This window comes from Ruminococcus sp. RTP21484sp1_RTP21277st1_D2_RTP21277_210401, assembly GCF_040924225.1.
GTDB lineage: Bacteria > Bacillota > Clostridia > Lachnospirales > Lachnospiraceae > Blautia_A > Blautia_A faecis.
The window spans coordinates 1-57,671 of the sequence record NZ_JBCOMJ010000006.1; the positions used below are offsets into that span (position 1 = coordinate 1).

A 57,671-nucleotide genomic window follows, 5' to 3' on the forward strand; every position below is an offset into this window, starting at 1 on the left:
ACAATGCATTCGCATACCTTTACGAATTTCAAATTTTTCTACTTTTAATCCTGCTTTTTTGCAACATTTTATGACCACATCTTTTGTTGGCACCTGGACATCTCCATGTCCGCATATATTTGCCAACGGCATTTCCAATGTATTCATTAGCCATACCAATACTTTGTTGTCACTGTTCACATCTCTAAGAACCAACCTTCCATTTGGGCGAAGACATCTCTTCACACTGTCAAAAAATGCCTGTGGATCCGGATAATCTTTCTTGCACATTTCGTAAATACCAGCATGGCTACTTTCATATCTTCCTGCTGCTTTTGTAAATTCTTTAATTGACATTTTTTTTATTCTTCATTTTTCATGCTTTTTTCTCCAATCACTGTACCTTTTCGCCTTGCATCCGCATTTCTTCATTCTTTTCATATAAGCATAAAACTGCTTATGCAATTCCCTCATTTCATCTGGTGCCTTCATAGCATGTTGATACATAAATTTATCTCCAAAACTGCTTTCAAATGTAACTGCCAGCATAATCGTTAAGAATCATTTCTCGCCTCTTACCCTAATGCCACATCTAGGATCATCATCAAACTAAATCCAAGTGCAAAGAAAAGCGTACCAATATTCGAGTGCTGTCCCTGCGACATTTCCGGAATTAGTTCTTCAACCACAACATATAACATGGCTCCTGCTGCAAAGCTCAGTAAATATGGTAATGCCGGGATTACCAGCTGTGCAGCAAGAATCGTCAGTACTGCTCCAATCGGTTCAACCACTCCTGAAAGTACACCTCCGAGAAATGCCTTTCCCTTGCTTTCGCCCTCTGCCCTAAGCGGCATGGATATAATCGCTCCTTCCGGAAAATTCTGAATGGCAATTCCAAGTGATAAAACGAGTGCACTTGTTGCTGTAATCTGTGCATTTTCAGCAAGAAATCCTGCATACATAACACCAACTGCCATACCTTCAGGGATATTATGTAACGTAACTGCCAACACCATCATCGTAGTACGGCCAAGTTTGCTTTTCGGTCCCTCTGCCTGATCACTTCCAACATGAAGATGTGGAATCAAATGATCGAGCGCTAGTAAAAACAAAATACCAATCCAGAACCCAACAACTGCCGGAACAAATGATAATCTTCCCATATTCTCAGATTGTTTAATTGCCGGAATCAGAAGACTCCAGATTGAAGCAGCAACCATTATACCTGCTGCAAACCCTGCAAGTGCACGTTGCACTGACTTGCTAAGTGTTTTTCTCATAAAAAACACACATGCTGCACCTAGTGTTGTTCCAACAAACGGAATCAGTATACCTTCAAAAATATTCATTAGCATTACATTTTCCTTCCTTGTATAATCGAAAAATTTTTCATATATATAGCAAAAATAATTCTCTTCAGCGGTATAGTAACAGTTCTATAGCTTGTTGATTATATTTTCGCTATAATCTTTCAAACCGTCTTTTTGTTAGTTTAAACTAACCACCGCATATATAAGAAACCGCGCAAAAAGTAAACTATAATTTTACACGGTTCTTCTTGTGTTTAAGTATATCACTTACGAAATCATATAACAATAGAATTCTTTCAACAATGTTTTAATTTTTTCTGAACAGTAACCTGGACAGTTTCAGCACAAAATTCCTTGGGTCATTTCATCAATCCTTCTCCCCTTCATTCGCTTCCTCCAGCATAACACTCTCCTGTACCTGTATGTCAGCATACTGGACGCGAAGAACTGCCTGAGGCCAGTTTATGCTGACCATTGCGTTTTTCTCTTTTTCCATGCCTGCTTTGCGGATTAGGTCAAGAAGCTCATTTAATACTTCTTTTGTCAGGTATCCACCCCGCCAGTGAAAAACAAGCACCTTTCCTTTCTTAGCAGCCTGCAAAGACCGCTTGTATACATCCTCCTGTTTGGTAAATGATAATTTCTTCTCTTTGTAGTAAAAATGATCATGATCATTGCAATGAGGCGCAGGCGCGATCAAGGGCTCATGATCGCGAAAGATCTGCTGATCATCCAGGTTGAAATAGTCATAGCGGATTTCCTTGTTTTCGCGATCTTTTCCCAGGCTGTTGTCAAAAGTGGCATCTAAATGATAATATGTGCCATTTATCTTCACAATATTCCAGGTGTGCCGGTATTTGATTCCTTTTTCCGGATTGTTACCGCAAATTGCGATCACACACCATACTCCCAGCGCATCCAGAAGAACCTTCACCGCTTTCGCAATGCCCTCGCATACCCCGACGCTCTGTCCAAGAGGACCTATGATCTCATGGGAATATGCTTTTTTCAGTTTGTCATAACGGACATTTTCGCAGATAAAATCGTGCACATATTTCTCTTTTTCCCACTCAGACATCTTCTGTGCCGGGCGGACAAGCTTCTCTACCCTGGCTGTCAGAGCCTTCTGATGCTCCCGGATCTTATTTTTCTCAAAAAGATATTCCGGTATGAAAATCAGGTTCGGCGAATCTTTGTAGTAACGATATTTAAAATTAGTTACCCAGAATATTTCCGGATGGTCCAGCCTCATCTGGAAAAAAATATTGTAAAGCTCCTCTCCGGAAAGTGCCGGAACCTGAATTTCATCCGATAGATTTTTCACCCCGACAAAAATGCTGTGATAAGTAGCCTGCTGGGGTTTGTTCATATGATTATAATAGTATTGTTCCATTTTTATCCTTTTAGCTTATCTGTCAGTTTCAGATATCCCTGCACAAGTAGATCTGTTACGATCAGCACAACGACTGACAAAATCAGACAATCTCTTACACTAAATTCGTAAAAAGCTGCAAAACCAGCAATCGTCCAATATACTCCAATATGCACTGCATACATTTTGGATATCTGCCTGGAATAATAGCACAGCTTATTGTAAACAAATTTCCATTTTTCTATAATCGGCATGAGAAAAAATGCCACTGCAAATACAAGGATAATGCTGCAGAAGGTTCCCACTACTTTCACAAGTCCGGGAGTTCGATACTGTTCGATCATATAATTAAAGAATCCGTCAACACCCGGATGCATTACGATGTAGATTACAAACCAGGCTGCCGCTACGATTCCGCATACCAGACCGCTCTTTTTGTAAAAAGCTCCTTTTTCATCCTCTGGTACTTTTCTGATTACTTTTGCAAAAACATATCCTAAAAATACATAACTCAGATATGGAAAAAAGCAGAAGCTTGTCTCACCTTTTCCCCCAAAGGTCATATCCAGAAGCCAGTTAAGTGCCTGATTATCAGAAACCAGCAGTTTGGTAAAAGGTGTTACGATTCCCACTATCAATGCACTTATTATGTAACCGCCAAGTTTTACATTAAATTTCCTGTACAAAGCAAGTACAAGGTAGCACATACCGGATATGAAAAAGATATTCACAAATGTAAGCATGGAATACCGACTTGCTTCAAATACTTCCCTGCTGCCTGCTACTTCTCCTGTAATAGAATTTCTAATGGCGTAGCTGACCGTCATGACTGCCGCATAGCACAAATTGCTTATGCCTTGGTAAATCAACAGTTTTATACCGTTTCTGACCATGTCCTTTGGCTGGGAATGACGTGTAAAAACACTTCCAAAACCCATGGTAAACAGATATAAGCAGGCTCCGGTAGGCATAAACAGGGCAAACATAATTTTATGTACACTTGACTCTGCCGCTGCTGCACCTGCAATTGTCTGAAAGGAATGTATAAATACAATCATGATCATCAGAAAGCCTTTTACCAGGTCAAGCTCTCTCTGGCGTCCAGTATTTACTTCTTTTTCTTTTAAAGAAAACATATTTCTTCCCCTTTTCCTTAATTTGTTCAAATATTATCTAAAAGTGCAATGTTTTTTGGATACTCCATATTAGAATATAAGTTCAGCTGCAGCTGCAATATCCTGTTATACTCATCACATCCAGGCTCAAGGACTCTTCTCTGCTCATACAAGTCGTGGTCTTCCTTGCTCATTTTCACATCAAAGCTTTCCTTTGTATGAAACTGGATTTCAATTCGGTAGTTGCGCGGATTTTTAAATTTGGTATTCACGCCATTGTATGGAAAACTGTCATTAGTCCAATAATTTTTTAATGCATAAATTTTCCAGTTTTTCTCAGACAAAGCCGTTATAACAGAACGGATCTGTTCTACATAATCTTCCGGATCCAGTATGATCGTATAACGGACTACATCCGCCAGCGAATCAAAGAAGGATTTCTCTACTCTCTGATAAAGCTTATTGTACAAGGATTTCGGTGATTTCACTCTGTACTCTAATCCTTCCAGTACGGCTTTGTTGGTTTTCGCGAACTCTACAAGGAATTTGGTTGTCTCGAATTCTGTGGATAAATAATCGGCATAAAACACTCTTTCCTCAGGAGAAAGCTTCTGAAACAGTTTCCTGTCCTCATCTGTCCATAATTCTTCGATTTCTTTGTTCAGATAGATTTTTTCAGCTGTTTCCGCAGACGGAAGGCGGTGAAGCTCTATGGAAGCAATAGAAAAAAGATCAAAACTGTGGTCTGACCGATTAGACAGACTACTGACAATTTTCCCGAAATTATCAATAATTAAATTTACCTTCCGCTCAATCAGTGTATAAGCCGAATCCGAACCGCCTGCTTCTATCACCAGCTTGCCATCTTTTACCTTAATACTTCTTACCACGTTTCTTTCAACAAATCCAACGATTTCTTCGGAATTATATTTGTCGAACTTGTCATAGCTCAAATCAATATTTGCATTTTTTAGTTCTGCCAGCTGGTTTCCAACAGCTAACACAGCTGCCAGTTCCTTCAGCCTGATAACATTTTGATTGTTCAACACCAAAGCTTCTTCTAACTGAACAGGTGCTGTACCATTTTCACCGATAAAGTGAAGCATACGGATTATGGCATATTTATGCAGATCTGATGGAAATTCAAATATATCGCCGTATTCTTCCAACAGGCATGCACTGAACAAAACATGATATTTACTCATAACCTGAAAGAACGTAAGCTCTTCTGTCTGCTTCTGAATTCCAAGCTTGTCCACATATCTATTCATAATTTCCTGATTTAAGCCAAATCCAATATGTGCAAATAGCGCTGCGGACAAAAGGCAGTAGCACTCATCTTCATTCAAATTTTCCAGTTTCTGCTTATCCATTATCATATCACAAAATTCTGCAATATCGATAAAATGCATTATAGAATAATCAGAAATATTAGGATATAACTTTTTATATTTTTCCAGCATTCTCTGGACAACTGTACAGTTATCCCGGTAGTTCCCATATAGTTTTTTTGATTTTGCTAATAAAATTTCCGAACATTTATTAACTATCATTTGGTTTATTCTCCAGTCTCTTTTCCCTGTTCTCCTCCGTTTGCCACTTTAATCAGGATAATGGCACAGAGTTATTCGTTTCTTATCCAGCTTAATTACCTCAAGATTACTTACCGTTTCAAAATAATCATTCATATTCCGAATATTCTTTTGTCATTTAAAATCATATCGAACCACAGCACAGTTTTTTACTCCAAATGCAGCATATTCCTCATTTGTCATGTCCGTAAAATAGGACTGTACCACTCTGGCGATTCCATTATGGGCAACCAGGATGTAAGTCTTCTTATCGGACTCTGCTTTTATTTCATCAAGAAGATTATAAATCCTCTGTGCCAGCCGAAGTGTTGATTCTCCGCCTTCATGACTGCATGCAAAAAACTCCTTTGCTTTCTTGAAATCCTTCCCATCCCGGGGAGTGGACTCCCATTTTCCAAAATTCTGCTCAATCAGCCTTGGTTCCACCCTGTATGGAATCCCTGTCATTTCCGAAATCAACTGAGCCGTATCTGCCGCCCTGCTAAGCGGTGAGCAGAGGATTTCATCTGCCTTAATCCCCTCCGCAAGAATCTTCTGTCCCGTCTCCTTTGCCTGCTCACGTCCATATTCTGTAAGCGGACTGTCTGTAGCCCCGCAAATTTTGTTCTCAACATTCCACACAGTCTGCCCGTGTCGGATAAAATAGAAATGTCCCATGGTTGGTTCCTCCCGTTATTTTCTTCTCATAATCCTAAGTAACTCCTGACGAATATCCTCGTTAGGTACAAAAGCTTTTTTATAAATCTGATTATAACCAAGATACCCAAAATGAATTAAACACGTAATTACAGCATCCCGACAGGAAAAACTAGTCATATCGTTCTGAAACGTAGTTACATCTACACTCACGGAATCTCCTGACAGCATTTCGATAATTGCAGATCTTAATCCATCGAAATCCATGTTGATCAATGGCACAACCGTTTCATATGAAGCAGTTTCGGACCAATAGCTTTTAAATTCTCCACGCAGCATTACACTGACAACCGCTTTTGGATTATATACTTGATAATCATTTAGCCAGTAACCGTCATACCACTTTTTTACTTTCTCATAATCCTGGTTATATTTCTCGGCAAGCGTCTTTACCTCTGCTTCCGTAAATCCGATATAAGACGCAAAATCCCCTGAACTCAACATGGTAAATTCATCAAAATTATTAAGCGCGGACTGGGTTTTCAATTTTTTAATCGGTAGAATTCCTGTCAAAAAAAGCCAGTGCTATGAATCTGGTAGGCTCAGTTCCCTTGAACATTCCTCTGAGAAAATCAATATATCGGTCCTGCACTTGCTGTTTCTGCGCCTCATCTCTTATCAGGACATCTCACTCATCAATAATTACAACAAACTTATTTCCTGTTGCATTATTAATTTTGGATAAAGCCTCAAGTAATGAATTTATATCATTCGGAAGATCATCCGGATAAAATTCCCGCAATTCCTAAATTGTCTGCTCGGTAATATACGAGACAATATTTTCCGGGTCTCCTGCCGCCATCATACACCATTGCACATCAAAATGAATCACGTCGTACTTGTTCAAATGCTCCATGAAATCTGGTTTTTTGCTGATTTTCAGATTGGAAAACATTTCACTGGAGTCACATGCTTTACTGTAATATGCCGTGAGCATATTTGCCGTAATAGACTTTCCAAATCTCCGCGGACGGCTGTTGCAAATGTACGCATTTGTTGAGTTCAAAACACTATTTGTGTATTCCAACAAACCAGTCTTATCAACATATATTTTCGAATTCAAAGCCGCTTGAAAAGCACGGTTGTCTGGATTTACAAATCTTCCCATAGATATCGCTCCTAAATAAAAAAAAGGCTCATAGCATCATTATCTTTTTATAGGATATATGATACTATGAAACCTTTTGGGGTGCAAGTGAAAGCCAGAAGGAGTTTATCTTAAAGTATAACTTATATATAAACAAGTTCATATTTAATTTTCAATTTTATAGAATAAGTTTGTATATAACCTTTAGCAGTTGCTTCTTTTTTCTTCACTACTTTGTTCTTTGTTTATACATCCAGCATTCAAATTTCCAACATACGTTGGATAATGACATTCTTTTAACTTCTTTAAATATTCTTCTTCTGTTATTATTCCATATTTAAAGATATCCATCATATCCACGCATTCAAATTCAATATATTTTTCGTCTCCAGCACTTTCTTCAACTTGCTTCTTTATCCTCTCAAAAAGCTGATTTTTTTTTCCTGTTCTACGCAAATAATTCAATTCTGATTTATACTCTACTTCAGCACTTGCAACAATAGAATGCCAACACTTTATCTTTTCATATTCGTCTACATAAATATGATATCCATTTTTTATATAAAAATGTCCTCCTGTTGTATTTGAATATATAGCCGTAATAAATATATGCGGCCGTTTTATACTATTCATTTCTCTTAAACTATTATAAATCTTTTCTTGAAAATCTCCAGGAAACATAAATTCAATTCTAATTTTTTCATCAGAAAGAACTTTAATCCTTTTTGTAGTAGATAAGTCAAATATTTCTGTTTTATCCTCATTTATAGCAACATAAGCATTGCAGTTAATATTAACTGCCACTGCGGAAGAAATATTTTCAACATCAACAAAAAAATGGCATCTTGAACGAATTGAGTATTCGTTCGTAGGCGGTGTATAAAAAAGTCTCGGTCTCTCTAAACAATATTTTGGATTAGAAAAATACAATACAGGTTGCAATGACATTCTATGTTCATTTCGCATTTCTGCAATTTGATCCTCATTATTTTTTATCATCTTTCCATTTTGCCTAAGTGTTATTATTACTGTAACCACAGAAATAAGTGCCAAAACAAACGATAAAACCGACAATATAATATTAATAGTATCCGATATATTCATTTTAGACTTCTCCTAATAGTAATTTTTGATTATTAAGATTTCCCAATTCATTTTCGATAATTTTTCTATATCAATTATCAAAAGTCTCTGTATTCTAAAGCAAATTTAAACGCAATGCTCACTTCTGCATTTACTTACATCCCTTCCTTAATCGCTCCCATCACCGTCACATCCGCCGGTAGCCATTCTACAGTCCCCAGTTTCTCCTTCGTCAACCACTTTGCGGCTTCATGCTCTTTCAGTACAAGATCTCCGCTCACGATCTCGCACCAGAAGCAATCCATGGAAAGGTGAAAATCTGGATAGTCATATTCGATGGTATCAATTAAATCTCCCACCACAATCTCTGTATCAAGCTCCTCCATAATTTCACGTTTTAATGCTTCCTGTTGTGTCTCGCCAGGTTCTATTTTTCCACTGGGGAATTCCCAGCCGCCTTTTAAGGGACTGCAGCCACGTTGGGTTGCAAAAATAATAGGTTCGCCTTTTTCATTAACAGCTTTTATTACTGCTGCGACTACTCTAACTCTTCTCATAAGTTCCTTGTTGAAACGTAAATATGCATCTTCTTTAGTAATTTCAGACATTTAATCCCATTTCATAATGTATATCAATTTAAGGTTCCAATATCCTCAACTTTAATATAGTTTAAGATAGCAGGCGCAGCATCCCATCCCCTTAAATAACTTATTTCAGAATTATACACACATTTTTCTATTTTTCCCTTTAGTTCTTCAATATCATTTACGCCAAATAATACCTCCATTTTTTTACAATATCTACGTGACTTCATTCTTTCCCATTCTAGCCCTTTATTTTCAACATAAATATAACATGTAGGAAACCAACAAGTGCCATACCAAATTCGCTCATTTTTAGGAAGATCATAGGCATTACAAACCTGATATAAAAATAAATCTGCTTCTGCAATTGCTTCTGCCGTATATATCGGAAATTTTTCTCTTTGACTGCAAATAATATTGCCAACTAAAGTATACTTATCTTTCATTTGAGACATTGGCTTATAATGTTCTTCAATGACAAAACTATGATGTCTAAATGTTGTATAATTAGTTTGTTTAATTTCTCCACCAAAAAGACTGTTCTCTAAAAAATATGTATATGTTAGCAATATATTTATTGCCTCATAGTCTTTAATATGACGTAAATAAGCAATAACACAGATGAACAATTCCCACAAAAGAATTTTATATACATCCAAATCATTCTTATTTGCAGAATATGCCTGTGGATTAAATGTTTTTACACAAGTTAATTTGTTATATAAGTACTCAAAAGATTCTGCAAGCGTCTCCGCATAATTGCTTTCGGTTTCGGCAATCGTTTCTACAAATTCCAAATATATATCACGTACTGTTTTTGTATTTAGGAAATTATTATATGCTTCTTCTGGTTTTACATTACAAATATAATAAGATTTTAAAACCTCAATATATGCTTCTTGAAATCTTGCTATGCAGCTCTTTCGTTTAATTGATGTATTACCTCCTCTGATTTGACGAATCAAATCTTTTACTGGAAAAAAATTAGTCTTTTCCTCATCCAACCATTCTGGTTTCTTTCCAAGAGGTGGTTTTACAAACTGAGGTTTTTCATATATATTTCGAAGAAGTTTCTCATATTCTTCCTCATATTTTTCCGGATTCGAAAGATCAATATATATTCTGGTTTTTATATAAGTTGGTACATATTCCTTTCCCTCTTCATCTCGCTCTGCAATAATTGGGATGAACTTTTCTTGTCTTGCATTTCCGTACACTTCACTGGAAATAATTACTGTTTCATCTCCTACACCTCCAGTACGGTCATTTGCTTTCTGTGCGTATGCTTTATCACAAATTATGAGTACTTTTGTAATACTCGAATCATTAACACACCTTTCCATAAATTCATATTTATCATTTCCCTCTTTCAAATCCCATTTGTCAAGGACGACATCTACCCCATGGAAAACCAATCTGTTCGCAAGCTCAAGTACAAGTGCATCACTACTCCATGAATATGATATAAATATTTTGGGAATTTTATCAATCTGCAATGTCAGCACCTCCAAATTTAACCTTCATCATTATCACAAATAATCACATCAAATATTGCCTCTTCCACTGTTTTAACACACTCATCCGTATATTTCTTTATATCTTCTCCCCAAAATCGGATAACAGTCCATCCTTCATAGTTTAACTTTTTATTTATCTCGTCGTCTCGCTCCATGTTACGTGATATTTTCTTAATCCAGAATTCACTGTTATTACTATTCTTTAATTTCAATTCTAACTTTTCCCAATCTTTTCCATGAAAAAATTCTCCATCGCAGAATATCGCAATCTTATATTTTGTCAACGCAATATCTGGACTTCCAGGTAATTTTTTGTAATTTTTCCGATACCGATAACCTTTATTCCATAAGGCTTTTCTTAATATAACTTCTATCCTGGTATCTTTTCCGCGAATATTTTTCATATTCTTATGCCGCTGTTCTTTTGTTAAAACATCAGTCACAAAATCACCTCAACAATCAGCTTTCAATTAACTTCGCCAATTTTTCTATTTCATTCATTTCCTGCCGGACATTTATACTCATTAAAGATTTAACATCAATGAGAATTCCCTGTATTTTCTGATATTCTTCTGAATTATCCTTCCAATTACTTATTGCTTCTCCTATTTTAAGCATCTGGGAATTATCTGGACATTTCCTTTTCAACGAATCAAAAGGCATAAGAAATGCATTATACACCCTCATGTTATCTCCATGTTTTTTCTTAAATTTTTTCTCAGTAGCTACATACTCCCCATATGTAATCTGTTTATTAATTGATGTTGATTCAGGAAGATCCCTGGTATTTCCAGTTACTCCGTATTTATAATACTTTGCATCAAGAATGTACACATTTGTTCCACTTATCATAATCGTATCTGGTTCAAGAGAAGCATTTTCATGTTTCGTCTTATCAATCCACCATGAAGTCTTCGGAAAATAATCAGCTTTATTTTCTATACCGAATACTTTATCAATCATTTTTTCCCAGACATATTCAAAGCGATAAGTTCCGTATCTATAAGTCTTGTCAGAATTTCTATCTCCCTCAAAATCAATAATTGCCAACATATGTCTAAACAATATGCGATTTTTATCATTATATGTATTTGCAAGCTTTTCTTTAAGAACCGAACGGAAGATTCTGTCCCGCTTTATAATTCGTGGTTTTTCTGGCATTATTCTGGTAAAAAGCCATCCCATTTGTTCAAAACTCTCATACACACAATACTCATGTATTAATGTAATCAGTTCATTTTCTTTAACACGATCGTTCTTTGTTACAAAATCCAGATAAAATACATCTGTACCCTGTACATAAGACTTCTGAGTTTTTATTGTTCTGTTCCAATTTATTTTTCCTTTTTTAGCAACTTTATATGAAACTTCCTGTTCTTTATAATAACCTCTTGCAAAAAAATCTTTTATAAGATATAAATATGACTGCAACGGAAATTCCATTTCATCAAAAGCATTTCCTTGTCTAAGAACATCTGATTCCTTTCGCTTTGTATTAGCCGAAAGTGTTGTAAATAGTAACATAATGTCCTTGCGAAGTTCATTGTCGTCTTCAGATATATGATAACCTATCGGAAAGTTGATACTAATATCGCCATCACTACATCTCAATCCAACAAATGTATCCTTTTCACAATTAGAATTCACTCTGCACTTGCTTCTTATATCAACTTTCCTCAAAAAATCACCACCTACTTTTCATCATTTTCTATATTTCGCTGCTTCATTTTTAAAAGCATCTTCTCATAGACTTCTGTTCTCAATACAGATTCCAATTTATCAGCTTCACTTGTTTCATACTTACTAACCACATCCTCCAGAGATTTACAGCTCTCATTAAATATTACTGTCGGATCCATTCTAAAAGCATTATCCCATAGATGTTTAAGCACTTTTTCAGAGAACTTATCTGCATCCAATTCTTTTTTCTTTGCAAAATATATTCCCAAACACTTATCTGCAGAGCTTACCATGTCAGTATTACTATCAATAATCATATCGTTAATTACAGTAGCAAAGGTCCCCCAACTTACTTTTGTACCATCAATCATATCTTTTGAATGTTCAGATTTTTCAAAATTATTCTCTATCTGTCTTGTACTCCATCTTCGCAAGAACGCAGTATCCAGTGTAAACACATTCTGATCAGCCGTATTCATTGTTGCCAGAATGTTCATATTGGAAGGAATCCTTACCGGGTGATTTTCATCCCCATATACCTCTTTTGCAACATCATAATTTGAAATTCCATATTCACTCTCCCCAACTTCTTCTGCAGGAAATTCATCCTCATCTTTTCGATCCAGTAACTGAAATATCTCTCCAAATATTGCAGGTGCATTGCCACGATTTAATTCTTCTATAACAAGATAATAATGATTACTGGGATCTTCTTGTGCTTTCTTTAACATTCTGGTAAATGGTCCTGGTGTAAACACATATTTTAACTTCTCATTGCCGTCTTTATCTTTTTCCACTCTCGGCAATATCTGCCCCACAAAATCTGAGTATGTATAATCGGGATGAAAAACAACCCTTTCCATCATTTTTTCATCATTACAATATTTTGTTTTTATTTCATGGCTTTTACCAGATCCTGGGACTCCATACAAAAGTATATTTTCTGCTCCTGTTTTTCTCTCGCCTAAAACTTCTTTTTCTTCTTTTATCGCATTCTCATCTGAAATATAAATACCATATGAATTCTGTTCAAGACATCTGTATATATTCAAAGCCTTTTGTAATTCTGTAGAGTATGATTCATTTATTCCAGCAGCTTTAACTATATCCAATGATTTGAATGCCTTTTGAATAATGTTTTTTCCGTACTTTATTCCGAAAATATGGATAGAAGCCACTTGCATTTTATTTTCTGCATTACTATACATTTCTTTAAGAATGTTTCCTAATTCCGAGATTGTAAAATTTCTATTTTCAACTTTGGAATCTTTAATTTTAATATATTTCTTTATATCAACTTTCGTATTAGTCGGTAATTTGTAAAATTTGTTGTTTAGCACAGAAAGATGATACTCTCCATTATTTTCATCAGCTGCTCTTATTCCAATACAATCATAACTCAACCTCTCTTTATGTTTCAAGATCACCAGAAAGTCTCCGGTGTGTAACAACTTTCTAAACTTAACAAAATCCACATCATCACTAGTAATCAATGAAAGTTGTACTTGATCTGCCTGTTCTTTTCTCCTACTTCTTACCACGCTTGCACAAACACAACTTTTTTTATTTTCGTCAAAAATGATTCCGCTTTTCTCATCAGCCTCTAAATATGAAATATTGTCCTGGTAAATGTAAAGTGGGATCTGTGTTATAAAATATTTTTTTAACTGTTCATCTTTTTCACTATAATCGCAGTTAAAATAACCATCAGCCATGAGATACGGGAACATATTCATCTGTTCTCCAGATATTGCTATGTGTGTCTGATTAGTTGTTCTCCCCTCATCCAGGGTATTAGACGCTTCCAGTCTTTTTACCAGTATTCCATCATATTCGTTTGCAGAACACTGTGGAATTATATTCTTTATTACTCTTATTGCTTCTACAAAATTCATCAAGCATTACCGCCTTTCATATAGCCTTTTATCACTTGTGCTATTGCCCTTCCCAAAAGTGGCGGAACAGAATTTCCTATCTGCATATATGTCTTCGTATATGCCCCTCTGAAAAAATAATCATCAGGATAAGACTGTACTCTTGCCGCTTCTCTTGGCGTTAATCCTCTTGCCTGGGTAGGATGTATATACATATTGCAGTCAAATTTCATATGCGCAGTTATCGTTTTACAAACCTTATCATTTTCCAGTTTAAAATATTTATCCTTAAAAATTCCATTTCTTCTGGCATAAGGCATGATATCTGCTATTTTAGGGTCATCTGAACGATCTCCCGGTTCCATTCGTCCAAAAATTTCAATATCCCTGTCATTGTTGTATCTGGCCTTATGATTTGAAACCACATCAATTACTCTGCCTTGATTAATATAAGAAATATAATCATTTGTTTCAGTACAATAATTCTTTTCTATTTTGTATCCACTTTCTATCGAGCCGCTTTCTGTAGAGTTTTTCACTCTTGAAGCTTCCAATTTCCTAAGTCCAAATAAAGCATCACCCAGATTATATTCCGGTATCTTTTCGCTAAGTTCAAATATCTCATTGAAGATTTTCTCATTATCAATTCCAAGACAATTACCTATATATATTAGTCTTTCACGATTTTGAGGCACTCCGAAATTCTTTGCATTTAGTATATGGCACTCTACAGAGTACCCGATTGCACGGAAATCATCTTTTACCTGTTCTGCTACAGATTGCATCCCTTTGACATTTTCCATGACAAAAAATTTAGGCTGAACTTTTTTTACTGCTTCAACATAACTTTTATAAAGATGATTTCTCGGATCGTCTATCAGCCTCTGTCTGTTAGCCATACTAAATCCCTGGCAAGGTGGTCCACCAATAACAATGTCAGCACTTCTTCCATCCAGCAATTCATCAAGCTCGTTTACCACATCTTTTATGTTTCCCAATATAATATGGTCTCTGGGTGTCTCCGGATGGTTATGTGCATATGTATCCACACAACAATCCTGGATATCATTTGCCAAGGTAGTAACAAATCCTTCCTGTGTAAATCCTAACGACAACCCACCTGCTCCGCAAAACAAATCTATCATCTTTAGTGAATCATCATTAACATTTTTTCTGGCGTTTTCAATATAAGTATTACAATATTTGCTTACAGGACATTCATAACACTGCTGTACATTTTCATTACATATAACGGATAATCTTCTGAATGCAGTCATAACTTCTGCATCGTTCTTTACCTCGTCCTTATATAATCTGGCCCTTGCATTAAGGAAGTCCTCTTTTACAGTTTTCGTTACTCTTTCAATACAAATTTCTATATTTTCCTGCTCTTTACTATCAAGTCCTGCTTTTACAAACGCAGTAAACTCACATTTATCGTTTTTGTATTCCATATCAGTCTACCCACTCTCCAAGATTTATAAATGTACTCTTTACCGATTGGGCAACAGCTCTTGACACATTAACTGTAACTGCATTCCCAAATTGCTTATACGCCTGGCTGTCAGACACTGGAATCACAAAAGAATCTTCAAATCCCTGCAATCTTGCACACTCGCGCGGCGTAAGTCTTCTTATCCTTCCCTTTTGTGTGACATAATTATCCTGACATGCTCTGTGCATCTTCGCCATAGTTGCACATAAAGGTCTTGCAATCTCAAGATCTATTTCTGATTTTGCTTTATATCCACCAGTTCCATTAGATAATATTGTGGGTAATATTCTATCTGACAAAAAATACTTATTATCAACTTCCGGCTCTAATAAATCCTGTAAAGTTTTTTTAAGTTTTTCTTTTTGCGGAAATATGAATTTTGCATTCTGGTTGTCAAAACACACTATGTAAGTTCTATTTCTTGTCTGTGGTATTCCATAGTCGGCTGAATTTAATATATCACAAAACACATTATATCCGAGCACGTCTTGTAATACTCTGTGTATTTCTTTATATGTTTTTCCATTATTATGAGTCCGTAAAGAGCGGACATTTTCAAGAATAATCGCTTTCGGCTTCTTTCCTCTTTTAATTTTATCATCCACTATTTCTGCTATTCTAAAAAACAAGGTTCCTCTTGTGTCCTCAAAACCTTTTTGTTGTCCCATCATACTAAAGGGCTGGCAGGGAAATCCCCCTATAAGAATATCACAGTCTGGTATAATTTCTAATGGAATTTCATTTATATCTCCTAAAACAATATGATCACCAAAATTAGCCTTATATGTCTGTACCGCGTACTTATCAAAATCATTTGCCCAGACAATATTATAACCGGTATCTGCAAAACCTTTATCAAGTCCTCCAAGTCCGCTGAAGAGTGATACAACATTCATCTATTCTTCCTCCCCAAGCTTATTATTTTTTATGTACTCTCTGATCCATAACCCAATTTCTACAGAAGCAGTTTTTCCTTCTTTACGCAATAATGTCATAAATTCATCTTTTACTGTCGGTTCAATTGATATTTCTATTTTTGCAGTTTTTATTCTTCCTGCAGGTCTTCCGCAATTATTTTTCTTTATATTCGTCATTAAAATTTCCTCCATTTAATATAGGTATTATATAATGTTTTTATCAGGGTGTAAATAGATTCTTTTATATAATTTTCTGTATACACTTTTCATCTTGTTTGCTATAATATATACAAAATTAAAGAAGGGAATATATGCACATGTATAAATTAATTATTGATCTATTAAATAATTTTCTAAATTATATACATATTCCAGGTACTCCACTTAATCCAGATGTTTTCCAGGGTGTATTTGTGAAGAAGCTTTCCAATCAGAATATTATAAAAGAGAAACGAAGAATCAGCGCCAATAATACTATTCTAAAAGTCAACCAGACACATATAGATGTCACAGGAGAACAAGCGAAATTATTTTTCTTTGAAGGTCTGAGTAATACTACAACTCCTCCTCAGAGTATTGACATAGATTTATATGATAATAATTTGAGCTATCTTTGTGCTATCAACAATCCTTTAAGCCGTCTCTCTTCAGATGGAAACACATATTTTTTTCGCCATTCAATTGATGTGCCACCTTATCTATCAAATTGGGATTTAACCCTTCACAGTTCTGCATACAAAAAATACGGACACAAGGGCACGCAAGTTCAGATTAATATACCAGATTCGAAAGAAGCCTTTACTTTACTCCAAAGATATGCCTTCCAGGACGATGCTCTTGTCATGCTGAGATATGATTATTTGCGCTACCTTGCCATACTCATCCCCTCAGAGTTGTGCAATCACCTATATTCTATTACTGACACACATGGTTCTCATAATATAAACTTTGCAGTACTAAATCCTTCATATAATTCAGCATTAGCAATTCAATTACAACATCAAATCATTTCAAAAGATGTCATGTATGACGATGCTAAAACAATTGCATTGCAAAATACCCTTAATAATACCCCGAATGCTGGAACAGATATTGAAAGAATTGTAAAAACACGCGTTTCACAAGGCTCCTTTCGAAGACTACTTCTTCTTGAACGCCATCACTGCAACCTTTGCAATATTTCCACAACATCGGTATTACGTGCAAGTCACATTAAAGAATGGTCTGAATCTTCCAGAGAAGAACGTATAGATGCAAATAACGGTTTACTTTTATGTGCTAATCATGATGCTTTATTTGACCGCCACCTAATATCATTTAACCCTGATACCGGAAATATATGTATCTCAGAATCAATTGACAATGAACAGCGAAAAGCACTAAGTATTTCAGAATCAACGCAGCTTTCTATGGGCGAATGCATGAAATCATATATGCGTATACACTATAAAAAATTTATAGATAAAGAAAATCAATAGTTTCATTATTGCGAGATGTGACCACATACATCTCGCAATATTAATTTGTTTATAACACTCCCTGCTTCCACATTTCTTCCGCCACACTCACATATTCCTTACTATTCTCCACAATCCCAATCTTCTCTTCCCACGTAAGATTTCTCTTAATCTTCGCAGGACTTCCCATTACCAGGGAGCCGTCTGGGATGATGGTGTTTTTGGTGACAAGGCTTCCGGCGCCGATGATGCAGTCGCTGCCGATTTTGGCTCCGTCAAGGATTATGGCGCCCATTCCAATTAAAGTGCGGTCACCGATTGTGCAGCTATGGATTACAGCATTGTGGCCGATTGTGACATTATTCCAAATATAGACTGGCAGGCCTCGGCTGACGTGGACTGTGCAGTTTTCCTGGATGTTGGTTTCCTCACCGATTACGATTGGCGCGTCATCTCCGCGGATTACGCTGTAGTATAGCACGCAGCTGTCGCGACCGATTGTTACATCACCGATGATTACGGACTGCTTCGCAATTTTTGCCGTTTTATCTATTTTTACATTCTTATAGTTCATTTGTTGTTGCCCGATCTGATGATATTTTATGGAATGAATATCAATCTATTTTCATTAATAGTAACATACAAAAAAGAGATTGTATATTCTTTCATTAATATACAACCTCTCAATTTCAATTCACAAGTTACTATTCGCTCTTGATCAGCAGCACGCTTCGCAAAGCATAGAAGTTCATTCACATGATTCTGCGCCGAAATTCTCGTTTTTCCTGTGAACTTTATTCACCTAAAACGCTTCTCAGAACGTTAACAATAAGCAGTAACTTACTTGTTTCTTTTTCCCTTACCTAAACAATATCCCTGCTACTTTCTCCAGTTCCCGTCGTTCTTCCACATCATCATAGGACTTCTCCCTGTCGTCTAGTCCTTTCACCACATTTATTGAAAAAAGCCCTTCTTTGTTACAGTAGAAGAAAATTCTCTTCACACCGTTGATTTTAAACCTAGCTTCAGCATTTCCTTCTGGGTAGAGTTTAACCATTTGCATGCGGTCTGAAGATGCAGCTGCGATAAAGGAAATGTAATGTTTTTTCGTCATATCATGATCAATGCAGACGAAGTATTCGTCTTCTACTTTTTCGATAAAAATTTTATGATTCTCGTCAGTTTCTTCTGGGACCGCGGGCGCCAACTGCACGCCGTGGCAATGTATGACAGCTTCGCCCATGGTATGGATCACATTGCCGCATACAGGGCAGACGTAAAATTTTGAGCGGAGCATGTTGGCTGACACATTTGCATTACTCACGGTACTGCCAGAGATCAGTTCTGTGACAGATATGGAAAAAGCGTCTGCAATTGGCTCCAGCAGCGTAATATCAGGATAGCCTTTTCCCGTCTCCCTTAATTAAAGATATTGTTGGGTAAAAAAGAAAGGTCAGTCGATTTTGCCGATGAAGCGGTAGTAGATTTCTACTTCCTGCTCACGGCTTCCGTCCTCGCCCTTGACAGCTTCGTGGACGGTTATTTTTTCAATTAGAGTGTTCAGAAGTTCGGCGGTCAGCTCCACAGGGTTGACATACTGTTTCATCAGGGCAATCCACTTTTCAGCATCCGCTGCGGTCTGTACGGCGGCTTCCATCGTTTCGTGAAGCTGTCTTATTTTTGTTTCAAGCTCCTTTTGCTCGTTCTGGTACTTCTCGGACAGCATATTGAAGTTATACTCGGTTATGCGTCCGGCAGACCAGTCCTCATACATTTTAGCAAACAGCCCGTCAACCTCGGCTTTACGCTTCTCTGCCTTTTTCAGCTCCGCAGCCTGCTTTTTCTTCGCAGAGTTTCTTTCCCTGTCGCTGGCATTGAGCAGGCGTTTCAGCAGCTTGTCCTCGTCTTTCTGTGCCAGCATAGACCAGTATTGCAGTCTTGCAAGCACATAGGCATACAGTACATCATAGCGGATATAGTGCATGGAACACTGGCGTAATCCCTGCCCGTTCTTGCTGCAATGGTAGTACCCGTATGGGTTCTTATTCTGCTTGTTTTCCCCATAGGCTAAAGACCATCCGCAGTCTGCACATTTTATCAATCCTGCGAAAATCTGTGTCGTACCGTTTCTGCGTTTCCTGCGTCTGCTTGCAATCAGCTCCTGAACTTTTTGGAACACTTCTTCAGAAATGATGGCTTCGTGGGTATTTTCCACACGATACCATTCTTCCTGCGGCTTCCGCACCTTTTTCTTGTTCTTGAATGAAATGTTGCTCTGCTTGTTGTGAATGCTGTGACCGATGTAGGTTTCCTCTTTCAAAATGCTCTTGACCTGTGCTATCGTCCACGCATAGGCTTTTTCTGCGGGCGCACCGGCGTAGATATTGGCGAAAGTCCCGTATCTTTCATAGTTCAGCCAGCCGGGGGTAGGTACTTTTTCCTCCACCAGAATCCGTGTAATGCTGGCGGCTCCACGCCCGTGTACAGCAAGGTCAAAAATCTTCTCTACAATCCAGCGTGTTTCCGGGTCGATCAGAAGATGACCTTTTTTGTCCGGGTCTTTTACATAGCCCAGCGGTGCATAGGCTCCATAGTGTGCGCCATTGGCAAATCTTGTGTGCATGGCAGCCTTGACCTTTTTGCTGGTCTGTCGGGCGTGCATTTCATTCAGGATGTTTAAGAACGGTGCAAGCTCGCTTTCTCCGTTGATGGTGTCCACATTGTCATTGATGGCAATGTAGCGTACTCCCTTGCTGGGGAAATAGATTTCCGTGTACTGACCGGTCAGGATATAGTTTCTTCCCAGACGGGATAAGTCCTTTGTGACAACGCAGTTGATTTTCCCGTCTTCGATGTCATCAATCATCCTTTGGAAACTTGGACGCTCGAAATTTGTCCCACTCCATCCGTCGTCAATGTACTCGTCTACAACGGTCAGCCCATGCTCTGCGGCATACTGTCTAAGCATCATGCGCTGGGTCTGGATACTGCCGCTTTCCCCCTGTAATTCATCGTCACGGCTCAATCTCAAATATAGTGCAGTGTTATAAATCGTTGTATTGTATGGTTGTTTCACGGTTAAAAATCCTCCTTCTAAAAGAAACAACCCACGCTTATACAATACTCGCTGGTACAAGTATATCATAAGCGTGGGCTGATTGACAGTCGTTATTCCGTATTTTTTCAGGAAGCGGCGGCAGCGTGCTGGATCACATCTTCCAGCAGGCTGTCAAGCGGCTTCCCATCCTGTGCGAAATGCTCCGATACCTTGATACGGACTTTCCCCATGACAAAATACTGGGTGCCGTCTTTTTCGGTAAGCAGGGTGCCGCTGTTTTTGTTATTGCTCTCGTTTTTGCTTTTTGCCATAGGCAGTTACCTCCATAAATGAAATATGCCCGACAAGGGAATGTCAGACAGGTGTACAGCCGCAGACTGTCTCCGTGTCAACCAAACCGTGTCAACCGGCAGAAAAGACTTTGAAAACAATCCATAGGCGCTCTATTATTACTTTTTACTTTTTCTTTGATTTCTTGGTTGACATGGTTGACAAAGGAGAGAAATGCCCCAAATATCAGGCTTTTCCCCGTCAACCGGCTGTCAACCAAAGCGTCAACCAAACTGTCAACCGGTGGCTTTTCAGAATGGAAGTTCCATTTGCCGGGCTTCTTCTTCCGTGATTTCCTGAAAACCGTCCCCCTCCGGCGGAGCTTGGTTGACACGCTCCCAGCCTTTTTGAGAACCGTATTTCTTATACCGCTTCGGGCTTTTGTAGGCTACCCAGCCCTGTATGATGCCGCCCGCAATGCCGGTATTCATAATCTCGCAGATTGCCCGTGTCTCCCAGTCTGCCGGGGAATTTAAGTTCCCCAGCGCTTCCTCATAAAGCTGCTTGGAACATACCCTGTCGCCGGTGTAGTCCTCCAAATAGGCGTAGATCATGCCGGCCTGTGTGTCTTCCTGCATAAAGTCCTGCTGGTGGGCGTTCAGGTATCGGTTCATTTCCATGCTGAATGACAGCTTATACTTCCCACTGCGATAAACCGTCATGGCTTCCGCCCACATCTGTTCGATATACGCCCTCGCCGCCGCTTCATCGTCCAGTATGTGAACCTCCGCCCGTTCCGGGTACACCGTCACGGGGAGAAAGCGCCGGTTGCCGGTGCGATCACGGGGCAAAAAGTCCTGCCGGTTGGTCGTCCCTCCAAATACACATTGCCGCAGCCGGTCTGCCGGATGTGTCTCATACGGCACTTTGTAGGTTTCTTTCTGGCGGCTTAAGAATGACTTGATTTCCTCAATACTCTTGGCGTTGGCTGTGGCAATCATCTCCGACATCTCGATAATCCAATGCCCTTGCAGCTTGCGGTACACATTTTCATCGTCCAGCTTTTTCAAATCGTCTGAAAACCATTCGTCCCTGCCTGCCAGCAGCCGGAAAAAGGTAGATTTCCCGGCTCCCTGACCACCAACCAGACAGAGCATGACCTCAAACTTGCTCCCCGGTCTGAATACCCGCCGGATGGCTCCCATCAGGAACAGTTTCAAGGCTTCATAGGTGTATTCGTCCGTATCGGCTCCCAGAAAGTGATGCAGGGCGTAACGGATGCGCTCTGTGCCGTCCCATTGCAGGCTGTTCAGGTAATCCCTGACTGGATGGTAGCGGTTTTCATTGGCAACAATCTTGATGGCGCTCTGCACCTTTTTCTCGCTGGTAAGCCCGTAATTTTCTTCCAGATACAAAAGCAGGTAGTTCATGTCCATGTCGGTCAGCGTGGTACTGGTGCGCTCCCAGCCCAGCGGCTTCACAATGTCAATCTGCTCCGTCAAAAGGTTCAGGCGCAGCGCCCCGCGAAACAGAGGGTCACGCTGGAACACCGTCAGGCAGTTTCGGATGCTGTTCTTCACGCCGCCTTTCTGCGTCCCCTCTAATGTTTCCCGGATTTCTGCCGGTGTCTGCGCCGGTTCCATTGTGTCCATCGTCCTTTTGACCGCTTCCTGCGTTTCCGGCGGCAAGCTCTGAAATTCGCTGTTCAAGCCGCAACACCTCCTTTCCCTGTGCGGCGATCAATGCCGCTTTTTCTTCTATTTCTCCGTATAACAAAATATCCAAAAGGTATTCTGTGTAGCTTATCCTCTGCAACGCTTCCACAAAAAGAGGATGCCAGATGGCATCCTGCGGCTGTGGGGCGTGTGCTGTTTTCCAATGCTCCAGCAGGCGCAGATAATCGCATAGCACCCGGAAACAATACCGTTCCGTTTCCTGAAATCTCTGCTCCGCTGATTTTTGTCGGGGCTGTGACCTGTTGTGACGCTTCCTATCTGGCGGCGCATTGCCGGATTTCTCATAGGAAACGCCGAAGTCCTCCGCAAGCCTGACCGCAGCTTCCCGTTTCCCCAATCCATGCAGCAAAGCGGCCAAGTCGATCACATCCCCGGAAGCCCCGCAGCCGAAGCAGTAAAAGCGGCTGTCCACTTTCATGCTGGGCGTGCGGTCATTGTGGAATGGACAGCAGACCATGCCGTTTCTCCCCACCCGGATTCCATAGAATGAAGCAGCCTGCCGGGTGGTAACAGACTGTTTCACCGCTTCAAATACATTCAAATGCTCCCTCCATAAAAATACTGGTAGCGGTAAAGCTGCCGGTTATATCATAGCTCCATCTCATGTTTCTTTCTCTGTACTGCCTGTGGCTGCTCCCTCCGGCGCAGTGCGGTATCTACGGCGTTCTGCACCTGCCGTAGCCGTATGACTTCCTCCCGGAGTGGCTTGTGCTGCGGAGACAGTTCGGCATACTCTGTTTTTAACTGTGCGTATTCCTGTTTCCATGCTTTCAGGGCAATGGGTTTTCCGTCCAGTTTTTCTTTCAAAATACGGCGGGCGGCATAAAACAGCCGTAACTCCGCATCGTGGGATGTTTCAAATTTCTCCCTCTGTTTCTTAAACTTGATATTGTTCAATTCCGTATGAACAGGTTTTAGCCGCTGGTAATTCTCGCCCTCCCGTATCAATTCCTGCAATTCCTTTATCCGGGCAGATTTCTTTTTCATGGAGTCGCTTAACGCTTCAAATTCTTCGTTGACAGAGGAAAGACGCTCCTGCAAATCCTCTAATGTGAGCAGCTTGTTTTCCGTCAGATAATTGACGGCTTCGGCAAACTGCTTTAAGTTTCCGGTTCTGGCTTTATTGCTCCATGCCCCTGCGTTGCGCTGGTTGTAATAAGCGATCAACAGGTCGGCAAGGCTCGGTGTCTGCGGTTTGGAAAGTTCTTCTTTTACCTCTGCCATCCAGACAAACAGGGCTTTGATCTTCTTCCTCACATCCTGCATGAGCCGGTTGGTGGCTTTAATCCAGCGGTTCAGTTCCCCTTTCTCGGTGCGGATGCCCTTTGCTTCCATCTGCCGGACATTAGCTCCCTCGTGGACAGTAGGTATCAGGTCAAGCCCCTGCCGCACATAGGAACGGTGGTCGATACGCACATCCAGCCCTTTTTCCTCAAATTTTGTATTAACGGCAGCCGCCCACTGCTCCCGCCAGTGTTCCAGCGTTTCCGGCTCATGCCAGTCTGTTGTATGGACAGCGTTAAACATATAATCGCCGTTTTTATCCCGGATTCGGTTTCCATCTTCATCAAGAAGATATTCCCGACGCTGTTTTTGTCCCCATGTGCCATCCGGGTTCAAAGGGCGCATGGTTGTCATCACATGAAAATGCGGGTTAGGGATGCCGCCGTCCTCTTTCTCCGGGCTGTGAAAAGCAAGGTCGGCAATCATGCCTTTTGTCACAAACTGCTCCTGTACGAACTTCCTCGCCAGCTCCATGTTTTCTTCCAGCGTCAATTCATTCTGCATGGCAATATCAAAGGAATAGGCAAGCTGTGCTTTTGGATGTTTCTCGCAGTTCTCCACAGCATTCCAGAGGGTCGCCCGGTCAAGATATATTTCCGGCGCATGGGGCGGCAGCATGATTTCCGAAGCGATCACGCCGCCCTTTTTGGTGTAGTCGCTGACTTCTCCATAGTAGCTGCTGTAAAGACGCTCCCCGGCTCGATAGGCTGCGCTGGCAATGGCGCTCTGACCGGCGCTGCGCTTGATCTGTGCGATTGAAAAATGATAAAGTGCTATCCTTAGTCACCGCCTTTCTCCTGCCCGGAAATACGGGCGTGGTTCTCTGTGGCAGACCGGATGAAATGCTCCGCCTGCGGCAGATTCAAAATGCTTTCCATGAGGGAATAAAATTCCGCTTCGGATAGCTCCTTTGTCTGTGGTGCAATGCTCTCAATAGCTGCCCCACGGGTAATCAGCCGGTGCGTCCTCTGTTTCCGGGAACCGCTTTCCAGATACGCCTGCCGGTTTTTCAAACGCTGCATTTTCCGTTTTTCCTGTTCCAGCAGGACAGTGGTTTTTTCATATTCCTGCTTCAACTGTTCCAAAGATTTTTCCATGTTCTCACATCCTTTGCTGATAAGATAAAGAAAGACCATCCGCAGACAGTCCGTGTGTCAGTGCTTCTATAAAACCCGATGAAAAGGGAAAACCGCAGAGCGGATTTCTCTTTGCGGCGGGTACACAGGGGATAGCCGCTTTAGCGGCGCAAGGGGGTGTAGCCACCTTGTCGGAGCGAAGCGAACGCAGACCTCGGATTGCTGATTTTATCAGCGGCAGAGGTAAGCTCCGCAGGACGCACGATACATGGTCTTTAGACTATGTATAGAAGTGCGCCCTTAGTTCCTAAGGGATTTTGCCGTTTCCGGCAGTCTTGTCCTTTTTCTTGGAACGCTTGGAAAGATACTTCGGGCAGTCAACCACAACCGCCCGGAAGCTCTGTTTACATTCGTGCTGGCATTTCCGGCACAGTTCGTTGTAAGTGATACGGCTGCGGTCATTTAAGAAGAAAGACCATTCCAACCGCCGCTTGTTACTCATTCTTGCCATAACCGGCTCCTTTCTCCGTTTCTATCTGATGTACGCAGATAGGCTGTTTTGATGTAGCGTCTCGGTATCATTTTTAAGTTTTTTTCCCTCTGTATGCCCCTTTGGAAAGTGCGGCAGTATTGCAAGTCAGGGAATGATACCTCACGCTTATTTGTCGCTTCCCGGTACGGTTTCGGAGCCTTTTGCCATCCATTCAAAGAAAGCAATTTTGCTGACCTTGATAAGTCTGCCCCTGCGGAACGCTGGAAAGCCGGGTGTGTGTACCAGCTCATAGGCGCTCGCTCTTGAAATTCCCATAATCCGCTGAATGTCCGCCACATCCAGAACCAGCGGTAAATCCTCGTAGCTGTTCAATCTCTTTTTATCGTTCATTCTGTTCCTCCCATAAATCAAATAGGTTAAAATGCTTCCTGTTGCCGTTCTCCCCAAAAGCCGTTTTCCTGCCCCATTCCTGCGGTGTTTCCCTGCATTGGTGCGCCGAATGCGTCACTTCTCCTGCCGGTCATATCCCTTTTGGACGGTCATTCACTTGTCAAGGTACTGTGCGGTACGAAATTACCAACCGCAATCATCATAGCGTACTATCCTTGACAAAACAACGATTCTGCGATACCATGAGTGTAACGGATATAACTGAATTATATAATTACCATAAACAAAGGCAGGGGATAGGGATGGAGAATCAGTTTATACGGCATGAGCCATGTTTTGAGAGGATTTTGTTTGTCCTGACGCTGGACAGGAAGAAAATGAAAGAGCGGATTTTGATTGGGGAAGAACAGCAGATCCGCTTCCGTCTGAACGGGAGCCAAAACGCAGAGGTGCTTTGTGATATGACACGCCCACTGGGAACTTTTTTGATAAACTTTGAGCGTGACACGGACAGAGACTGGAACTTATACGGGCTTTCTCCGCTGCGGCAAGCTCTCCACTCCAACCGATGGAAACAGCCGGAGCTGGAGCAGGCGGCAAGCGAATTTCTTTGGGAGAAATATCTTAGCAACGACCCTCTGAAAATGTATGTGGCGTTCCGTATCTGGAACAGCTATCTGCTTGCCAGAGAACCCCGTGACCGTAACGCTGCCTGTGACCGCTTCATGGATAAAATGAGCAGACTGACCGGGGTATTCCAAAACGAAACCATGAGCTTTGACAGGGAGACAGGAAAACCGAAACAATTTCAAGCTGGCAGCCTTTATTTCAAAGGCGCACCGTCAGAAGATACCCGGCTTGACCTCTGGTTCCCGGACAACCGGCGCACAGAAGAATGTGTGTCTGCCTATGCGTCCCTCTACCCGTTGATTACCTATTATCTGAACAGGCTGAATGACTGGGGGCTTTGCTTCCGGCGGTGCAAGGTCTGTGGAAAATATTTTCTGGCAAAGAGCCAGCGGTATGAGCTGTGCAGCGACAAGTGCCGAAAAGCACAGGCGCTTCAAAACAAGCGGGAATTTGACGAGAGGTCAAGAGAAAATAACTATGACCTGCTTTATAAAAATGAATGCCAGAACTGGCGCAACAAAATAAACCGGGTAAAAAATACCGCAGGCTTTCCGGCTGACCGTCTGGAAAAAATACAGGCTTCCTTTTCCGACTTTAAGAAAGAAGCCTTACAGAGAAAAAAGGCTGTAAAAACAGGAACGGCCAGCCCGAAAGAATTTACGGACTGGCTGTATCAGCAGAGTAATGTAATTGTTGAGCTGACCGAGATATGAAAAACTTTCTATCGTCAATTTCGCATTATTGCAATAACAGATTGCTTCTTCCATGAATGGTAATATTATCATCAAACTTTTGGAAGAACTATAAATGTCCGAGGTGCCTTTGATTTCGACAAAAAAACAGGCTGAATTGTTACAAAGCTCGGACATTTCAAAAATTTTTTGAGAAATGGCGAAAAAAGCGGGGCAGCACACGCCGCCCCGCCGATCCCATACGGTTATTCCATCGCCCGCATTTGTTCGATCAGGGATTGCTTTTTCTGTCTGCGGATTGTCCATACAGACAAGATCAGTTCCATTCCGAACAATACCAGAATGAACAGTCCCATTTCCAAAACCGGGAATTTGTAAGGCACTACATTTCCGGCAAAAGCTCCTATACTCATTTTTCTGCAAGCAAAGATGGAAGCCGGAAGCCCAACGATCAGCGTCGCCAATGTTGCAAAGAGCGCATAGCACAGCCCCTCACAGATGTTCATTTCACATAGCTGTTTTTGTGTTAGGCCGATAGAACGCAGAATACTGTTTTCCTGCTTTCGGGCTATCTGGTTAGAGAGTGTCGTATTGATAAGGTTGATAACGCCAAAGAGAAATACCAACCATGAAAGTATCTCCATACTGCCAAACGCAAAAGAATTTGTCATTTCTTCATATTCAATCACTGTATTGATTTCATCTAAGGCAATATTACTATGGCTGGCAACAATATTTTTCAATTCAGCTCCCACATAGTCCGTTTTTTTCGGATCGTTTACAATGCTCCATGAATAGTCGAAAGAAGCGATTTCCGGGTGCAGTTCATGGAACAATGCTTCTGGTGCGAAAAAGAGTACTCCATCGAGGGCCAGTTTTCCATGCCCGGAAGGCGTCTTGTTGGAATCAAACAATCCTGATACAGTGACGGAAACAGGCGGTTGCCCCTCTCCAAAATAAAAGTCAACTGTTGAACCAACACCCATATCCTCATTCTGCTTTAGCACATTATAGTCAATTACAATACTACGGGAATCTTTTGGCATCGTTCCTGCTGTCAGAGCCGCTTCAACTGTTGCATAATTCTGGTCGGTCAGCATATCACACATACCACCGCTTTGGTAAATGTCCGTCTTAAGGGTTGCATAGAGAGATTGTCTGCTTGGAATTATATCTGTAACACCATCAATAGATAAGATTTCCTGTTTTAATTCTTCATTCAACGGATTTCCCGCTGCCATAACCTTTTCTTCTGTCATTTCAGAATCCAAATAAATTTTATAGTCGCCGTCCGGGAAAAACCGTCTTGCAAGCGCCTCTGGAGAACGCAGCAAAACAATGGAGGATACCACAAGCAGAATAATTCCGCCCAAACTCAATGAGGCTACAATAGCAACGGTCTTTTTTCGGTCACGCTTAAAATTCGCAATTCCCATTGAAACAGGATTGAGCTTGATATTCTTTTTTCGGCTTCGGATGTCCTTTTGTGCCGGGGTAAAACGGACGGCTTCAATCGGGGAAATCCCTGCCGCAATTTTTATCGGCTTACGGATGGAAACAGATACCATGATCCAACTGCTTATGAGTGTCAAAATAATCGTTGCCACATAGGAAACAGCATTAAATCCCTTGGGAAACAAAAGAAAACCGCCGCATACGCCCAGCACTGTACCAATCAAAATTCCGATACTGCCAAGTTTGCGTCCCTCCCGCTTTACAATCCGCTTGATTTGCTTTGGCGTTGCACCAATCGTCCGAAGCTGCCCGTAGCTCTTGATTTTGTCATTGATGGAGATACGGAAGATACTCTGGATCACAATGTAGCCGCCAATCAGAACAATGGCAATCACGCCAGCCATCAGTGCAAGATCAAAGGATTTAGAGACATAAGCAAAATATTTGCTGTTCATTTTGGGCATAGGAAGCTGATATTCCTCTGTAATCTCCCTGCAATAAGAGGTCATCAGTTCTTCGTCCAACTTGACTCCGTTTTTGAAATGAGCATAGGCGCGATAGCCAGCCGGATCAAACCTATTCCATTCGGTCAGTGCAGCTTTGGAAAGAATGATCGCGCAGGTATTTGCTTCTTTCTCATTTACGCTGTCCATAATGCCAGTAACGACATAATCACCATGAAAACTTTCGGTATCTAAGGTCACAGTGTCCCCGATTTTAGCGTTATTTCCATAGGTGGAAAGAAAGTATTCGCTTACGACAACTTCATTTGCCTTTTCAGGAACCCGACCCTCTAACAGATTCATTTGTGCCTTGGCAATCTCCATCATTTGCGCGTCGCAATACACATAGGACGCATGATAGCCCTGTTCCGAAAGTTCCTCACCCAGCATATAGTAGCCGCCTACACGCTCAAACTCCGGCACTCCTTTTAAGTTTTCAATATCGTTTTCCTCTACACCTCGCCAGACCGCCTCATAAGTATCGAGAACCTGATTGCGCTGCATTTGTGTCAGGGAAGTAGACACTATTCCTGTAAAGCAGATCAGAAACGCCGCCAGCGCAACGGCAATCACCACCATCAGATTCCGGCGCTTCTCGCTTTGCAAACTTTTCTTTGCCAGCTTCTTTGTAATGGCGCTGGTATCATTCTCAAAAGGCCATGTCATAGCCTGCCACCTCCTTATTCCACAATCTTTCCGTCCTCAATGCGGACAATCCGATCTGCAAGGCGGGCAATGTCGTCATTGTGCGTAATCATCACAACAGTTTGCCGAAACTCCGCACTGGTGCGCTTGATAAGCCCCAGCACCTCGGCGCTGGTCTTGCTGTCAAGGTTGCCGGTCGGCTCGTCGGCCAGCACGATAGCCGGTTTGGTAATCAAGGCGCGGGCGATAGCCACACGCTGCTGCTGTCCGCCGGAAAGATTGTTCGGCATATTTTTCAGTTTATCTTCCAGCCCCAGCAGGTGAACGATCTCGTCCAAAAACTTCTGATCCACCGTGTCCCCGTCCAGCTCCACCGGCAGGACGATGTTCTCATACACATTCAGGATGGGAACAAGGTTATAGTTCTGGAAGATAAAGCCGATGTTGCGGCGGCGAAAGATGGTGAGCTGTTCGTCGTTCATCTTCGACAGTTCTTTGTCCCGGACAATCACATTGCCGGAAGTAGGGGTGTCCAGCCCGCCCATCATGTGAAGCAGGGTAGACTTGCCGCTGCCGGAGGTTCCCACAACGGCCACAAATTCGCCGTCATTTACGGAGAAGTTCACGCCGTCAAGGGCGCGGGTGATGTTCGGCTCTGTGCCGTAATACTTTTTCAGGTCGATAGTCTGTAAAATGCTCATAAAATTCAATCCTTTTTTTGTTTGTTGTAAATGCGGAACGATGCTGCGCCGGTGGCCGCCAACTGCACCAGAATCAGCACAGCGAACAGGCCGAAGCTCTCATAGTAGAACAGTTCATCCCAAAATAGGAGAACATCACAGAGAGCAGTCAAGGCAACCGTCCGGCGGATGTGCCGGGCCAGCCATTGCCGGAACACCAGCACAAGGGCAACGGGCGGGACGATCAGCAGCGCCAGATTCAAAATCAATGTCGGGGGCAGTTCCATTGCGTCGCCTCCTCACTTTTGTTGATAAGGGTATTGTAAAACCCAAATGTCCGCGAAATGTTACAGCGGCCAAAAAATTTCATTGAAAATCGGGGTGAAATGTTACAACGCTCGGACATTTCAAAAAAATTCACGGCGGACAGCCGGAAATGGTCGTCCGCCGAATCATACTACACAATCTTTTAGATAGATTGATTGTGAAATAATTTCAATCCAATCACCACATCTATCATAAGTTCCACAATGAGAATTATACTAATGGCAACATTAAAATTACATAGGTTATATAATCCGATATAGATTTCACAAGTAAGAAATACAACTTGCAGACACAAATTTAAGTATGTCACTAAATGCTCGTTAGTTCTATTCCACAATCTAAACAGGAACATTGTAAAAATAGGTTTTCCCGTAAAAGCAAAAAGCACTGACAATACCGGCACCAAAAATACATAGTAAGAATCTACTGCATTGCTGGGGGATGTACCTACCCATTGAATTGCTATTTTATCAGGAACAACGAAAAATAAAACAATAGATAAAATAACATTGATTATTAAGATGATTGTTGTTGCTTTGCAAAAATTGATTTTTTTCATGGTGTTTTCTCCTGTTATAAGTGTGCTTTATTTAGTCGGCAACATAATGGAAAATTCCGAACCCTTGCCCGGCTCCGAAACCACTTTGATATAGCCGCCCTGCCGTGTTACGATCTCGCGGGCCAGATACAGGCCAATGCCCACGCCCTGCTGTTCGTGTACTTCTTCCTCACGATAGAAGCGCCGGAAGATGGCGGCCTGATTGCTTTCGGAAATGCCCTTGCCGGTGTCGGCTACTTTGATTTCCACATACATTTCCCACAGCACCACCGACACAGCGATTTTCCCGCCTGCCGGGGTGTACTTCACCGCATTGTCTAGCAGGTTAAAAAGGGCTTCGGATGTCCACTTGCTGTCATGGAAAACGGTCAAATCCTCCGGGCAGTCCACGGACACGACGATTTCCTTTTTCTCTGCTGCATACACAATTCCACTCATGGCCTGTGCCACGGTATCAAAGAGGCGGCCCGGTTTCTTATCCAACTGGATCACGCCCGTTTCCAGCCGGGAAGTTTTCACAAGGGCCTGAAAGAGAAAGTCCAGCTTATCCGTCTGGCTGCGGATTCCCCGGATAAAGTCGGTGCGCTCCGCCTTGGTCATAGGCTTTTCCAGCAGCGTGTCCGTCGCCATTTTCAGATTGCTTACCGGCGTTTTCACTTGATGGGAAATATCCGATACAAGGGTCTGTAACTCCTGCCGTTCCTCGTCCACCCGGCGGCGGTTCTCCTGCATGATCTGATAGAGCCTTGCCAGCCGGTGTCCAATTCTGGCAAGCTGGGTTTCGCTGTCCTCTGGCCGCTGGGGCGCTTCATTTCCGGCGATCATGTGGTCTAAAGTCTGGCATAGGTCAGCGGTAAACTGCGACAGCCGCTTTCCAAACGCCTGCGTCAGTACAAAAATCCCCACAAGGGCGCACAGCAGCAGCGCCCCGCCCGTCAGCAGCACCGCCGTCTGTTTTGTCACAAGAAACAGGGCTATGGTGATCCCGGACATGGAAAGGACAAGCCCCATTGCTACCCGGCCAAACAGCCGCTTTACCGAGAGGTTTTGCAACTTCATTTTGCCTCGCCTCCCGTCCATTGATAGCCCATGCCGTAAACAGTTTTGATGTAGGGCGCGCCGCCGTCGGATTCGATCTTACTCCGAATCCGGCTGATGGAGGTTGTCAGGGTGTGTTCGTCCACAAACTTCTCGTCTATATCCCACAGCTTTTCCAAAAGCTGCCCACGGGTCAGCACTTGCCGGGGATTTTTACGGAACAGGTTCAGCATTTTGTACTCCATCGGGGATAGGGTCAGGGGCTTGCCGTTTAAGGAAGCCGTCTGCTCCGAGAAGTCCAGAAACAGCCGCCCGTCGTCGTAAATGTCCTTGGCCGGTTTGTGGTGTTCCAGCATGGCGAACATGGCTTTGATTTTTCGCTGCAAGGCCCCGATCACAAAGGGCTTTGTGATGTAGTCCACCGCGCCCACCTCATAGCCCCGTATCTGGTCGCTCTCCTGATCGTTAGCGGTCAGGAAAATCACAATGGTGTCCGGGTGCTGGGGCTTTATCAGTTTGCACAGCTCAAAACCGTTGCCGTCCGGCAGGTTGATGTCCAGCAGCACTAAGTCAAATTCCCGCTGGCGTATGGCTTCGGCTGCGGTTCTGGCGTTTAGGGCAGAAGTCACGCCGTAGCCGTCTGCGGTCAGGTTATAGGCCAACATCTTATTCAAAAAACTGTCGTCCTCGACAATTAAAATCTGCTTCATATCCTCACTTCCTTTTCTTTTTGCAAATAGTATAACAGGCAAATGTCCGAGAATTGTTACAAGGACAAATATATTTATCATTTTACAGCTTTTTTCTGTGTACTGCAATTTTATAAAAGAAAGGACAGCAGTATCAAATTGCTGTCCTTGCGGTTTATTATAGCTGGTAGTGTATAAGCGTGGGTTCATCATATTTGATGTGGTATCTTTAACTATGGGAAACTCCAGTTTCCCATTTGGAAATTGTTTTGTCTGTGACTCCCAGCTTATCAGCAAGCTGTAATTGTGTCATTTTGTTTCTTTCACGTAATTCTTTAATTATGGTTCCTGTAACATATTGGTTCATAATATCTACCTCCATGTGCAGATTCTATAACAAATTTGACTTTTTGAGTACCTACGCAAAGTAGAGTTTCCTACGCTGATAAACTTCTTTCTTATAATTATTGATTTTTTATGTTCATAAAAATTAACAAAAGTACGCTGTTTTATCAATTTTTATTTACTTTATAAGCTTGACATTTTTATTTACTTTATAAGCAAAACTTTCTCCTCAACCAGATTTTTTATATTTGATTAAGGAGACTAATTTTCGTTTATAGGCAACGCCAAACTTATTTTTCTTCCAAAAACTTTTCTATTTTATCCCAATATACTTCCATCGTCTCATCCCCGCCACAATATATCTCATGCTTCGTTCCGGGCATGTAGACATATTCACAGGGAGCTACACCGCGCTTTCTGATTTTCGCTGCGAATTTCTGAAGTGCGCGGACGGATATGAAATCGTCTTTTTCGGCCTGGAAAATGAGCAGAGGAGACCGGAGTTTCTTCCAGCCGTGGTATCTTAAATACCAGCTCATTTTTATGGCTGCTTTCAGCCAGCCATAGGATGGTGCACAGGTCTGGAGAAACTGTTTTTCTTTTCTCAGGTCGTTGTACCTTGCAAATTTAGATTCGGAGGTGCCAGCGCTGGTTTGGAAGGTATCGGTTCCGTCGTAGGGTTTCTGGCCTAAGACATAGGACTCTTCCTTTCCTAAAAGGCATTCTGCATTGGCGATCAGTACGGTCAACGGCCAGGGCACACCTCCGGTGAGCGGTTTGATCATAGGCGAGCTTAATATCACTTTATGAAAAAGAGTGGGTTCCCAGGCTGCGGCGATTACGCCGATTGCACCGCCCATGGAGTGGGCCAAAAGGTTCACGGGCAGCTTCGGGTATGCCCTTTTGATTTCGTGGCATACTTTCAAAAAATCCCTTACATACCGCTTCCAGATATCAATATGTACCAATGAAGGATCTACTGTCAGGCGGTAGCTTTGGCCGTGTCCCATATGTTCTGGCATGTATACGTGATAGCCAGCCTGTAAAAAATAGTAAATCATCTCCTCATATTTTGGCGCACCTTCTGTGAAGCCGTGGCTGATTACAACCACCCCTTTTGGATCATCTGCCAGATAACGTTTCACATGGATTTTTCCTATAATTCCATTTTTCTCATGGTAAATGTCTTCTGCTCCTGGAATGTACCCATCCTGGCAATGAACCTTTAAATAAGGTTCCACCTCATTTTTCATAGTATCTGAATATTCGTTTTCCTGTATTATTTTCATTTCAAAACTCCCCTTACAAGCAGCTTATAAAATCATAAAAAACAATCATCACGATTCACACATTCCTGATAACACAACTCATTCAAAAGTATCTTTGAAAAAGGTGTACTGCGACATGTGTTACAATTTACGAGAGTCTTAATACTTTATTACTATCCCCCAATAATCCCATTAATCTTCTTCTCATTATAAAACACCAGAATAATTCCGCCCACCATACAAAACACCGCTGCGCCAAAGGCTGCGATTCTATAACCAGTTCCCTCTCCTGCTCCAATCGTAGAAACAGCAGTAAAGATCAGCATGGAAAGACTCTGGCCCAGTTTGAATGCAAAGGTTCTTGCCGCATAAAACATTCCTTCCCTGTTGCTTCCGGATGTGATGGAATCACTCCGGGCGATATCTGCCACAACCGCCTGGGGCAAAATTCCAAAAATTGCCATCGGCAGCGCTGCCACCACCGTCAGGATCAGTCCCTGTACGGTTTCCGGAATAAAGCTCATTTTTCCCATAAATCCTGTATAGAAATAAGCCAGACTGAATACAGCAAATGCAAATAGGATCATCTTTTTCTTACCCAGCTTCGGGGTAAGCTTATTTACCGGAATGTAAAATACTAAAGACAATGCTGTCATCCCCACAAAATACAGGGTTGTCATCGTCTCCGGCAGCTTCAGAAGGCTGGTTACAAAGAAAGGCAGACCTGTCTGGAACATGGTAAGGGCGATCCAGTAAAAAATATCGGAGCCAACAAATTTACAAAATTCTCCGTTCTTAAACGTAGCAGTCAGGGAGCGAAAAGCGGATTCTTTTGCCGGAACTGTGTCCACGTAATCCTTTTCCCGAATGCAAAATACCGGTACCAGCATGCAGATAAATGCCACCACTGCCATCAGCGTGAAGGTGACACGGATGGCGCCAACACGTCCAAATGCCGGGATAAATGCACCCCAGATAGTTGGTGCCAGGTATGCAACTGCAGTTCCTGCAATGAATGTAAAGGAAATCACCGTAGAAATGTTAAGCCGCTCCTGCTGAGTATGTCCCAGCTCCGGAATCAAGGCATTATACGGTGTGCAATAAGCTGTAATGGAAAGGTAATAGGCCAGAACCATCACCAGCAAAAACGCTGCATTGAGCCAGCTTTTCTCATTAATCGGGGACCAGAACACCAGCACTGTGGAAAGTGCCAGAGGCAAGGACGCCCATTTCAGGAATGGAATTCGCCGTCCATCTTTGGCTGTACACCGGTCCGACCAGGACGCGATCATAGGATCTGTAAAAGCATCAAAAATTCTCCCGAAGGCTGTGATTCCTCCGATAATAGTGAAAATGCCAAGCACCACCAGTCCCTGTGGAATAAATACGTTCTGCCCCTGGCTGATGGCGGTTTCATCTGGCTGATAAAAATACACAAGCCAGTTTGAAATGATTCCGGACAACATTGCCCATCCAAACTGACCTGCTGCAAACTGCCATATTTTTGCTGTTGTAAGTTTCTTCATCACGTACTTACCTCCTGCTTCTTTATATAATGATAGTATCATTTTTGTGCCCGCTTCACAATATACGAATCATTACTATTGCACAATTTTAGCATTCCACAGCTACTTTGATCACTCCATCTCTCTTATTTTCAAAGAGCTCATACGCTTCCTCAATTCTGCAAAGCGGATAAGTATGTGTGAGCAAAGGCTCTGTATCAAGCCTGCCTTCTGCAATCAGCTTCAGTGTTTCCTCGCAATGACAGCCATCCACTCCGCCGGTTTTAAATGTAAGATTCTTGCCGTACATATCCGGAAGAGGCAGTATCTGGGCTTTATCATAAAGTGCTACCACAGTCACAATTGCATTTGGTCTTGCGCATTCCCATGCCAGACGAAATGTAGCTTCCGCTCCTGCAACCTCAAGAACCACATCTGCTCCTCCATGCTCACTGTTAGCCAACATAAACTTCTTGCATTCTTCTGGTGATACAGTAAGGACCTGCGGATAATGTTCCTTAATAAAGCCAATACGCTTTTCGTCTTTTTCGCACATAATGATCCGCTTCGGTTTCTTCAGCATCACACAAAGCAGCGTACAGATTCCGGTAGGACCGGCTCCGATGATCAGCACCGTATCATCTTCTGTAATCTGGGAAATATGTGCCGCCCAATAGCCTGTAGCCAGAACATCTCCTACCAGCAAAGCCTGCCTGTCAGTAACCTCATCCGGAATTTTGTTAAGCCCCTGATCTGCAAAAGGCACCCGCACGTACTCTGCCTGACCTCCGTCTATGCGGCAGCCAAGAGCCCAGCCCCCATTTTTATCCGTGCAATTATTAACATAGCCTTTTTTACAGAAAAAGCATTCCCCACAAAAAGTTTCCACGTTTACCGTTACTCTGTCTCCCGGTCTCACATTTGTTACACCACTTCCAACTTCTTCTACAATTCCTACCATCTCATGACCAACTGTTATCCCCGGAACCGCACGTGGAACACTTCCATGTTTGATATGAAGGTCACTTGAACAGATGCTGGCAAGAGTTACCTTTACAATAGCATCCCTGTCATCTATAAGCACAGGCTTAGGCTTTTCCATTAATTCAAATTTTCCTTTTGAAACATATGTATATGTCTGCATTTTTATCTCATCACTTTCTAAAAAGATTTTTAAGCATTCACTGTCTGCCATCCGTAACTTTCATAGTAGATATAAAAACAAGTGAACTAAGCAACAACATGTAAGGATACAGCAGCATTGGAAGTATATCAAATGCACTGACCACTTCTCCTAAACTGGCTGCAGCAGAAACAGCAACCAGCATTTGCGCTCCGTACGGTAAAATCCCCTGAAAAATACAGGAAAATGTATCCAAAATAGAAGCCGCTTTTCTGGCGCTGATACCGTAATCCTTTGACATTTCCTTTGCAATCGGGTTCGCCATAACGATCGCAACTGTATTATTGGCAGTTGCAATATCCATTAACCCAACCAACAATCCCATTCCCAAGAGTCCGCCTTTTTTTCCTTTAAACACTTTCTTTATCCAGTATAATAAAGCGGAAAATCCACCGTACTCCTTGATCAGGGCACAGATTGCAGCTACCAGAATCGCAACCATACTGGTTTCAAACATCCCTGCAGCACCAGTTCCCATATTTCCGATCAGGTCTGTTGGTGCTATCATTCCTGTTGCAATCATAATAACTGAGCCACTTAGAATACCTGTAATCAGTACGAAAAATACATTAAATCCGATGATACCACCTATAAGAACCAGAATATAGGGAACGGTCTGTATTAAATCGTATTTTTCTTCGATAAATCCACCATTATAATTTTTCACAGACAAAACCAGCAGAATAACAATGCTGGCAATGGCAGCCGGCAGTGCAATAAAGAAATTTTCCTTAAATTTATCTTTCATTTCACAGCCTTGTCCATTACATGCGGCAATGGTTGTGTCTGATATAAATGACAGATTATCTCCAAACATGGCGCCGCTCATGACAGAACCAATACAAACCGGCAGTGCAAATCCGGATACCCTTGCTACTGCAACTCCAATTGGAACGATCAGTGTAATTGTTCCTACAGAGGTACCCATTGCAAGAGAAACAAAACAGCTGACCACAAAAAGCACAACAACTGCAAACTGAGGCGGAACCAGTGACAAAATAAAATATGCAACACTGTTTGCGGATGTTCTTCCGACTATACCTACAAAAATACCTGACAGCATAAAAATTATGATCATTGTAATAATGTTAGGATCACTGATTCCAATCCCCATAACTTCCAGCTTATCATTCAATTTAAGCTCGCGGTTCTGTATACAGGCAACAAGTAATGCAACCAGAAATATTACAACAACGGGGATTTTATAAAATCCCATCTCGATATCCAGGCCATACTCAAATAATATGCCAAGCCCCAGATACAAAACAACAAACACTACTATAGGAAGCAGTGCTTTTCCATTTCTTTTTTCATTTTTCCTCATCCTACATTTTTCTCCTTCTTCGTTATAGTACTAATAGTACCATTTTTGTGCCGGCTTCACAATAGCACGTCAACTGGATATTTTACATAAAAAGTCCCGGCAGGCTTCTGCTTCTGAGCGCTCAAACTCAGGTAGTATGAAACCTGCCGGGAAGTTTTATTTTCATCAACCTAAAAACTACAGCTTGCTGATAATCTGTCTCTTATATTCCAAAAATTCTTCTGACAATGCAAAATCCGCTGCCCTTGGTTTTCTCTCCTGGATCACGATCTCATCTTTGATGGTTCCAGGAGTTCCGTTCAGGATGTAAATCCTGTCGGACAAAAGAATGGCCTCGTCAATATCATGGGTGATAAACAAGGTGGACAGATCAATATGCTGCATAACCTCCAGATACCACTTATGCACACTGGCCTTGGTCAGCGTGTCCAAGGCACTGAAAGGCTCATCCAGAAGGGCAACTCCGCTGGAACTTAAATAAGTTCGAAGCAAAGCCGCACGCTGTCGCATACCGCCGGACAGCTGGCTTGGATACTGATACTGGGTGCCTTCCAGACCAAATTCTGCAAAAAGCGGATTGGCCTTTTCCCTGGCTTCTGCTTTCTTCACGCCTTTCAGTACAAGTGGAAGTGCTACATTGTCGATCACTTTCTTGTGAGGAAGGAGAAGATCCTTCTGCAGCATGTAGCTGATGCTTCCAGGTGTGGAAGTCACATCCTGATCTTTCAGATAGACCTTTCCTTCATCAGGCGGGATAATACCGGAAAGCATATTGAACAATGTGGTCTTTCCGGAACCGCTGACTCCCAGAAGGGAAACCAGCTCACCCTGCTCCAGATGAATGGAAATGTCCTCCAAAACTTTTTTTTCACCGTATGTTTTTGAAATATGTTCTGCTCGTAAAATTACTTTATTTTGTTCTGATGACATATTCGTTCCTTATACACAGCGCTACTTCCATAACCAGTTCCATTTTCCGCAATAATTGGGGTAAATTTGCCTGACAGAATAGCTCTATGCGTTAATTTCTTTCTCTTTCATTCCTTACTGTGGAAGATACTCGTTAGAAAATCCGACTCCAGTAAGATCCTTGTCGCAAAGCTGGTTCTCATACAGCCATTTGTAGAATGCATTCCATCTGTCTGCATCAATTACGCCCCAGCTTTCTGCATCGTCAATGTATTTTGTGGAAAGGAATTCCTGACTCTTCTTTACAAGATCTTCAGCATCCTTCAGAGAGCCTGTATTATCGCCGTCAATGAGGATCTGTGCTGCCTCATCCGGATTCTCTGCTGCAAACTCATATCCCTTTGCAGTTGCTTCCATAAATGCTTTCGCCTGATCCGGATTCTCAGCAAGATAGTCGTTATTTGCAATGATAACCGGTGTGTAGTAGTCAAATACAGGATTGATATCAGAGAATGCAAAATAGTCGCAGTCTACACCTTCTACGTCAGCATTGATTCCGCCCCAGCCCTGGAATACCCAGATGGCATCCGTCTGATTGGCAGCAAGTGCTGCAGGCTCATCTGTAATATCATTAGGGATCAGGGTAACCTGACTGAAATCTCCGCCGTCGCCGTTTACAACATTTTCCAGCATAGCAAGCTCGATTGGGGAATCCCATGTGGAATAGGTTTTTCCGGTAAGTCCGGCTGGTTTATCAATTCCGTCACCTTTTCGGGAAAGGATTCCGGAGGTGTTGTGCTGAATGATTCCTGCAACTGCTGTGATTCCAAGAGGCTCGTCAAGTGCAAGGGAAGCAGCCATGGTATCCTGGGCCTCGATCGCAAACTGAGCCTGACCTGCTGCGCACATAAGGGCTGCCCCATTTTCCGGTGGCTGAACGATTTCCACATCAAGACCAGCTTCTTCGTAGTAGCCTTTTGCCTGTGCTACATAAAGTCCGGTGTGGTTGGTATTCGGTGTCCAGTCCAGGCAGAATGTGATTTTCTCCTGTGCACCATCTTCTGCGTATACACCTGTAGGAACTGCAAGCACCATAGCTGCCGCTGCAACTGGTGCGATTACTTTTTTCAGATTCTTATTCATGATTTTTCTCCTTTTCTACCTGCAGCCATGGCATTGTGATCCGGCTGACAATATTTACTGCCAGAAGAAGTAAAAGGCTGATGATCACAATGAAGATAATGACTGCAAACATTTTATCAAAAGAATATGCTTTTTTTACACGGGTCATATAAACACCAAGTCCGTTAAATCCACCCAGCCACTCAGAAACAACTGCTCCTACAACTGCATAGGAAGCAGATATTTTCAGCCCGGAAAAAAACTGGGGCAAAGCACCTGGAAATTTCACATGGCGGAAAATCTGTGCCCGGCTGGCTCCCATGGCCTTCATCAGACGAATGGCATCCGGATCCACACTTTTATATCCATCCAGCAGTCCGATTGTAATTGGGAAAAAAGTGGTGATCACAACCAGAGTGATCTTCGGTGCCATTCCAAACCCCATCCAAAGCACCAGAATTGGCGCAATGGCAATGGTCGGTATGGTCTGTGTAATGATCATGATCGGATAAAATGCCTGATCCATTACACGGAACCGATCCATCATAGTTGCAAACACAAATGCCAGCGCGATTCCAATGAGAAGTCCGTAAAAGGATTCCAGCAAAGTGAATTTCGCATGGAAAAGTATGGTTGGCAGATCGCCAAACAGGGCTGTCAGCACTGCTACCGGAGATGGAAGCATGTAGGATGGAACAATTCCCGAAATGCTTACCACTTCCCAGCCAAGCAGAATCACGGCCATGGCTGCAATTGGAGGTATCTTACTGGTGATGTTTGGTAACTTTCTTTTCAATGGTAAGTACATCCCCTTCTGGTTTATATGCAATTTTAACATATACGCTCATAGCCTTGCAGCCTGCGCGCTCAGCTACATGCTGACACTCTTTTACAATATCCATCAGCTGGTCGTAATCACCTTCAATGGTGGTCTCAAATGGTCCTACATAATAGTTCAGACCAGTGGATCTGATGTAGGCGATCACCTCGTCTACAATGCGGATAACTTCCTCTTCATCCTGTACATTTGGCAGTACCTGAATTGCTACACTTGCGTTCATTTTCTTTTCCTCCTATTTTCTGTCCCATAAACGGGACTTTGCGTTAAAAATCGAATAAGAACCATTCTTGAAACTGTGACGGAACTGAACAGGCTCTGTCAGTCAGTATGAAAAAAGAGCACCTGCCATCCAGACAAATGCTCCTAATTACATCGTTAAACACTTCCTACACTGGCATGATCCAACAGGTTAAAAGGGTCTAAGGACTACCTTACTCTCAGCTTCTCAATTGAAACTCCCCTGGTCTTTATTCAGATTTCGTTGCTTATTATAATACACCTTTCTTCAAATTACAAGAAACTATTTTTATCTCAATTATATTTTACATACCCTTAACAGAATTGTACTGCTCGCAGTCTGACCAGCACGCTCTAATTAATATTCCCATTTCATCAGAATTCGTAAAAAAAATCTCCCTGCATATCACAGTTATTTCCTGCAGAATATATAATAAATCTACAGATTCTCAAAGGCAGCCTGAATACTGTCATAGTGCAGGAATTTTCCCTGGGCTGCAAATTCCTTGATCTGATTCAGAGTGGCAAACATGTGGCCGTCTGTCTCTTCTTCCTGAAGGTGTAGATCTTCTTCTTTCACATCCATCACAAAGCGGTAAACATCTACGAAATAGTTGTCTCCCTCCCCTGGATTCTCTCTTTTGTAAGTAAAAAGATAGCCGCCCTGCGCACCGCTTACATCAAGGCCTGTCTCCTCTTTCACTTCGCGGAGTACAGCATCATAAGAAGATTCCCCTGCCTGTGCTGCACCGCCGGAAACTTCCCACCAGCCTGGTGCCCAGGCTTTTGTCATCACACGTTTGGTAATGAGAAACGTACCATCTGGTCTTGCCACTACTCCAAGTACGGTGAGATGGTATTCCCCGTCTTTTAAGCACCAGTCGTTTCGCTTCATGGTACGGCCTGTAGGTTTCTTGTTAATATCATAGATGTCCCAGAATTCCAATTTTTATCACTCCTGTTATATGTTTCTCTTGTATATTTTTATATTATGATTATTTTGCGAATATTGTTATCGAATATAATAATTCATCTTTTCTATTTCAGAAGTTCCTCCACCATCTCTCTGGTATACTCTACCTTCTCTACATGGTTGACCTCGATCTGATACAGTGCATTTGCCGCAATGTGCTCTGCTGCCTGCTCCAGATCACGAATACCTGAAGTATTGGAATAACGCTGGATGATTGCCTCCAGCGCCCCCTCTGTGATAATGCACTCACTCTCTTCCATATGCATTCTCTTAAGAACTTTCGGAAGAGAGAATCTGGAAAAGATTACTTTCTTCTCCTCAGCTGTATAATCCGGAATATCAATTACTGCGAATCTGGACATCAGCGGTGCACTGATCTGGTCACGGTCATTTGCAGTAGCAATTGGATAAACACCGCCAGTTGGGATCATACACTCCATATAGTTATCTGTAAATCCAAGATTGTCCAGAAGGGTAAGAAGTACGTCTGCCGGATTTCCATTTCCTTTGCCGGAATTTGCCTTATCAAGCTCGTTAATAATAAATACCAGATTAGAGGCACCAGCCATGGAAAATGCCTCCATAATAATTCCGGGCTTTGCATTTGCGTAAATACGGGGGCTTCCGGTAAGCTGCTTAGAGTCGTTAATTGAGCTCATGTCCAGCGTAGTCCACGGAAGTTTCAGGATTCTTGCAACTGCATAGGCTATCTGGGATTTGCCAGTACCGGCAGGTCCGATCAGAAGAAGTCCGTAGGCCGGAAGGGTATGTGTACGGTTGATCTGGATAATCGTCTCAATAATACGTTGTTTCACACGCTCCATTCCATAAAGCTCTTCATCCAGGATTCTCCTTGCCTCAACAGGATCGATTGCTTCAAAATAATTGTTCTTCCACTGGATATTCAACATAATAGAAAGAGCCCTCTGTGCATGATGGCGCTCTTCCTGAGAAACTTCACTGGATCTTGCCACTGCCAGATTTCTTCTGGTCCAGAGTCTGATATTATCCGGCAGTGTTTTGCCTGCGCAGGTCATAAAATCGGTAATACTCTGAATGCTGGTAAGCTTCATCTCATCACCGTTTTCCTCCTGTTCCTCATCCTCTTCTGCCTCAGCAGGTGCATTACTCTCCAGAAGTCTCTCAATCATAAACTGCAGAAAGCCATCCTCTGCAGAAAGCTTTGTGCCGCCGCCAAAAGCAGTTTCGCGAATGCGGTATACCGCATATCCGTCCTCCCTGTTAGTACCAGACAAACGTACATTGATCCTGCTGTCTCCCAGCCATTTCAAAAGACTGGTAAATCTGGAATCAATTTTCACCACATCTGCTGTATGGTTACCGTCTTCTTCCTTAAAATCAAAAGCAGTACGGTTTACCGGATTGGTAAACACACCGCATGAATGATGTTTCCACTGTCTCTCTTTATTGTCAAGCACCATGATCGGCTGCTCCGGTGAAGGCTTCGTATGGCTGCTGTGAAATGTTGTGTAAGTACACTTTGCCTCCGCTTTGCTTGCAGAAGCACCGCTGAAATCAAATACTGGCATAGCTTTTTCCTCTTTCCTGTGTATTTAAAGGGATATATTTCTCTAATTTCTCTTACCTACTATAACAACATTTTTCTCTAATGTCCAGAATGAGTTGGCCTGTTTCATAATTCAGCATTGTCTTGTATTATTGTTCACTTTGTGACCAGTAACTATCTTATTTTTTATATATCTTGGCATTTCTTAGTTTTTTACAAAAAATCTCTTGCCAAAATGGAGAAATTCGTGTATTCTATTATACGGACTACTTTTCAACAATTTGATTTTCACTTAACATTTGATATATATTTCTGATTTTTAGTGCGCAGACACCATAGTCCCTCCCAAAGCTTCTAATGGAATACTGCAATCTAAAAATAAAAGACTCCCGGGCGCTCTAGAGCGTGTCTGAAAAAGCTTTCTGTAAGATTTTTCAAACAGGCTCAAGTGTTCCGGGAGTTTTTCTATTCAATTATGCCAGACTTAACAGCTGCTTTCCTTCTGTCAGTCTTTCTTCAAACTGCTCATAGAAATCTCTGCCCACTTCATATGTTTTCATATAAAAACGATTCACCACATATAAATTCAGATTTTTGATCAGCTGGGCATCTGTGGCATTATAAAGAACCTCCTGCACATCCAGCAAAAAATAATGCCAGTCAGCTACAAACTTTTCATACTGGCGAAGATCCGGAGTGTCGATCCATTTCTTTACCTTGATCTTGCTCCGGCTTGTCTTCTTACATTCATGGATCTGCAGAAAATACTTAAATCCTCCATTTTCATAGAAACGTCCCAATGGGAAAAGTCTGCAGAACCCAGGACGGAAGTCATGAATGCTGCACCGTCCCTGTTCATTCAGGAAAACACAGCATTGGTTTTTTCCACTCATGCAAAGATGAGGCAGAATATTCCCATCCATGGCATCGAACTGGATCAGCCCGGTGCTTACCAGTTCCTGTGGTGTTTTTCCCAGATTCGTACACAGACGGTACACATCCATGGGATCCAGCACAACTGAGTCCCCCATACCCTCACAGCAGTCATGACAGCCCGCACAATCCTGACAGTCTGCCTTTACCATATCGTTTAATTCATAAAGTCTTCCGTCGGAAATCTCTTCCAAAGATACTTCTCGGCGCATATGCAAATTCCTCTTTCTTTTATTTTTTTGTAGACAAACATGGTTACGGTTCACTTCGCGATGCACTGAAATCATGCATTTTCAAGATTTCCCGCTGAGATTCCCCATTTTTCTGTAAACGATATTCACCAAAAACACCCCGCGGGACATTGCCAGTGAACAGTAATATAACATGCTGCCATCAACAGCATCTCCGTATTATCTATCCTCTGTATTTACAGCTTAATTCCAGACAATGCCTGTGCAAAAGCATTATTCACCGGCTCATTTGCCTCCTTCTGCTGCCTGCGCAGATAGTTCTGCACATCACGCTTGCCTACTCCTGCGCCCTCTTTCTGGCGTCTTGCCTGGAACGCGGAAAGCTTCTCCTTATAACCACACTGGCAGACAAACGTCTCTTCCTTACCTTTCACATACATTTCCATACGTTTATGGCATTTCGGACAACGGGCATTGGTAGTGCGGGAAATCGTTTCACGGTAGCCACACTCCCGGTCCTGGCATACCAGCATTTTGCTGTTTTTGCCATTGACAGCCAGAAGTTTTTTGCCGCACTGCGGACATACTTTATTTGTAAGATTGTCGTGGCGGAACGTGCCCTCCCCGGTCTTGATCTCATCTACAATTTCACAGGTATAGTCACGGATTTGGTGAAGAAAATCCCCCTGACGTATCCTGCCTTTTGCAATCTGGGAAAGCTTCATCTCCCAGTCAGCCGTGAGCTCAGGCTTTTTCAGGTCTTCCGGCACCAGCTCCAGAAGCTGTTTTGCCTTGGAGGTAATATGGATCTCATTGCCTTTTTTCTCCATCATAAAGGAATGGAAAAGTTTCTCAATAATGTCTGCTCTTGTGGCAACGGTTCCAAGCCCCCCAGTCTCTCCCAGGGTTTTCACCGCTTCTTTATCTCTTGTCTCCATAAATTTCACCGGATTTTCCATAGCTGCAAGAAGAGTTGCCTCTGTGAATCTTGCTGGCGGTTTTGTTTTTCCTGTATTTAAGGAAGTTTTCAAAATCTTTAGTCTGGTTCCGGTTTTCATCTCCGGAAGACGCTGGTCTTTCAGTTTTTTCTCATCATCCGCCTCATCTTCCAAATCATCATCTGCTCCGCCTTCGTAAACTTCCTTCCAGCCCATGCTCTTTATCACTTTGCCGCTGGCTGCAAAAGTTTCTCCTGCCGCTTTCGCCTCCATGGTCACCTGCTCATACTGGCTTGCAGGATAAAGAACTGCAAGGAAACGACGGACAACCATATCATAAATCTTCCGTTCTTCATTTGTCATGTGGTCCAGCTGAACAAACTGTTCTGTCGGAATGATCGCATGGTGGTCACTGACCCTCTTATCATCCACAAAACTTCCATTCACCTGCACAGGCTTATTCATAAGTGCGCCAGCAAGCTTTCTGTACGGGCCGATTCCGCAGGCCTTCAGCCTTTCCTTAATAGTAGGAACAATGTCTTTTCCAATGTATCGGGAATCGGTTCTTGGATATGTGAGTACTTTGTGATTTTCGTAAAGGCGCTGCATAATATTCAGGGTCTCTTTTGCAGAAAAACCATATTTCAGGTTGGCTTCCCTCTGCAAAGTTGTCAGGTCGTACAGGCCCGGGGCCATAGTCTTTTTTGCTTTTTTCTCTACACTGGTTATTTCAAGAGCATCGTTCTCCAGCCTGCCTTTGATCTGCTCTGCCCTTTCCCTGGAAAAAGTACGGAAGCTCTTTGTTTTCTCATCTCTCCAGGTCCATTTCACATCCTGGGTCTCCAGAGAAATACCATAATATTCTTTTGGCACAAATTTGCGGATTTCTTCTTCGCGCTTTGCGATCATGGCAAGGGTGGGGGTCTGCACCCTGCCACAGGAAAGCTGGGCGTTGTATTTACAGGTGAGAGCTCTGGTACCATTCATTCCCACCAGCCAGTCTGCTTCTGCCCTTGCAACAGCTGCACGGTAAAGATTATCATAGTCATGCCCGTCTTTCAGATTGGCAAAGCCTTCTTTAATTGCTTTATCTGTGACTGAGGAAATCCACAGTCTCTTAATTGGCTTATGGCAGCCTGCTTTTTCCAGAATCCAGCGGGCAACAAGTTCCCCCTCCCGTCCTGCATCTGTGGCTATAATGATTTCTCCAATATCTTTTCGGAAAAGCTGAGTCTTTACTACGGAAAATTGCCTGCCTGTCTGGCGGATGACTACCAGCTTCATCTCCTTGGGGAGCATGGGCAAGGTCGCCATTTCCCATTTTTCATACTTTCTGTCATATTCTTCCGGGTCAGCCAGGGTTACAAGATGTCCAAGTGCCCAGGTTACTACATAGTTTTTGCCTTCGAGAATACCACCATTTTTCTGGTTTGCGCCAAGAACACGGGCAATATCTCTGGCAACGGACGGTTTTTCCGCAATTACAAGTGATTTCATGTATACACTCCTGATTATTTTCGTATTTGATGATGTCTGCTTAAGCAAACAGTGAAATCCTCTCCATAATTGTTAAGGAATAGTTACATTATAACACACTTCAGAAATTTTTAAGAATATTTTGTTAAAATTAATTTGTAAAACGATCCCACCAATGCTATTATGTAACCATAAAAGACAGAGAATCTACATCGCAAGGCTTCAGGTTCTTTGCCACAGAGCATGCCCCCAAATACTTTCCCTGATATGTGCTTCACAATTTATGGGAGATTTTGCAAACATGTTCTAAAAACCTAGGAGAAGTTATGTATTATTTTATTGTTAATCCCAATTCCCGCTCTGGCAGGGGACGTTCCATCTGGAATGAAATTCATCAGCAGCTTATGCTTCGGGGAATTGATTTCCAGTACTGCCTTACAAGATATTCCGGACATGCTGCAGAGATTGCTTCTGATGCCTGTGCTCTTGGCACTGAATCTGAGCCTGTATATATCATTGCAGTGGGAGGTGACGGCACCATTCACGAGGTGCTCACCGGCATCACCGATTTTGACCGGGTAGTCTTCGGATACATTCCAACCGGCTCTGGCAATGATTTCTGCAGAAGCATGAGACTCCCTTTTGATCCAATGGAATCACTGGAATATATCCTAAAGGCAGAGCATATCAGCAAAATGGATGTTCCTTACCTGCTCCGCAATAATAAGAAGTCCCGATTCGGTATCAGCACGGGAATCGGATATGACGCCGGCGTATGCCAGGAGGTTCTGGCAACGCCCTTAAAGAAGATATTCAATCGTCTTGGGCTGGGAAAGCTGATTTATCTTTTCATTGCATTGAAGCAGCTGATTTTTATTAATCCAGGAAAAATGACAGTGACCCTAGATGGAGAGAATACTTTTTCCTATGACCACGTATATTTTACAGCGGTTATGAATCAGAAATATGAAGGCGGCGGTTTTAAGTTCTGCCCGGATGCTCAGCCTGACGACCAGCTTCTGGACGTGATCCTTGTGGAAGGTATCCGTAAGATAAAGCTTTTATTTTGCCTGCCTACTGCTTTTTTCGGAAAGCATGTGGGCATCAGGGGAATACATATTCTCACCTGCAGCGATATCCATGTACATAGTGCGTCCGCTCTTCCCATTCATATTGACGGGGAATCTGGCGGAATTCGCGAAGATTTAACAGTTTCCATTGAAAAAAGCTCTTTAAAAATCATTTTACCTGTGGTATAATCTCTCACGATTTGGGGGATCCGGAATTACAAGACCGGTAACTCAGATTGGAAAAGGAGTGAAAAAGACTTGGTACAATTTATAAAAAAATACAGGCATGGTCTGATCATACTTGCGTATGCCATTGTTTATATGCTTTTTTTTGAGTATCTGGAGTGCAGGCCGGTATGGGGATTTCATGTGATCGACACTGTTTTTGATGATTACATACCATTTTGTGAGTATTTTATTGTCCCCTATCTATTATGGTTTCCGTATCAGATTCTCACAGTTTTATACTTTATCTTCAGGAACAAGAATAAAAAAGAATATTATCAGTTGATTTTCAATATGATGATGGGTATGACTGTTTTCCTGATCGTGTCTTATGCATATCCAAATGTACTGCACTTAAGACCATCGGAGTTTCCAAGGGAAAACGTGTTTACAGATATGGTAAGATGGCTGTATCGGACGGATACACCGACCAATGTTCTGCCAAGTATTCATGTATTTAATTCTCTGGCAGTTCATATGTCACTTACCAATTGTGAGGCGCTGAGAGACCACAAAGGGGTAAGGTATGGATCATTGATTCTTACATTACTTATTATCATGTCTACTATGTTCCTGAAGCAGCATTCCGTAATTGATGTGTGCTGTGGTGCTACGCTGGCGTTGTTTGGATATCTGTTTTTCTATCCGCAGAAGGCAGGAGAAGAAGCAAGTGGCATGGCAGTAGAGAGAATTGGACGGAATAATCGCAGGAAACATTATTAAACAAAACGCGCACTTCCAGAAATGGGAAGGCGCGTTTTTTTTAACAAAAATACGAGCGGCGACAACCGAATATAGATAAAATATGCTGCAAAGTGGGGCGTACAGATTGCAGGAATGATTTTTCAAACAGTCTCCAGAGCGCCCTGATCATTAATCAGTTAAATCCGTAGAACTTCTGGCAAAGCTTGTATGCAGCTACAGACACCTTACGTCCGCCGCGGCCTGGAAGGTTCATGAAGTTACCCATGAGGCTGTGGCGAAGTTTTCCGTAGAGGGCACGGTTCGTGGAGCGGATATATTCCAGAAGCTCCTTCTTCTTGTCGAGAGCTTCCTTTGTGCCGGAGCGGATCAGCATAATGGAGGAAATGGTAGTAATAATATCCAGATAACTGATCATGTAGGCTCTGGTGCGTTTATTCATGCTGCCGCAGCTGGTGTAGGAATTTACCATCAGTTTATTTACGCGGAGCTGCTGGTCGATTCTGCGGATCATAACTGTCTCGTTTACGGACTGGTCATCGCGGCCGATAAAGTAACGGTAGAAATTGGTATCCAGGTAGTACATGTTCTGTACATACGGCAGCGGATCAAAGGCAAAAATATTATCTACGTAGAAGGTATGCTCCGGCAGAGTCAGGTTGCACTCAAGGAGAAGCTGGGTGCGGTAGATCATGGAGTGCATGAGAAGATATTTTCCCTTTGGCATGTGACCTACTTCATTCCAGGTGAAAATCTGGTTCACTGGCAGGCAGTGACGGTACTGCATAACCTTCTTGCGGGTCGCACCCTGTTTCTCGTATACAAAGTTACTGATGAGAAGGTCAACTGTTTTGGAGCCTTTTACCAGCTCTTCCAGAGTTTTCAGGATCTCTTTGTAGGATTCTTCATTTACCCAGTCATCGCTGTCTACAACCTTGAAATAGAGACCCTGGGCATTGTGGATGCCGGTGTTTACAGCGCCGCCGTGGCCAAGGTTTGGCTGATGGATGGCGCGGACAATGCCTGGATATTTCTCCTGGTATTCATCTGCGATCTCGGCTGTTCTGTCCTTGGATCCATCGTCAATTACAAGGATCTCTACTTCATCTCCGCCTGGTAAAAGGGATTTGATGCAGTTCTCCATATAAGCTTCAGAATTATAACATGGAATTGCTATACTCAGTAATTTCATTTATTTTCCTCCTCATGTAGTGTAACGATTCTGTATTTTAAAATTACGCACCTTGCGATGTATTTTTCTTTTTTTCTTTGAGTTATGTTCTCAAAAACGCCAGCAGAACCGTTACATATATTTTTCATAAGCGCCAAACGCAGAAGGTATGGCGTAGTTTCTCTCTGATTCTTTTTTATCTGCAAAAAGAATTCCCGGGACATGTGTCTGCTCCAGGGAGGACACGCGGATCCGGTACGCTTTCATCCGCCACTCAATGTGGGAAAAAATATGCCTGGCATCTGGCAGTTCTTCTATATATAAGGGCTCTGCGCCAAGCTCTTTCACGTATTCCAGGGCTTCCTCACGGTTCAGGTATCCTTCTGTATTGGGAAGCTCGTATAATCCGGCAAGGAGGCCTTTCGGCGGCCGCTTGCGGATCGCAGTGCAGCTTCCATCCTGAATAACCAGAACGGTTCGCTCTTCCACCACTCTTGGCTTCTTTGGTGCTTTCACCGGAAACTTTTCCATAGTGCCGTGAAGTCCCGCCTGGCAAAAGCCTCTCACCGGACAAAGGTCGCATTTGGGCTGTCCGTTGGGGACGCACACTACTGCTCCAAGCTCCATCATTGCCTGGTTAAAATCACCTGGACGGTCTTTCGGGATAATTTCTTGCAATGCGCTTTCTGTCTTTTTGCGAAATGCAGGTCTGGTAATGTCTTCCGAATCTTCCGTCATTCTGGTGACTACACGGAAAACATTTCCATCTACGGCTGGCACCGGAATGCCATACGCTATAGAAGCGATAGCTCCTGCAGTGTAACTTCCTATCCCCTTTAACGAGATAAGAAGGGAAAAGTCTTCGGGAAGTCTGCCATTATATTTTTCTACCATTTCCCTGGCTGCCAGCTGCATGTTCCGCACACGGCTATAGTATCCAAGACCTTCCCACAGCTTTAACAGCTTTTCCTCCGGACAGACTGCCAGGGCCGGGATATCCGGCAGTTCCCTGATAAATCTTTCAAAATAGGGCTTTACAGCTTCCACGCGGGTCTGCTGGAGCATGATCTCGGATACCCAGGTGTAATAGGCGTTGTTCTTATCCCTCCAGGGCAAAATCCTTTTATTCTCATCATACCAGGCAAGAAGAGGCTGTATAAACTCATCTGTCATCTAGTTTCCTCCAAACACACAGGCACTGGATTCTGTATTTCCATCCCGTCCGGCTCTACCAGACAGTCATAGGCCAGAATATGCACCCCTGCCTTTTTCGCTTTCTGTAAGGTTTCCCCAAATTCCCGGTGCGTATCCCAGTTTGGTTCAAATCTTGTAATTCCCTTCATTTGGATCACCAGAAGCAGATAAGCCTCATATCCTTCCCTCATGCAATGGATCAGCTCTTCCAGATGCTTCACGCCCCTCGCAGTAGGAGCATCTGGAAAACGGGCAATATTGTCTGCTTCCAGGGTTACACCCTTGACCTCAATAAAAGCCTTTCTCTTATCTGAACAGGCATACAGATCGAATCTGGAATTTCCATAAGTTTTCTCAGGAGTTACCTGCACTTCCTCCGGAAAAAGATGTCCTGCCCTTACCCATTCCAGGGCGGCTTTATTGGGAATCTGGGAATCCATATTGATCAGGCGTCCGCCTTTATTTACACAGACCAGATCGTATGCTGTTTTCCTTGCCGGATTACTGCTCTTTTCCAGAAAAACCTGGACACCAGGAATCAAAAGCTCCCTGCATCTGCCTGTGTTCTTTACATGAACCGTCTCTGTCTGTCCCGCAATCTCCACATGTGCGATAAATCGGTTCGGACGATCCAGGAAACGGCCTTCTGTAATATTTTCGTATTTCATAGTTCACCTCGTGCTGCTGCCTGACTCCCAAAACGTGTCTGAAAAAGGCTTTCTTCAATGACAGTCTCAAGAAATAATGTAACTATTTCACTGCAATATAAAACTGACCAATAGTTCAAAAGCAACAGTCACCTTTCCTATCATAACATAAAATCGGCAAAAAGCCAGTTAAAATTGAAAAATCCCATATTAGGAGATTGATTTTTTTGATTTTCCTATATAGAATAGAAACCGTCAGATTTCAAAACAGAATGAGAAAAGAAGCAATTTAAGAATTTTAAGCACACCAGAAAGGACTAAAAACCTCAAATGGACAGTATTATTTTTGATATTGACGGAACTATATGGAATTCCACCGACGTTGTAGCTATGGCGTGGAATAAGGCTTTAGAAAAAGAGAATCTTGATGTCCGTGTGACAGCTGATCAGCTGAAAGGGCTGTTTGGCAGACTTCTCCCGGATATTGCGAAGGCAATCCTTCCAGAACAGACTGAAGCGGAGCAGCTTCGGGTCATCGATATCTGCTGCCAGGCTGAGCACGATCTGCTGCGTGCGATGGGGGCACCTGTTTACGACGGACTGGAAGAAACTTTGAAGGAGCTTAACAAACGCTACCCGCTTTTTGTAGTAAGCAACTGCCAGGCTGGATACATTGAACTTGTTTTTGAGAAAACAGGGCTGGGAAAATATTTCACAGGTCATCTGTGTCCTGGAGACAGCGGGGAAGCCAAGGCAGCTAATATCCGTTCTATTGCTAAGAAATATCAGCTGAAAGCACCTGTTTATGTAGGAGACACCTTCGGGGATTACCAGGCATGTCAGGAGGCAGGGGTACCATTTGTATTTGCTTCCTATGGATTCGGACAGGTGGATACACCGGATTATGTAATTGAGAAGCCGGCGGATTTGTTGAAATTATTCTAATTATTTATACAACTTTTATTAGCATTCCTTACTTTTCAAAAAATAGTGTGCCTGACTCATCACTGAAGTAACGAGAATGCGACACACAGTTATTCAACAGCAGATCGCCGGAATGATTTTTCAAACAGGCTCCAGTGCAGCTCAATATCCGGATTACAAAAGAAGCACCTGTATATCAATTTCCAGATATACAAGTGCTTCTTTTTCATCTTATTTCTTACATTTCTTGCGAATCACTACTACCATGATAATGAAGATAACAATTACTGCTGCCAGATAAATGATATCGTACACATAGCTCTTGATCACCATATCCAGACCGGTGAGAATTCCGAAAATGAGCAGGGTCACGCCGGAAACCAGCTGGACCTTTTTGTCATCGTAAAGCTTCTTACGCTCAGCGGCATTTCCGCCTTTCATAAGAACATCTCCATGACCGGTAAGAAGCATAACTCCCATTACAAGAGCTGCTATAGTCAGTATCATATCAAATGAATCCATATTCATATTAACTTATTCTCCACTTCTTTTGTGTTGTTCTGCTATCCGCAGCCTCAAAGACATGCAGCTGTCTTTTCATTCAGCTAGAGCATGTTTGAAAAATCATTCCCGCAATTTTCCAGTCAGATAAATGATCTTTTAGTAGAAGCACACGATCGGCACATTGGTATCAATAATGCTGTACAGAGTAGCTGCTGCATCCAGCGGCATATTGATACATCCATGGGATCCGGCGTAGGTATAGCGGTCACCACCGAAATATGCCTGCCAGGTAGCGTCATGGAAACCAATTCCGCCGTTAAACGGCATCCAGTAGGTAACCTGGGTTTCGTACTCGTAAGTGCCGTCCGGCTTCTTCTCTCCACGAAGCACATCCGGGCTCTTCTTATAATACAGGGTGAAAATTCCCGGAGGTGTGGCTCTGTCATCATAACGGATATCTCCGGAAACAATGTCAGAGTCAAAGATGATGCTGCCATTCTGGTAATAGTACATGTGCTGACTACTCAAATCTACCTCGATATAGGTACTTCCAATGTCATTGTATCCATAAGAATTGGCTCTCATGGAATATACTGGTTCCCGTGTAGTCTGGGTACCTGTACGGATCTCTTCTGTCAGCTGTGCTGCTTCTGCGTCCTGATCGATTTTCCAGCCATATGCAGAGCCATAAACAGAAACAGTACGACCACTGGTCGTATTAAAGGAACGTGTTGTTCCAACTGTATCATGCTCACTTGCCAGCTGTGCCACAAAATCCTTGATATGCTGGGTAAAGGAAGCATCATCCTGCACCAGCTGCCCCTTGTCATCAAACTGCAGCCATTCCTTAAGGGTGCTTCCATCAAGAGTGACTGTCTGCTCTCCAAATGTATAGGTAATGCTGGCCTTGGTATAATTATTATAAGCATCCCTGGTGGCCTGAAGGGTGGGATCATCACTGGTCACTGCTGCCACTGCATATACATCCGGTGTATTTCCCAGATCAATGGATGTCTGGCTTCCAGAAATGGCGGTGTCCAGTGCCTTATAGGCTTCCTTCACCTTCAGCTTGCTGCCCTCTGTCTCAGGAACAATGGTAAACTCGCTTCCCTCAAGCGCCACATATGCATTCTCCGGCTCAACCTGGTTCTCTGACTGTGCACACTTCAATTCCTTTACTTCACTCTGAAGCAGACTCTTATCAAAAGTCACATTCTCCTGGGTGGTATAGCTTCTGGTCTCCATGAAACCCTTTACCCATTCATATGGCTTCTGCTGCTTCAAAAGATCCAGAACTTCTCCGTCAGACACATAGCGGTAATTGATCTGGTTTCCGCTGATGGTCTGCGGCTCCTGGTTCCGCGCGGTAACCTCAATGGAATAATCCTCCACATTGCTTGCAATCAGCTGCTCTGTCTCGTAGGCAGTCTTATTGGAACAGTTGATTCCGTTAATATAGGTTCCTTCAAAGAATCTGTCTGCATAATAGTAACTCACTGCTCCATAAGCGCATCCTGCTGTCACCGCAAGAATAGCTGCCACAATTCCCGTAACTTTAAGTCCCTTATGCTTCTTTCTGGGAACAGGGATGATCTTCTCATCCAGTTCCTCATCGGTAATAGGAACATAGGAAATCTTCGTCGGACGGGCAGATCTGGCTGCCGGCTTCGGAGACGGTCTGGCAGATTTCTTAGAAGTCTGCTTCTCAGGCTGGTCAGGTGCTACAGCACCGGCAGAGTCTTTTCTTCGGTGCTTTCTGCCTTTATTGGAACGGGGCGGAATAATTTCCACCTGAAGCTCTTTTTCAGATGTTTCCGGTTCATCTGCTGATTCATCGTCCTCTGAATCTTCGCTCTCTAAACCTTCTTCCTCTGAATTCTCTTCTTCAAATTCTGTCTCTTCCTCGTCCCAGAAGTCCTCTTCTTCCGAGCTCAGCTCTGCATCATCCTGGTCGTACTCTTCTTCCTCTGGATACTCCTCTTCAGAATCCTGCTCAGCCAGTTCTTCTGCATCGGAATCGTCTTCCCCCTCCCAGGAATCAAAATCACTCTCCTGGTCATCCTCATCATAAAAGTCTGCGCCGTGGAATTCCTCATCCAGATCTGCTTCAAGACCTGCCATAGCCGAATCTATTTTATCTTCAAAGTCTCCCGGGCTTCCCTGAGTATGCTTGTTGTCCTTACTCATGTATAAAACTCTCCTCTGATAAAAACACTGTTTGAACAAGGCTTCTCCATCTAATGGCGAAACCTTGTTTCATTATAACATATATTTTCCATTTTGTATCTTAAAATGTATATTTCCTTCAAAAGAATCCCTTTAATGTTAATTGCAATTCAAACTTCCACCCCAAGAGCTTATCCGTGAAAGTTAATTCTTCCGAAAGAATATATGGAAGTTACCCTTTCAAACTGGAAACTCGGATTGCAATCGACCTTTTTTCAGCCTTAACAGTCTATAACAGATTCATTTTATTAAATCACGTTTACGGATTTGTAATCCTGGCTTTCACTGCAGACATAATTTTCTCTTCATATCCTTCATCACATAGAAGTAAAGTACAATAAGAAGGACTGTTGCTACAATCCATGCAAATGGACTGGCCATGCATGCCATTGTATAACTCCTGGCATCTGCTGCAACAACTGCCATCACACCTCTTCCAATAAGCTCTGCCACGCCTGAGAGCATAGGAAGAAGCCCATATCCCATTCCCTGAAAGCCATTACGGTAACAATTGACCACATAAAGGGGAATCATAAACATTCCAACACAGCGAAGATATGTATCCACCATAGGGATCACCGCCTCTGCATTATCAGAGATAAACAGATAAGAAAAGCTTTTTCCCACAAAAAACAGGACAAATCCTACAACAACAGCATATGCACAGCCGATCACATCTGCACACCGGAACCCCTGACGCACACGGTCCAGCTTACGCGCACCAACATTCTGTGCACTATATGTAGACATTGTAGTTCCTATAGCTACAAATGCCTGGGTAAAGATATTATCAATCTTAGAGCCTGCTGTAAAGGCCGCAACTGCATAAGAGCCAAGTATATTCAAAGAACTCTGTACCATCATGCCTCCAATGGCTGTAATGGAATACTGCAGTCCCATGGGAATTCCCACACTGATCTGTTTTACGGCAATATCACGGTTAAAATAC

General features: G+C 42.5%; 58 protein-coding genes and 1 riboswitch (1 of these 59 running past the window's edge). Of the genes, 6 read left to right on the plus strand and 52 right to left on the minus strand.

Annotated features, from left to right (window positions below):
• The 17 genes from AB5706_RS05870 to AB5706_RS05950 form a co-directional block, all read right to left on the minus strand.
• On the minus strand, positions 1-336 hold a 336-nt coding region (locus AB5706_RS05870; protein WP_368365938.1), incomplete at its 3' end, for a methyltransferase domain-containing protein.
• A gap of 218 nt (positions 337-554) precedes the next feature.
• The gene (locus tag AB5706_RS05875) at positions 555-1,337 is read right to left on the minus strand and encodes a ZIP family metal transporter (protein WP_195380191.1); all 783 of its coding nucleotides are present in this window, start codon (positions 1,335-1,337) and stop codon (positions 555-557) included.
• 322 nt (positions 1,338-1,659) lie between these two features.
• The gene (locus tag AB5706_RS05880) at positions 1,660-2,685 is read right to left on the minus strand and encodes a transglutaminase domain-containing protein (RefSeq protein WP_195380190.1); all 1,026 of its coding nucleotides are present in this window, start codon (positions 2,683-2,685) and stop codon (positions 1,660-1,662) included.
• Between the two features lie 2 nt (positions 2,686-2,687).
• Positions 2,688-3,800 (minus strand): heparan-alpha-glucosaminide N-acetyltransferase domain-containing protein, encoded by a 1,113-nt coding sequence (locus tag AB5706_RS05885; protein WP_294429380.1) that lies wholly within the window; start codon positions 3,798-3,800, stop codon positions 2,688-2,690.
• Between the two features lie 26 nt (positions 3,801-3,826).
• Positions 3,827-5,332 (minus strand): hypothetical protein, encoded by a 1,506-nt coding sequence (locus tag AB5706_RS05890; protein ID WP_195380189.1) that lies wholly within the window; start codon positions 5,330-5,332, stop codon positions 3,827-3,829.
• Between the two features lie 153 nt (positions 5,333-5,485).
• Positions 5,486-6,028 carry a histidine phosphatase family protein gene (locus tag AB5706_RS05895; RefSeq protein ID WP_148462467.1) on the minus strand — a complete coding sequence of 181 codons (543 nt, stop codon included), beginning with the start codon at positions 6,026-6,028 and terminating at the stop codon, positions 5,486-5,488.
• 15 nt (positions 6,029-6,043) lie between these two features.
• Entirely contained in the window at positions 6,044-6,511 is a 468-nt protein-coding gene (locus AB5706_RS05900; RefSeq protein WP_472515474.1) for a hypothetical protein, read from the minus strand.
• A 301-nt stretch (positions 6,512-6,812) separates the two neighbouring features.
• Positions 6,813-7,175 (minus strand): AAA family ATPase, encoded by a 363-nt coding sequence (locus AB5706_RS05905; protein WP_330382700.1) that lies wholly within the window; start codon positions 7,173-7,175, stop codon positions 6,813-6,815.
• A gap of 183 nt (positions 7,176-7,358) precedes the next feature.
• Positions 7,359-8,258: a hypothetical protein gene (locus tag AB5706_RS05910; protein ID WP_173715608.1), complete on the minus strand. Its 900-nt coding sequence runs from the start codon at positions 8,256-8,258 to the stop codon at positions 7,359-7,361.
• Between the two features lie 134 nt (positions 8,259-8,392).
• A complete protein-coding gene (locus AB5706_RS05915; RefSeq protein WP_173715609.1) occupies positions 8,393-8,794 on the minus strand; it encodes a (deoxy)nucleoside triphosphate pyrophosphohydrolase in 402 nt (133 codons plus the stop codon).
• A 74-nt stretch (positions 8,795-8,868) separates the two neighbouring features.
• Positions 8,869-10,317, minus strand: coding sequence for a toll/interleukin-1 receptor domain-containing protein (locus AB5706_RS05920; protein WP_179962504.1), 1,449 nt, complete (start codon positions 10,315-10,317; stop codon positions 8,869-8,871).
• Positions 10,318-10,334: 17 nt separating this feature from the next.
• On the minus strand, positions 10,335-10,781 hold the full coding sequence (locus AB5706_RS05925; RefSeq protein WP_173715610.1) for a very short patch repair endonuclease: 447 nt from the start codon (positions 10,779-10,781) through the stop codon (positions 10,335-10,337).
• Positions 10,782-10,797: 16 nt separating this feature from the next.
• Complete coding sequence (locus AB5706_RS05930; RefSeq protein ID WP_173771611.1) at positions 10,798-12,018, minus strand: LlaJI family restriction endonuclease; 1,221 nt, start codon at positions 12,016-12,018, stop codon at positions 10,798-10,800.
• 11 nt (positions 12,019-12,029) lie between these two features.
• A complete protein-coding gene (locus tag AB5706_RS05935; protein ID WP_226815681.1) occupies positions 12,030-13,913 on the minus strand; it encodes an McrB family protein in 1,884 nt (627 codons plus the stop codon).
• Positions 13,913-15,346, minus strand: a complete 1,434-nt coding sequence (locus AB5706_RS05940; RefSeq protein WP_173715612.1) for a DNA cytosine methyltransferase — start codon at positions 15,344-15,346, stop codon at positions 13,913-13,915. Before AB5706_RS05940 ends, AB5706_RS05935 begins: the two co-directional genes overlap by 1 nt.
• A gap of 1 nt (position 15,347) precedes the next feature.
• The gene (locus tag AB5706_RS05945; RefSeq protein ID WP_173718412.1) at positions 15,348-16,283 is read right to left on the minus strand and encodes a DNA cytosine methyltransferase; all 936 of its coding nucleotides are present in this window, start codon (positions 16,281-16,283) and stop codon (positions 15,348-15,350) included.
• Positions 16,284-16,481: an antitoxin gene (locus AB5706_RS05950; RefSeq protein ID WP_173715614.1), complete on the minus strand. Its 198-nt coding sequence runs from the start codon at positions 16,479-16,481 to the stop codon at positions 16,284-16,286. It lies immediately after the preceding gene.
• Between the two features lie 140 nt (positions 16,482-16,621).
• Here AB5706_RS05950 and AB5706_RS05955 point away from each other — a divergent pair, with 140 nt between their 5' ends.
• Entirely contained in the window at positions 16,622-17,782 is a 1,161-nt protein-coding gene (locus AB5706_RS05955) for an HNH endonuclease (protein WP_368365940.1), read from the plus strand.
• 49 nt (positions 17,783-17,831) lie between these two features.
• Here AB5706_RS05955 and AB5706_RS05960 read toward each other — a convergent pair whose 3' ends face one another.
• The 10 genes from AB5706_RS05960 to AB5706_RS06005 all read right to left on the minus strand — a co-directional run bounded on the left by AB5706_RS05960 (position 17,832) and on the right by AB5706_RS06005 (position 26,068).
• Positions 17,832-18,335, minus strand: a complete 504-nt coding sequence (locus tag AB5706_RS05960) for a gamma carbonic anhydrase family protein (protein ID WP_368365941.1) — start codon at positions 18,333-18,335, stop codon at positions 17,832-17,834.
• A 285-nt stretch (positions 18,336-18,620) separates the two neighbouring features.
• Positions 18,621-19,004 carry a hypothetical protein gene (locus AB5706_RS05965; RefSeq protein WP_173715617.1) on the minus strand — a complete coding sequence of 128 codons (384 nt, stop codon included), beginning with the start codon at positions 19,002-19,004 and terminating at the stop codon, positions 18,621-18,623.
• A 210-nt stretch (positions 19,005-19,214) separates the two neighbouring features.
• Positions 19,215-20,906, minus strand: coding sequence for a recombinase family protein (locus AB5706_RS05970; RefSeq protein WP_005936058.1), 1,692 nt, complete (start codon positions 20,904-20,906; stop codon positions 19,215-19,217).
• A 38-nt stretch (positions 20,907-20,944) separates the two neighbouring features.
• Positions 20,945-21,130 carry a hypothetical protein gene (locus AB5706_RS05975; protein WP_004849804.1) on the minus strand — a complete coding sequence of 62 codons (186 nt, stop codon included), beginning with the start codon at positions 21,128-21,130 and terminating at the stop codon, positions 20,945-20,947.
• Positions 21,131-21,400: 270 nt separating this feature from the next.
• A complete protein-coding gene (locus AB5706_RS05980; protein ID WP_009321442.1) occupies positions 21,401-22,741 on the minus strand; it encodes a virulence-associated E family protein in 1,341 nt (446 codons plus the stop codon).
• Positions 22,626-23,366 carry a CHC2 zinc finger domain-containing protein gene (locus AB5706_RS05985; RefSeq protein ID WP_035110550.1) on the minus strand — a complete coding sequence of 247 codons (741 nt, stop codon included), beginning with the start codon at positions 23,364-23,366 and terminating at the stop codon, positions 22,626-22,628. Before AB5706_RS05985 ends, AB5706_RS05980 begins: the two co-directional genes overlap by 116 nt.
• A gap of 47 nt (positions 23,367-23,413) precedes the next feature.
• The gene (gene mobQ / locus AB5706_RS05990) at positions 23,414-24,886 is read right to left on the minus strand and encodes a MobQ family relaxase (RefSeq protein ID WP_074104019.1); all 1,473 of its coding nucleotides are present in this window, start codon (positions 24,884-24,886) and stop codon (positions 23,414-23,416) included.
• 2 nt (positions 24,887-24,888) lie between these two features.
• Positions 24,889-25,206, minus strand: coding sequence for a DUF3847 domain-containing protein (locus tag AB5706_RS05995; protein ID WP_008816380.1), 318 nt, complete (start codon positions 25,204-25,206; stop codon positions 24,889-24,891).
• 286 nt (positions 25,207-25,492) lie between these two features.
• Complete coding sequence (locus tag AB5706_RS06000; RefSeq protein ID WP_004614949.1) at positions 25,493-25,696, minus strand: hypothetical protein; 204 nt, start codon at positions 25,694-25,696, stop codon at positions 25,493-25,495.
• A gap of 147 nt (positions 25,697-25,843) precedes the next feature.
• The gene (locus AB5706_RS06005; RefSeq protein ID WP_005362423.1) at positions 25,844-26,068 is read right to left on the minus strand and encodes a helix-turn-helix domain-containing protein; all 225 of its coding nucleotides are present in this window, start codon (positions 26,066-26,068) and stop codon (positions 25,844-25,846) included.
• Between the two features lie 302 nt (positions 26,069-26,370).
• On the opposite strand from AB5706_RS06005, the gene AB5706_RS06010 reads away from it, so the two are divergent.
• Positions 26,371-27,411 (plus strand): DUF6076 domain-containing protein, encoded by a 1,041-nt coding sequence (locus tag AB5706_RS06010; protein WP_008816376.1) that lies wholly within the window; start codon positions 26,371-26,373, stop codon positions 27,409-27,411.
• Positions 27,412-27,635: 224 nt separating this feature from the next.
• On the opposite strand, the gene AB5706_RS06015 is transcribed toward AB5706_RS06010, so the two are convergent.
• The 19 genes from AB5706_RS06015 to AB5706_RS06105 form a co-directional block, all read right to left on the minus strand.
• Positions 27,636-30,014: an ABC transporter permease gene (locus AB5706_RS06015; protein ID WP_077326079.1), complete on the minus strand. Its 2,379-nt coding sequence runs from the start codon at positions 30,012-30,014 to the stop codon at positions 27,636-27,638.
• Between the two features lie 14 nt (positions 30,015-30,028).
• The gene (locus AB5706_RS06020; protein WP_004611618.1) at positions 30,029-30,694 is read right to left on the minus strand and encodes an ABC transporter ATP-binding protein; all 666 of its coding nucleotides are present in this window, start codon (positions 30,692-30,694) and stop codon (positions 30,029-30,031) included.
• Positions 30,695-30,699: 5 nt separating this feature from the next.
• Positions 30,700-30,960 carry a hypothetical protein gene (locus tag AB5706_RS06025; protein ID WP_306784319.1) on the minus strand — a complete coding sequence of 87 codons (261 nt, stop codon included), beginning with the start codon at positions 30,958-30,960 and terminating at the stop codon, positions 30,700-30,702.
• 182 nt (positions 30,961-31,142) lie between these two features.
• The gene (locus AB5706_RS06030) at positions 31,143-31,559 is read right to left on the minus strand and encodes a hypothetical protein (RefSeq protein ID WP_004611616.1); all 417 of its coding nucleotides are present in this window, start codon (positions 31,557-31,559) and stop codon (positions 31,143-31,145) included.
• A 27-nt stretch (positions 31,560-31,586) separates the two neighbouring features.
• Entirely contained in the window at positions 31,587-32,618 is a 1,032-nt protein-coding gene (locus AB5706_RS06035; RefSeq protein ID WP_005361155.1) for a sensor histidine kinase, read from the minus strand.
• A complete protein-coding gene (locus AB5706_RS06040) occupies positions 32,615-33,307 on the minus strand; it encodes a response regulator transcription factor (protein WP_055158531.1) in 693 nt (230 codons plus the stop codon). Before AB5706_RS06040 ends, AB5706_RS06035 begins: the two co-directional genes overlap by 4 nt.
• 208 nt (positions 33,308-33,515) lie before the next feature.
• The gene (locus tag AB5706_RS06045) at positions 33,516-33,653 is read right to left on the minus strand and encodes a helix-turn-helix transcriptional regulator (protein WP_173715620.1); all 138 of its coding nucleotides are present in this window, start codon (positions 33,651-33,653) and stop codon (positions 33,516-33,518) included.
• 268 nt (positions 33,654-33,921) lie between these two features.
• On the minus strand, positions 33,922-34,920 hold the full coding sequence (locus AB5706_RS06050) for an alpha/beta hydrolase (protein WP_295260052.1): 999 nt from the start codon (positions 34,918-34,920) through the stop codon (positions 33,922-33,924).
• 152 nt (positions 34,921-35,072) lie between these two features.
• Positions 35,073-36,425, minus strand: coding sequence for an MFS transporter (locus AB5706_RS06055; RefSeq protein WP_368365942.1), 1,353 nt, complete (start codon positions 36,423-36,425; stop codon positions 35,073-35,075).
• 88 nt (positions 36,426-36,513) lie between these two features.
• Complete coding sequence (locus AB5706_RS06060) at positions 36,514-37,548, minus strand: alcohol dehydrogenase (RefSeq protein ID WP_226837162.1); 1,035 nt, start codon at positions 37,546-37,548, stop codon at positions 36,514-36,516.
• 37 nt (positions 37,549-37,585) lie between these two features.
• Positions 37,586-38,911: a Na+/H+ antiporter NhaC family protein gene (locus tag AB5706_RS06065; protein WP_195991405.1), complete on the minus strand. Its 1,326-nt coding sequence runs from the start codon at positions 38,909-38,911 to the stop codon at positions 37,586-37,588.
• 177 nt (positions 38,912-39,088) lie between these two features.
• Positions 39,089-39,841: an ABC transporter ATP-binding protein gene (locus AB5706_RS06070; protein ID WP_173715624.1), complete on the minus strand. Its 753-nt coding sequence runs from the start codon at positions 39,839-39,841 to the stop codon at positions 39,089-39,091.
• 114 nt (positions 39,842-39,955) lie between these two features.
• Complete coding sequence (locus AB5706_RS06075; RefSeq protein WP_187566396.1) at positions 39,956-40,963, minus strand: ABC transporter substrate-binding protein; 1,008 nt, start codon at positions 40,961-40,963, stop codon at positions 39,956-39,958.
• Positions 40,956-41,738 (minus strand): ABC transporter permease, encoded by a 783-nt coding sequence (locus AB5706_RS06080; RefSeq protein ID WP_118583866.1) that lies wholly within the window; start codon positions 41,736-41,738, stop codon positions 40,956-40,958. Before AB5706_RS06080 ends, AB5706_RS06075 begins: the two co-directional genes overlap by 8 nt.
• A complete protein-coding gene (locus AB5706_RS06085; RefSeq protein WP_118583864.1) occupies positions 41,707-42,003 on the minus strand; it encodes a thiamine-binding protein in 297 nt (98 codons plus the stop codon). Before AB5706_RS06085 ends, AB5706_RS06080 begins: the two co-directional genes overlap by 32 nt.
• Before the next feature lie 145 nt (positions 42,004-42,148).
• Positions 42,149-42,255, minus strand: a riboswitch (TPP riboswitch).
• A gap of 204 nt (positions 42,256-42,459) precedes the next feature.
• Positions 42,460-42,966, minus strand: coding sequence for an NUDIX hydrolase (locus AB5706_RS06090; RefSeq protein ID WP_173769749.1), 507 nt, complete (start codon positions 42,964-42,966; stop codon positions 42,460-42,462).
• A 92-nt stretch (positions 42,967-43,058) separates the two neighbouring features.
• A complete protein-coding gene (locus AB5706_RS06095; protein ID WP_118583860.1) occupies positions 43,059-44,543 on the minus strand; it encodes an AAA family ATPase in 1,485 nt (494 codons plus the stop codon).
• A 451-nt stretch (positions 44,544-44,994) separates the two neighbouring features.
• Positions 44,995-45,666: a YkgJ family cysteine cluster protein gene (locus AB5706_RS06100; protein ID WP_118583858.1), complete on the minus strand. Its 672-nt coding sequence runs from the start codon at positions 45,664-45,666 to the stop codon at positions 44,995-44,997.
• A 215-nt stretch (positions 45,667-45,881) separates the two neighbouring features.
• Positions 45,882-48,080 (minus strand): DNA topoisomerase III, encoded by a 2,199-nt coding sequence (locus AB5706_RS06105; protein WP_215659751.1) that lies wholly within the window; start codon positions 48,078-48,080, stop codon positions 45,882-45,884.
• A gap of 305 nt (positions 48,081-48,385) precedes the next feature.
• On the opposite strand from AB5706_RS06105, the gene AB5706_RS06110 reads away from it, so the two are divergent.
• The 3 genes from AB5706_RS06110 to AB5706_RS06120 all read left to right on the plus strand — a co-directional run bounded on the left by AB5706_RS06110 (position 48,386) and on the right by AB5706_RS06120 (position 50,224).
• The gene (locus AB5706_RS06110; RefSeq protein ID WP_118583854.1) at positions 48,386-49,318 is read left to right on the plus strand and encodes a diacylglycerol/lipid kinase family protein; all 933 of its coding nucleotides are present in this window, start codon (positions 48,386-48,388) and stop codon (positions 49,316-49,318) included.
• 69 nt (positions 49,319-49,387) lie between these two features.
• Positions 49,388-50,077 (plus strand): phosphatase PAP2 family protein, encoded by a 690-nt coding sequence (locus AB5706_RS06115; protein WP_215659748.1) that lies wholly within the window; start codon positions 49,388-49,390, stop codon positions 50,075-50,077.
• 75 nt (positions 50,078-50,152) lie between these two features.
• Positions 50,153-50,224, plus strand: coding sequence for a DUF6783 domain-containing protein (locus AB5706_RS06120; RefSeq protein ID WP_368072542.1), 72 nt, complete (start codon positions 50,153-50,155; stop codon positions 50,222-50,224).
• 7 nt (positions 50,225-50,231) lie between these two features.
• On the opposite strand, the gene AB5706_RS06125 is transcribed toward AB5706_RS06120, so the two are convergent.
• The 3 genes from AB5706_RS06125 to sfsA form a co-directional block, all read right to left on the minus strand.
• Positions 50,232-51,248, minus strand: coding sequence for a glycosyltransferase family 2 protein (locus AB5706_RS06125; protein WP_118583852.1), 1,017 nt, complete (start codon positions 51,246-51,248; stop codon positions 50,232-50,234).
• 111 nt (positions 51,249-51,359) lie between these two features.
• Positions 51,360-52,400, minus strand: coding sequence for an A/G-specific adenine glycosylase (mutY, locus tag AB5706_RS06130; RefSeq protein WP_368365943.1), 1,041 nt, complete (start codon positions 52,398-52,400; stop codon positions 51,360-51,362).
• Positions 52,397-53,089: a DNA/RNA nuclease SfsA gene (gene sfsA / locus AB5706_RS06135; protein WP_118583848.1), complete on the minus strand. Its 693-nt coding sequence runs from the start codon at positions 53,087-53,089 to the stop codon at positions 52,397-52,399. Before sfsA ends, mutY begins: the two co-directional genes overlap by 4 nt.
• A gap of 309 nt (positions 53,090-53,398) precedes the next feature.
• Between sfsA and AB5706_RS06140 the strand changes: the two genes are divergently transcribed.
• Positions 53,399-54,013 carry an HAD family hydrolase gene (locus tag AB5706_RS06140; protein ID WP_148462493.1) on the plus strand — a complete coding sequence of 205 codons (615 nt, stop codon included), beginning with the start codon at positions 53,399-53,401 and terminating at the stop codon, positions 54,011-54,013.
• Between the two features lie 210 nt (positions 54,014-54,223).
• Here the strand turns inward: AB5706_RS06140 and AB5706_RS06145 are convergent, their stop codons facing one another.
• The 3 genes from AB5706_RS06145 to AB5706_RS06155 all read right to left on the minus strand — a co-directional run.
• Positions 54,224-54,520 carry a DUF3784 domain-containing protein gene (locus tag AB5706_RS06145; protein WP_226815039.1) on the minus strand — a complete coding sequence of 99 codons (297 nt, stop codon included), beginning with the start codon at positions 54,518-54,520 and terminating at the stop codon, positions 54,224-54,226.
• Positions 54,521-54,652: 132 nt separating this feature from the next.
• The gene (locus tag AB5706_RS06150) at positions 54,653-56,683 is read right to left on the minus strand and encodes a L,D-transpeptidase family protein (RefSeq protein WP_226837158.1); all 2,031 of its coding nucleotides are present in this window, start codon (positions 56,681-56,683) and stop codon (positions 54,653-54,655) included.
• Between the two features lie 321 nt (positions 56,684-57,004).
• Positions 57,005-57,671, minus strand: the end of a protein-coding gene (locus tag AB5706_RS06155) for an MATE family efflux transporter (RefSeq protein ID WP_173715630.1). The gene runs 677 nt beyond the window's last position; the window shows 667 of its 1,344 coding nt (coding positions 678-1,344); the start codon falls outside the window, past its right edge; its stop codon occupies positions 57,005-57,007.

Excerpts from the sequence above, each read along its gene's own strand:
- AB5706_RS05875 (WP_195380191.1), bottom strand. The coding sequence starts at position 1,337 with ATGCTAATGAATATTTTTGAAGGTATACTGATTCCGTTTGTTGGAACA.
- AB5706_RS05880 (WP_195380190.1), bottom strand. The coding sequence starts at position 2,685 with ATGGAACAATACTATTATAATCATATGAACAAACCCCAGCAGGCTACT.
- AB5706_RS05885 (WP_294429380.1), bottom strand. The coding sequence starts at position 3,800 with ATGTTTTCTTTAAAAGAAAAAGAAGTAAATACTGGACGCCAGAGAGAG.
- AB5706_RS05890 (WP_195380189.1), bottom strand. The coding sequence starts at position 5,332 with ATGATAGTTAATAAATGTTCGGAAATTTTATTAGCAAAATCAAAAAAA.
- AB5706_RS05895 (WP_148462467.1), bottom strand. The coding sequence starts at position 6,028 with ATGGGACATTTCTATTTTATCCGACACGGGCAGACTGTGTGGAATGTT.
- AB5706_RS05900 (WP_472515474.1), bottom strand. The coding sequence starts at position 6,511 with ATGTTGAGTTCAGGGGATTTTGCGTCTTATATCGGATTTACGGAAGCA.
- AB5706_RS05905 (WP_330382700.1), bottom strand. The coding sequence starts at position 7,175 with ATGGGAAGATTTGTAAATCCAGACAACCGTGCTTTTCAAGCGGCTTTG.
- AB5706_RS05910 (WP_173715608.1), bottom strand. The coding sequence starts at position 8,258 with ATGAATATATCGGATACTATTAATATTATATTGTCGGTTTTATCGTTT.
- AB5706_RS05915 (WP_173715609.1), bottom strand. The coding sequence starts at position 8,794 with ATGAGAAGAGTTAGAGTAGTCGCAGCAGTAATAAAAGCTGTTAATGAA.
- AB5706_RS05935 (WP_226815681.1), bottom strand. The coding sequence starts at position 13,913 with ATGAATTTTGTAGAAGCAATAAGAGTAATAAAGAATATAATTCCACAG.
- AB5706_RS05940 (WP_173715612.1), bottom strand. The coding sequence starts at position 15,346 with ATGGAATACAAAAACGATAAATGTGAGTTTACTGCGTTTGTAAAAGCA.
- AB5706_RS05945 (WP_173718412.1), bottom strand. The coding sequence starts at position 16,283 with ATGAATGTTGTATCACTCTTCAGCGGACTTGGAGGACTTGATAAAGGT.
- AB5706_RS05950 (WP_173715614.1), bottom strand. The coding sequence starts at position 16,481 with ATGACGAATATAAAGAAAAATAATTGCGGAAGACCTGCAGGAAGAATA.
- AB5706_RS05955 (WP_368365940.1), top strand. The coding sequence starts at position 16,622 with ATGTATAAATTAATTATTGATCTATTAAATAATTTTCTAAATTATATA.
- AB5706_RS05960 (WP_368365941.1), bottom strand. The coding sequence starts at position 18,335 with ATGAACTATAAGAATGTAAAAATAGATAAAACGGCAAAAATTGCGAAG.
- AB5706_RS05965 (WP_173715617.1), bottom strand. The coding sequence starts at position 19,004 with ATGGGCGAAGCTGTCATACATTGCCACGGCGTGCAGTTGGCGCCCGCG.
- AB5706_RS05970 (WP_005936058.1), bottom strand. The coding sequence starts at position 20,906 with ATGATATACTTGTACCAGCGAGTATTGTATAAGCGTGGGTTGTTTCTT.
- AB5706_RS05975 (WP_004849804.1), bottom strand. The coding sequence starts at position 21,130 with ATGGCAAAAAGCAAAAACGAGAGCAATAACAAAAACAGCGGCACCCTG.
- AB5706_RS05980 (WP_009321442.1), bottom strand. The coding sequence starts at position 22,741 with ATGGACACAATGGAACCGGCGCAGACACCGGCAGAAATCCGGGAAACA.
- AB5706_RS05995 (WP_008816380.1), bottom strand. The coding sequence starts at position 25,206 with ATGGAAAAATCTTTGGAACAGTTGAAGCAGGAATATGAAAAAACCACT.
- AB5706_RS06000 (WP_004614949.1), bottom strand. The coding sequence starts at position 25,696 with ATGGCAAGAATGAGTAACAAGCGGCGGTTGGAATGGTCTTTCTTCTTA.
- AB5706_RS06005 (WP_005362423.1), bottom strand. The coding sequence starts at position 26,068 with ATGAACGATAAAAAGAGATTGAACAGCTACGAGGATTTACCGCTGGTT.
- AB5706_RS06010 (WP_008816376.1), top strand. The coding sequence starts at position 26,371 with ATGGAGAATCAGTTTATACGGCATGAGCCATGTTTTGAGAGGATTTTG.
- AB5706_RS06015 (WP_077326079.1), bottom strand. The coding sequence starts at position 30,014 with ATGACATGGCCTTTTGAGAATGATACCAGCGCCATTACAAAGAAGCTG.
- AB5706_RS06020 (WP_004611618.1), bottom strand. The coding sequence starts at position 30,694 with ATGAGCATTTTACAGACTATCGACCTGAAAAAGTATTACGGCACAGAG.
- AB5706_RS06025 (WP_306784319.1), bottom strand. The coding sequence starts at position 30,960 with ATGGAACTGCCCCCGACATTGATTTTGAATCTGGCGCTGCTGATCGTC.
- AB5706_RS06030 (WP_004611616.1), bottom strand. The coding sequence starts at position 31,559 with ATGAAAAAAATCAATTTTTGCAAAGCAACAACAATCATCTTAATAATC.
- AB5706_RS06035 (WP_005361155.1), bottom strand. The coding sequence starts at position 32,618 with ATGAAGTTGCAAAACCTCTCGGTAAAGCGGCTGTTTGGCCGGGTAGCA.
- AB5706_RS06040 (WP_055158531.1), bottom strand. The coding sequence starts at position 33,307 with ATGAAGCAGATTTTAATTGTCGAGGACGACAGTTTTTTGAATAAGATG.
- AB5706_RS06045 (WP_173715620.1), bottom strand. The coding sequence starts at position 33,653 with ATGAACCAATATGTTACAGGAACCATAATTAAAGAATTACGTGAAAGA.
- AB5706_RS06050 (WP_295260052.1), bottom strand. The coding sequence starts at position 34,920 with ATGAAAATAATACAGGAAAACGAATATTCAGATACTATGAAAAATGAG.
- AB5706_RS06055 (WP_368365942.1), bottom strand. The coding sequence starts at position 36,425 with ATGAAGAAACTTACAACAGCAAAAATATGGCAGTTTGCAGCAGGTCAG.
- AB5706_RS06060 (WP_226837162.1), bottom strand. The coding sequence starts at position 37,548 with ATGCAGACATATACATATGTTTCAAAAGGAAAATTTGAATTAATGGAA.
- AB5706_RS06065 (WP_195991405.1), bottom strand. The coding sequence starts at position 38,911 with ATGAGGAAAAATGAAAAAAGAAATGGAAAAGCACTGCTTCCTATAGTA.
- AB5706_RS06070 (WP_173715624.1), bottom strand. The coding sequence starts at position 39,841 with ATGTCATCAGAACAAAATAAAGTAATTTTACGAGCAGAACATATTTCA.
- AB5706_RS06075 (WP_187566396.1), bottom strand. The coding sequence starts at position 40,963 with ATGAATAAGAATCTGAAAAAAGTAATCGCACCAGTTGCAGCGGCAGCT.
- AB5706_RS06085 (WP_118583864.1), bottom strand. The coding sequence starts at position 42,003 with ATGAACGCAAGTGTAGCAATTCAGGTACTGCCAAATGTACAGGATGAA.
- AB5706_RS06095 (WP_118583860.1), bottom strand. The coding sequence starts at position 44,543 with ATGCCAGTATTTGATTTCAGCGGTGCTTCTGCAAGCAAAGCGGAGGCA.
- AB5706_RS06100 (WP_118583858.1), bottom strand. The coding sequence starts at position 45,666 with ATGCGCCGAGAAGTATCTTTGGAAGAGATTTCCGACGGAAGACTTTAT.
- AB5706_RS06105 (WP_215659751.1), bottom strand. The coding sequence starts at position 48,080 with ATGAAATCACTTGTAATTGCGGAAAAACCGTCCGTTGCCAGAGATATT.
- AB5706_RS06110 (WP_118583854.1), top strand. The coding sequence starts at position 48,386 with ATGTATTATTTTATTGTTAATCCCAATTCCCGCTCTGGCAGGGGACGT.
- AB5706_RS06125 (WP_118583852.1), bottom strand. The coding sequence starts at position 51,248 with ATGAAATTACTGAGTATAGCAATTCCATGTTATAATTCTGAAGCTTAT.
- mutY (WP_368365943.1), bottom strand. The coding sequence starts at position 52,400 with ATGACAGATGAGTTTATACAGCCTCTTCTTGCCTGGTATGATGAGAAT.
- sfsA (WP_118583848.1), bottom strand. The coding sequence starts at position 53,089 with ATGAAATACGAAAATATTACAGAAGGCCGTTTCCTGGATCGTCCGAAC.
- AB5706_RS06140 (WP_148462493.1), top strand. The coding sequence starts at position 53,399 with ATGGACAGTATTATTTTTGATATTGACGGAACTATATGGAATTCCACC.
- AB5706_RS06145 (WP_226815039.1), bottom strand. The coding sequence starts at position 54,520 with ATGAATATGGATTCATTTGATATGATACTGACTATAGCAGCTCTTGTA.
- AB5706_RS06150 (WP_226837158.1), bottom strand. The coding sequence starts at position 56,683 with ATGAGTAAGGACAACAAGCATACTCAGGGAAGCCCGGGAGACTTTGAA.